This is a genomic window from Fluviirhizobium alvei, from assembly GCF_030551875.1.
Lineage (GTDB): Bacteria > Pseudomonadota > Alphaproteobacteria > Rhizobiales > Rhizobiaceae > Rhizobium_E > Rhizobium_E alvei.
Genome location: NZ_JAUOZU010000021.1, coordinates 1 through 56,258 on the forward strand (window position 1 = coordinate 1; position 56,258 = coordinate 56,258).

The window sequence follows — 56,258 nt, forward strand, 5'->3', positions numbered from 1 at the left end:
GAGTCGTTCTTGGCTTCGACATGAAGACGAGCACGCGAATGGTGGTAGTAATAGGTCGGCGTTAGCGGGCCAGCAAGGTTCTTAAACTTCTTTTCGTAGCGGAACTGGCCGCCGATCTTCAGGCAGGTTTCCGTGCCCGGGATGTAGAAGAAGCCGGTGCCGTAGGCATCGCAGACCTTGACATATTCCATGGGTTCCGGCTCAGCAGCGACAACAGCGTCGGCAGCCTGAGCGCCAGAGACCACTGCCAGTGCAGCGGCGGAGCCGAGAAGAAGGCTCTTGATGTTCATGTGTGACCTCCAGTCAACGTTTCAATTAGGCCCAGGTCTTTTCGCCAAGCGATCCCCTGCCCAGGGCCAATCTAAAGAAGCTGGAGACATTCCCCAAACTTCCGAGGCGATCTTATTCATGCGCCGTGGTTAGGCAACGCTTAAACAGTCCAATCGAGTTCGGCACCGCGTGGATCGAGGCTAAATGTTACCGAAAAGCCACAAATCTGATGGCGCGCCTGTTCCGGAACGATCCGCTTTTGGCGCATATTTACAATCTGTTAACTCCTGAGCAGCGGATAAGCGCCTGTTTTTCAGTTCCCGCATATCAAGGACACAGAGGAACAAGATCACGACCTGAGGCGATTTCGTCGGCACCAGAATCGATTCGATTGGCCGCTTGCCCCGTTCGCCCGAACGACATGGCGCAGTCATTATAGAATGAATCATCTTCCGACACGCTCTCCAGCGCCCATGGCAGGGCGAAAACGATAAAATGCACCCCTGCCCCGGAAAACGCGCCAATCTTTCGAAAAACACTTGATATCATTTGAAAGCTTGTCTATCCCCACCGCAACGGAGAGGTGGCCGAGTGGTCGAAGGCGCTCCCCTGCTAAGGGAGTATACCCGGAAGGGTATCGTGGGTTCGAATCCCATCTTCTCCGCCATTGTTGCTTTCATTCAGCCGCCACACGAATGCTGGATGCGGGCTCCGTGCTCAACCGGGTCTTCTAGCGGAAAAAGTTCTCCTTGTTCTGATGCTCCCGTCTTTTTCGCGTCGCTGAAATGCTGTCGTCCCTCACGACAGCTATTCCCTCGTTGTCATTGACTTTGCCGGCTAGCGCTCGATAATCCCACGCCTGTTCGGTCGTTGCACGGGCCTTTGAGCCACATTGCCTTCCGATGCCTGTACATCCTTTTGACACGATTGTTCGCAACATATCACGGAGATCGGCATGGGCCGCGAGGCGCTTGTTCATGCGGAGGTCGGGACCCACGAAACGGGTGAGGTCAAGGCCCTGCTCGAAGCGCAGGAACTCATCTTGCGCGGCGAGATTCGGCGTCGTTTCCCCCGATCGATGGTGGGCGATCTCAGCGTGGATGGGCCGGTGCTTCGCTTTTCCTGCAAGGGCGAATCCATAGCACTGCATCTCGGGCCTGAGGCCGCGCAAGCCTGGGCAAAAGCGATTGCCACACCGCCGCCCAGCCTCCGGGCCAAACTCGGACTCGACAAGGGCGCAAAGGCACTGCTGATCGGCATCCCGGATGATCCAGCACTGTCAGAGGCGCTCGACGGTGCATTGGTCGATAGTCGAGAGGTGGCCGCAATGGCCATTGCCCGCATCGACACGCATTCCGATCTGATCAATGCGCTGGAAACCTGCGCTTCGCTACCGCTCTGGACCATCTATCCCAAGGGAAAAGCGGTTCCGTTCGGCGATTCCGCCATCCGATCAGCTCTGCGTGCGGCAGGTTGGCGCGACAGCAAGACCTGCGCTGTCTCCGAGCGACTGACTGCGACCCGATACAACCGGGTCTGATTTCCAGCCATCCTATGCAGAATTTGTCCAGGCCGCTGCCAATCTCGCGGAGAGGATGCCGGCGCCGCTCTTCGAAACGGATGGGAGCGGTGACTGTTAGCGATGGCGAACCAGCGCCCAACCCCGGAAACTCCTCGGCACCGCAATCGAATCAATCAATCGCGGTGGCCGATGCTCGAATAGCGGATGCCGTGGCGAACGACTTCATCGCGGCGGTAGATGTTGCGCAGGTCAATCATCACCGGATCGTTCATCAGGGCACGGATGCGGCTGAGATCAAGGGCGCGGAACTGGTTCCATTCCGTGACGATCACCAGCGCATCGGCCGATTCGGCCACCTCATATTCCCCGGCCACCAGTTCGATTCCGGACATGATCCTCCGGGCATAATCCATGGCCTTGGGATCATAACCGCGCACCGTCGCGCCGGCATCGACAAGGCCGCGGACGATATCGATGGCCGGGCTGTCGCGCATGTCGTCGGTGTTCGGCTTGAAGGCGAGGCCGAGCAGGCCAACCACCTTGCCACGCACATCGCCACCCATCGCATCGACGATCTTGCGGACCATCGCGAGCTTGCGCTCGTCATTGATGGCGATCGTGGTCTCAACCAGCCGCATGCCGGCGCCGAATTCCTGTGCGGTCTTGACCAGCGCCAGCGTATCCTTCGGAAAACAGGAGCCGCCGTAACCCGGCCCGGCATCGAGAAATTTTGCGCCGATGCGGCTGTCGAGACCGATGCCGCGCGAGACATCCTGGATGTCGGCACCCGATTTTTCGCAGAGATCGGCAACCTCGTTGATGAAGGTGATCTTCATGGCGAGAAAGGCGTTGGAGGCATATTTCACCAGTTCGGCCGTGCGGCGGCTGGTAAAAAGCAGCGGCGCCTGGTTGAGCGACAGTGGCCGGTAGAGTTCCGACATCACGGTGCGGGCGCGATCATCCTCGAGCCCGACCACAATTCGATCCGGCCGCTTGAAATCGTCGATGGCAGCGCCTTCGCGCAGGAATTCCGGGTTGGAGACGACGGCGATATCGGCCTTGGGGTTTTCCTCGCGGATGATTTTCTCCACCTCATCGCCGGTGCCGACCGGTACGGTCGACTTGGTGACGATGACGGTGAAGCCTTCGAGAGAACCGGCAATCTCGCGCGCGGCGGCATAGACATAGGTGAGATCGGCGTGCCCGACGCCGTGCTGCGATGGCGTGCCGACTGCAATGAACACCGCATCGCATTCGCGCACGGCTGTTGCGATATCGGTGGAGAAGGACAGCCGACCCGCCTCGGTATTGTAACGGACGAGATCATCAAGGCCCGGCTCGTAGATCGGGATCTCGCCCCGGCGCAGCGCCTCGATGCGCGTGGGGTCGCGATCGAGACAAATGACACGATGGCCGAAATCGGCAAGGCAGACGCCCGTAACCAGACCGACATAACCAGACCCGACCATTGCAATATTCATGACTGCTCCCTACCGGACCGCGCCCGCTCCGCCCCGGGTTAAAGCGCCGCTCAGACCGCCCGCGATTCGGGCGCATCTTCATTCATAGCGAACTACTATAGCTTCTGTGACAGCTGTTTGGTCGGTGGGTTGTTTTTCCAATGGTTGTGGAAAAGCGGGAAAGTTGCCTTTATTTACATGCGGATTTGCTAATTTACATTTCCGGGATGGAGGATCATTTGCATTTTTCTGATTTCATGTCAGATATCCGCATGGCAAAGACACACGGATCCCTCATGCAAACTGCAACCTCACGGCGCAACCTGCCTGCAGAAGAGCGGCGTCGCACAATGCTTCTCGCAGCGCTCGATCTGTTTTCCGAACGCGGACTGGCGATCACGGTGCAGCAGCTGGCCGACCGGGTGAAGGTGACGCAGCCGCTGGTGCACCGCTATTTCCCGACCAAGTCCGACCTGATCGAGGCGATTCTCGAGCTCATTCAGCGGGGACACTGGCAGCCCGAATGGGGTGAAAGGCTTGCCGAACGTGACCGCCCGCTCGCGGAGCGGCTGCAGGAGTTTTACGCCAGCTATCTGCCGGCTATCTATCGGATCCAGTGGTATCGCGGCTTTCTTTTCGCGGCGCTTGACGATTCCGGCTTTGCCCAGACCTACCTGGAGCAGTTCCATTCGGAAATCCTCGTTACGATCGCCGAGGAACTGCGCGCGAACTTCGGCTACCCCTCGCTTGCCGAGGTTGGCCTGTTCGAGCGCGAAACCGAAATGATCTACGCCATGCATTCGACGGCGATCTTCATCGGCCTGCGCCGCTATGTCTATGAAACGCCGGTGATCAAGGATGTGGCGCCGGTGATCCGCGACCAGATCCGCGCCACGCTGTTCCTGGCGCCGGAGGTGCTGGAAGAGCTGATGCCGGGCAAGAAACGCCTGGCCGGCTGAACGCCTCACGCAGAAGGCTTCTGCCTTTCATCCACCATCGTAAGCGTGCGCCGTTCACCGATGAGAATGATGGCACCCGCCGACATGATGAGACCGGCACCGACGAAGACCGATTGTTCGGGAATATCGCCCCAGATCAGATAGCCGAGCACAAACGCCCAGACGAGCGAGGAATATTCGAACGGCGCCAGGATGGAGACCGGTGCCCGCCGCATGCCTTCGAACATCAGGAATTGCGCAAGCCCCGCATAGATGCCGGTTCCGGCCATGATGGCGATGTTGACAAACGAGGTCGGCGTCCAGAACCAGGGCATGGCAAGGCCGGTGAAGACGATGAAAAAGCCGCTCGAGATTGCCATCTGCACCAGGCTGCGCTCCTTCATCGCCGTTCGCCGCATGAGAACTGTCGACGCCGCCCAGAACAGAGCCGCAAGCAGCGCCAGATTGACCGGCATCGACAGCGTCAGCCCCTTGTCGAACGGATCGGCGGCCACCAGCACGCCGGCAAAGCCGGTCGCCACCGCCAGCCAGCGGATCGGCGGCACTTTCTCACCCAGCAGCGGTGCAGCCATCAGCGTCACGAGAATCGGCGAGGCATAATAGATGGTGGTGAGTTCGGCGAGGCCGAGGCTGCGCGAGGCCGAATAGAAGGAAAGCCAGGCGCTGAGCAGCAGGATGTTGCGCAGGAACATCGGCTTCAGCACCGGCGACGCAGCCATGTCGGCGAGAAGCTTCGGCTTGCCGACGATAAGGCTCAAAAGGAAAATCACCACCGACCGGATGAACAGGATCTGCACCACCGGTAGCGTTTCGACCAGCCATTTGACCGAGGCATCCTGCAGGGTGAAGAGAAAATAGGAAAAGACCGTCAGGAGAACACCCGACAGCATGGATTTGGGCATGGTAGGACTCCGACCGGACCGCGAACGCGGCCGGAATCTGATAGCATGCGCAATGACGGTTGACCACGCCATTGCCGGGAACTTTGCCACCGCCAGCGCGTTATCGAAGTCTCGCCTGCAACAAATGGAATGGCACTGGCAATTTCGGAATAAAAATACTATTCATGAATTCAAAGAACATTCATTCCAAAAAGCCGGCACCGACCGGCTCCACCATCGAAGGGAGAACATCATGACGGTTCGTTTTGCGGTATTGGGTGCTGGCCGGATCGGCAAGGTCCATGCGAAGGCGGTGTCCGGCGATCCGGATGCGACGCTGGTGGCGGTGGCCGATGCAATGGCCGAATCCGCCGAAGCGCTTGCCGCCCGCTATGGCGCCGAAGTGCGCTCGATCAGCCAGGTGGAAGCCTCCAACGATATCGATGCCGTCGTCATCTGCACGCCCACCGATACGCATGCCGATCTGATCGAGCGCTTCGCCCGCGCCGGCAAGGCGATCTTCTGCGAAAAGCCGGTCGATCTCGATGCCGAACGGGTAAAAGCCTGCCTGAAGGTGGTGGAGGAAACCGGCGCCCGGCTGATGGTGGGTTTCAACCGCCGGTTCGACCCGCATTTCATGGCCGTCAAACGCGCCATCGATGACGGCCGTATCGGTGCGGTGGAGATGGTGACGATCACCTCGCGCGATCCGGGTGCGCCGCCGGTCGATTACATCAAGCGGTCGGGCGGTATTTTCCGCGACATGACCATCCATGATTTCGATATGGCCCGCTTCCTGCTCGGCGAAGAGATCCGTTCGGTCTCGGCCCATGCCGCCGTGCTCATCGACCCGGCGATCGGCGAGGCCGGCGATTTCGATTCGGTGACGGTCATTCTCGAAACCGCGTCCGGCAAGCAGGCGGTGATTTCCAATTCCCGCCGCGCCACCTATGGCTACGACCAGCGCATCGAGGTGCATGGATCGGCGGGCGTGGTGGCGGCGGAAAACCAGCGCGCCGTCTCGATCGAGATCGCCAATGCCGATGGCTATACGCGGCCGCCGCTGCATGATTTCTTCATGACCCGCTATACCGAAGCCTATGCCAACGAAATCACCGCCTTCATTGCCGCGATCGAGGAAGGCGCCCCGATCAGCCCGACGGGTGCCGATGGCCTCGCCGCCCTACAACTCGCCAATGCGGCACTTGAAAGCGCCACCACCGGCAAGCGGGTGGTTCTGTAAGGATTTTTGCGACGGACGCCAGCCATGATTGGCTGGCGTTTGTTATTGGGGGGGGGATGGACACCGGTGCGATAGGAGTTATTGCAAACCGAAACCACCGTCGCCTGATCTCGCTTCAAACCCATGCGATGGCGGACGAAATAGCTGGCTATTCTCGACGAATGGCTCGTCGCCTACAACACAAAACGCCCACATCAGGGCCGCAACATGGCCGGCCGCATGCCGCTCCAGGCATTCATAGAAGGGCTGAAAAAAGCCCGTCCTGCCACCGCAAAAACCGCAGGCAGAGGCGCTGAAAACAGCGCAGAAATCGGATTCAATTCAATCCGAAACTAGGGCCGCCTGAACCCGCTTTAAAGCGCAGCATTGCCAGTGCGAATAACGTTTCTGGACATTTTGGCAATAAAAAAGGCGGAAACTGCATCAGTCTCCGCCATAATTCATCACGACTGGAGGAGAAGTGATGACATCACGCCGTTTGCTAGGCTTTCATTTCCAATGCGATTTCGGCATCTACTTTTCCTCTGATGAAGTTCTGCTTCATGAGCCACAGACCACCTGCCCACAGGGCTGTTGCTATCAGGCTGGCGGTAACACCCAGCCAAAGCACATACCACCATGGTTCGCGCACATTCTTCTTGAGCGCTTCCTCGATCTTTCGATCCAGGAGTTTTTCAAAGTCCGGATTAAAGTCCATTTCATGCTCCTATTGCCCGCGTGTTCATCAGGGGGGCCTCCTGTTTCCTGCCAATTCGGCAGAAATTTTGAAAACCTATGCCATTTCATGGCTAGCTCCTTGCTGGTTAGGAAGTTTAAACTTGCCTGCATCTTTTGCAGGCAGTTCAATTTGGCACGCTATCGACCAAAGTGTCAATACGGTCGCCGCATGCTCCGTTAAGGATATTTGTCCGACAAAGGTTGACGCATTGCTCTTCTTGTGATAACTAATGTGCATTCACAATAGGTTTCCCTGAAATCCGGGGAAGGATGGAGATCAATGGGCAACGTTTTGATTGAGCGTCAATCGGCAGACTTTAAGGAGATTGAGTCTCCCTTAAGGGCCGTATCTGAGATTATATACCCAAGAGTATCTGTCAGGCTAACGGGAGATCTTGGTTCCGCAATGAAAGAGCTTCAGCATCACACTAACGCAACCTCACCCAGTGAAGTGATCAGGCGAGCGATTTTAATATATCATACGCTTGTGAAACAAAAATTAAAAGGTAACGAAGCTTTTATTGAGGTGGAAGAAAACGGAACTATAAAACGTGTTCCTATATTTCTTTGAACAGGGGAGGCTTTGCCTCCCCATTTTTATGATTAATCAATTCAATTATCGAATGATTACATTTTTATTTCTTGGAAAAATATAGAAATCTCATTCATACTTTAAGTTTTTTCACAAGAAATATATTTCAATCGACCTATACTAAGATCTCCTCGATTGTTGAATTGCGCGAGGTTGTCTTATTACGTTTTTATCTCGATTAAAAAAAGAACGTATTTGATTAAAAGCATGTCGTCAATGTAGGGAATTCTATTGTTATCATTGAACTGGACGCCACAAAGAGAACGCTAGACCGTCACTATATTCCTCAGTATATTATTTATTTTCAGGTCGCTTTATATACGCTCCATATTTCTATCATCGTCTATTTGATAGTTGTGATTTTTATATTTGATAAATTTCAATTGTAATATAATCATTAAAATTCGCTCTTGAACATACATCAGAGCTCCAAGGTAAAAAATCAAAATCGAGGACGTCATGAAAAGCAACAAACCGGCAAAGTGGCATCAAACTATTGATTTTGTCGGCTTGTTGACCTGGATTTCATTGCTTGGGTTACTTGGATTTTGGGCATGGTTTTCCATAAATGCCTTAAAACTGACCAAAGCCGGTGAATGTTACAATAATATTACAAATCCCATCTGGCATCTGTTTGCCTGCTTGAAACCAAACGAGGCTGGAGATTTGCTCGCAGGCGTGTTTGCGCCTGCCGCGACAGTCCTGTTGGCATTTGCACTCTTCGTTCAGATGCGGGAGCTAAAGGCTCAGCGCACTGAAATGAAGGATACACGTGAGGTGTTTCAGGAGCAGTCAGTTCTTATGAATGCGCAGATCGAAGAGGCGAAGCGCAGCGCTAATCTGCTTGAGAAACAGAACGCAATTCTAGCAGCGCAGGAGAAGGACCGTCTTCGTAGGGCAGACGCGGCCGAATTTGATATGTGGCTGCGCACAATAGAAATCATAATACGCAGTCGGTTGGGGAATGATGATATTCTAATTTATCGAGGAGGCGAATGTACGGAAAAGCGATCAATAACGCGGATCCCCGATCATTTGAAAGAGACGAGCACTGAAACGCTCATTGCACGATTTGTCTCTCATGCTAAACTTCAAAGAGAGGCATTAGTCGCCCTAGAGGCAGATATTTATATTAACCCAGCTTCTGAATATGTCCATAAGCTTCTCGAAATATTGAAAATTCTATTCAATATTTCTCAAAATAGTAAGGAGATTTCCGCTAAATTTGAGATTTTGGATTTAATATCGATACTTAGGCTACTGTCAGAGTATGCAGAGGCTCAGTAGACTGCCTCCCCCCTCACCGTCCCAAAATAAACCGGGCGGCCCGGTCGCCGATCATCATCGAAGGCGCGTTGGTGTTGCCGCCGATCAGCGTCGGCATGATCGAGGCATCGGCGACACGGAGATTGTTTAGCCCGCGCACCTTGAGCGTATCGGGGGCGACGACTGCCATCGGATCGGTGCCCATCTTCACGGTGCCGACCGGGTGATAGACGGTGAGCGCTTCGGCGCGCAGATAGGCGCGGATCTCGTCATCCTTCACCACATTCGGTCCCGGCAGGATTTCGGTGCCGGCCAGTTCCTTCATCGCCGGCTGGGCAAAGATAGTGCGCGCCACCTTGATGCCTTCGACGAGCGTGTCGAGATCCTCCGAACGGCTAAAGAAGCGGTGATCGATCGCGACATTGCGGCGGCTGCCATCGGCCACCAGCGTCAGTTCGCCGATGCTTTTCGGCCTCAGCACGCAGGTATGGACGGCAAAGCCATGGCCATATTCGACCAGCCGGCCGCGATGGCTGCGATAGCCGGGTACGAAATGGAACTGGATATCCGGCAGCGCCCCGGCATATTTCGTTTTCGCAAAACCGCCCGATTCGACATAGTTGGTGGTGAGCATGCCGCGACGGGCCGCAAAATAGCGGAACGGGCTCGCGAGAATCGCCGGCGCATTTGCAAGCGAAAGGCCGAGCGTTTTCAGACTGTTCGAGCGCACCGTGATCATGCCGTCGATATGGTCGCGCAGGTTCTTGCCGACGCCCGGCACATCGGCCTTGACGGTGATGCCGGCAGCAGCGAGTTCCGCCGCCGGGCCGATGCCGGACGCCAGCAGGATGCGCGGCGAACCGATGGCGCCGGCCGAGAGGATGATTTCGCCACGGCAGGCGATCTTCTGCAGCGCGCCTTCGCGGATGAGATTGACGGCACGGGCTTGGCCGGCCTCGATATCGAGATCGACCACTTCGGCACCGGTGAGCACGGTAAGGTTCTTGCGGTTCATCACCGGCTTGATGAAGGCGCTATGGGCGGAGAAGCGCTGGCCGCGATCCTGCGTGACGTTATAGACGCCGACGCCGAGTTGTGCTGCGCCGTTGAAATCGCGGTTTTCCGGCAGGCCCGCCTCGGTGCCGGCCTTGACGAACATCTTTGCGACCGGGTTGGGATCACGCGGATTGTCGACCAGCAACTCGCCGGAAAAGCCGTGATAGGCGGCATCCTGGCCCAAGAGGTTGCGTTCGAAGGATTTGAAGACCGGCAGCACATCGTCATAGGCCCAGCCGGCGCAGCCGAGGGAGGCCCATTCGTCATAATCCTCGCGGGCGCCGCGAATATAGATCATCGAATTGATGGTGGAGGAGCCGCCGAGCGCCTTGCCGCGATTGACCGGAATGCGGCGACCGTTCATTTCCGCCTGCGGCACGCCGACATAGCCGTAATCGAAGCGCGGATTGCCATAGAGCGACAGGATGCCGGCCGGCACCTTGACGCGCAGGTCATTGTCCGAGCCGCCGCCTTCGATCAGGCAGACGGTTTTCGACGGATCGGCGCTCAGGCGGTTGGCAACCACGCAACCGGCGGAGCCGGCACCGATGACGATATAGTCGAATGTCGCTTGCTGCATGGTATCCCCGCCTCAAATGCTGCGTCAGGCGGCACTGGTCGAGAAAACCTCGACACCGCCGACATGGGTGGACAGAACGGCGAGATCCGTGATGCGATCGGGGTCGATCGTGAGCGGATTGCCGGACAGAATGATGAAATCGGCGCGCTTGCCGACCGAAAGCGATCCTTCGTCACGCTCGACATGGCCGGCATGGGCCGCTCCCAGCGTATAGGCGCGGATCGCCTCTTCGACCGTGATGCGCTGCGCCGGCACCCAGCCGCCTTCGGGCTGATGATCGACACTCTGGCGCAGCACGGCATTGCGGATGCCGACGAGCGGATTGAGATCGACGATCGGCCAGTCGGTACCGAAGGCGAGTGCTGCACCGGCATCGAGAAGCGAGCGCAGCGGAAAGGCGCGCTTCATGCCTTCGGAACCGACGCGCACTTCCCAGAGCCCTTCCATGCCGAGCCACTGGTCGCGCGGATAGATCATCGCAGGCTGCAGACTGGCGATCGCGCCGATTTCGGCAAAGCGGGCGATATCGCGTTCGGTGGGGATCTCCACATGTTCGACGCGCGGGCGCAGGCGGCGGGAATTTTCGCCATCGGCTTCATAGGCATCAAGGGCGGCAGTGATCGCGCCGGTGCCGATCGCATGCGTCCAGACCTGGAAGCCGGCCGATTGCGCCCGGGCGACCGCCGCCGCATAGGCATCCTGCTGCCAGATGAGCAGCCCCTTCTCGTCCGGCCTGTCGGCATAACCATCCGGCATCGAACCGGTATGGGATTCGAGGACGCCATCCATGAAGAACTTGATCACGCGGCCATCGAGGAAGGCGGGATCGAGCGTCTGGCGCCAGAGGGCGACGCGATCGATCACCGTTTGCGGATCGGCATCGGGTTCGACGACGCTTGCGAGCGAAAAGCGGAGCGACAGCCCCTCCTCCGCCAGAAGTTCGGCCAAGAGCGGCACCATCTCGTCATCGAAGCCGGCGCTCTGGACACGCGTGAGGCCAAGCCGGTTGGCTTCCTTCATCGCGACGCGCAGCGCATCCCTGAGTTCGGCGCGATCGGCAGCGGGCACGATGTCATCAAGCGGCTTTGAGGCATGTTCCTTGAGCCAGCCGGTCGGCTCGCCATCCGCATCGCGGACGATTTCGCCATTGTCGGGATCGGGCGTGTCGCGGGTGATGCCGGCCAGTTCGAGCGCCTTCGAATTGGCCCAGGCGGCATGCGCCATACCGGACTTGAAATAGACCGGCCGGTCGGGGACGATCGCATCGAGCATCGACTTGTGGAAGCCACTCTCCGGCAGGTCCGGATAGCCGTAGGAGAATTCCTTGCCGGTGATCCAGACGCGATCGGGGTGGGCTTCGGCGTAGGTTTTGAGACGCGCTAAAACGTCTTCCATGGTGCGGGCTTCGCGCAAGCCCACCTCGCGCAGATAGAGCGCGCCCCAGACGACATGCAGATGCGAATCGATGAAAGACGGCATGACGAACCGGCCTTCGAGATCGATCACACCGGCATCGGGCGATGCAAGGGCTGCAACCTCCGCTTCCGCGCCGATGGCCGCGATACGGCCACCGCGCACCAGCATCGCCTCGGCGGTGGCAAGCGCCGGTTCGACCGTATGGATGACGCCATTGCGATAGAGCATCTCGGTCATCGGACGGTCTCCCCGAACATGCTCAATGGTCGTCGTCTTCATCGTTCCTGAGCAGTTCCAGAATCTCGCGCTTCATGGCGATGAATTCCGGCTCGAGAACGATATCGGCGTCGCGCGGACGCGGGATTTCGACCTTGATGACCTTCTTGATCAGGCCCGGGCGTCCGGACATGACGAAGACGCGGTCGGCCAAGAGAATGGCCTCGTCGATATCGTGGGTGACGAACAGAACCGTCTTCTTGGAATGTTCCCAGACGCGCAGCAAGAGCTTCTGCATCGAATGGCGGGTCTGGCTGTCGAGCGCGCCGAACGGCTCGTCCATCAGAAGCACTTCGGGATCGTTGGCGAGCGCGCGGGCAATTGCCACACGCTGCTTCATGCCGCCCGAAAGCTGCGACGGATAGTGGTTGGCGAATTTGGCGAGCCCCACTTCGGCGAGATAGTGATCGACGATCTCCTTGCGGGCGGCGGCCGGCAGGCCCTTGCGCTTGGGGCCATATTCAACATTCTGCGCCACGGTGAGCCAGGGAAACAGGGTATAGCCCTGGAACACCATGCCGCGATCGGCGCCCGGCTCGGAGATCGAGCGCGAGGCAACGCGGATATTGCCGCCCGTACGGTCCTGCAGCCCGGCGATCAGATAGAGAAGACTGGACTTGCCGCAACCGGACGGTCCGACGATGACGCAGAATTCGTTCTTCTCGACATGGAGCGAGATATCGTTGAGCGCGAGAACCGAACCGGCACCGGTTCCGTAGCGCAGTTGCACATGTTCGACGGTGATGTCGGAGCTGTTATGGTCGAGTTTGGTCGCAGCCATCATGACGATCTCAGTTGGCCCAGGGCGCCACAAAGCGGCGGAGCAGGCGGAAAACAGTATCGGTGAACAGGCCCATGATGCCGATCATGCCGATGGCCATGAAGATGACGTCGACCTGGAAGCCGCGCATGGCCTTGAGCGAGATGTAACCAAGGCCGGAACGGGCGGCGACGAGTTCGGCGACCACGACATAGGTCCAGGCCCAGCCCATCGTTACGCGCAGGATATCCATGATCTGCGGCAGCGTGGCCGGCAGGATGATGTGGAAGACCGTTTCAGTGCGGCGCGTGCCGAGCGTATAGGCGGCATTGACGAGATCGCGCGGCACCGAGCGGGCGGCATCGGCAAACATCACCAGCTGCTGGAAGAAAGTGGCGAAGACGATGAGCGCGACGCGCTGCTTGAGATCGATGCCGATCCACAGAATGAAGAGCGGCACGAAGGAGGTGACCGGCAGATAGCGGATGAAATTGACGAGCGGTTCCAGGAACGACTGCACGACGCGATAGGAGCCCATCATGAGACCGACCGGGATCGCAAGGATCGAGGAGATGACGAAGCCCATCACCACGACCTGCAGGCTCGACAGCGAATGTTCCCAGAGCGTTCCGTCCACCGCCATGGAGGCGGCCGTGGTCAGCACCTTGTCGGGTGTCGGCAGGAACATTTCCTTGATGATGCCGGTATAGGTCAGCGACGCCCAGATGCCGATGACGATCGCCCAGATCAGCAGGCCGAGAAAGACCGAGAGCGGTTTGGGAATGTTTTCGAAGGGGGTGCTGATGCTTTTCAGCAGGGAAGGTCTGGACACGTCAATCTCCGGGTCCCGCCGCATGGCGGCTTGTACTGGCGCAAGGGCGCCAGAGCGATGCGAATGGATGGGGGAGCGGTCTTACCGCTCCCCGGTTATCTTACTTTGCGAGGAACTGGGTATCGACCAGATCTTCGTACTTCACGTCCATCTTGAGCTTCTTAAAGCTGCCCCAGATTTCGCCGCCGAGGGTAACGAGCTTGCCCGATTCACCGGCCGCGCCATCCTTGAAGAACTCGGCGTTGCGCTCCTTGCCGTAGAAATTGACGCCGGCAGCGGAGGAGGCGAAATCAGCGGGCTTCGAGAGCCAGCCACCGACGCCCTTCGCCATGATTTCATAGGCCTTTTCCGGATTGGCCTTGATGAATTCGTTGGCCTTGTAGAGACCATCGACGAGCGCCTGCACATCGGCGGCGTTCTTTTCGATATAGGAGCAGTTGAGCGCCACCACATCCACGATCAGGCCCGGCGTCTTGGAAGAATCGATCAGGACCTGGCCCTTGTTGGCCTGCTTGGCGAGCGTGAGATGCGGCTCCCAGGTGACGGCAACCGGAATGCGGTCGGCCATGAAGGCAGCGGCAGCATCATCGGCGGTCATATTGGTGATCTTGACGTCGGCTTCGGTCATGCCGGCCTGCTTGAGCAGGATGTTGAACCAGAACTGCGACACCGAACCTTCGTTCATGCCGACTTCCATGCCCTTGATGCCGGCGAGATCCTTGATGCCGGCCGGCGCGAGAATGCCATCGCCGCCATGGGAATCGTCGAGCGCGTAAACCGCCTTGAAGCAGAAATCCGGCGAGCGGTACTTCATGATCTCGTCGATGGTCGAGGCATTGCCATCAAGTTCGCCGGCGGCAACGGCCGCCATGTAGATCGAGGCTTCCTCGATGATCTGCAAATCGACCTCAAGGCCCTTTTCCTTGAAATAGCCGAGGTCACGGGCCAGGAACAGCGGGCCGTAGCCGACCCAGGTGGTCATGCCGAGCTTCATGGTACCGGCATTGGCGACCGTTGCACCGACGAGTGCGATGCCGGCGGCCAAAGTTGTCTTCAACAGGCGGGAGATGGAGGTTTTCATGACGTTCCCTTGTCTCTGGTTCTTGGTCTGTGGTTACAGTTTCTGCTTCATTGGTCATTCTGGTGCGCGCCCGTTCTGACCGATCGGATGCTGGCTCTGCAATATTCGGGCCGTCTCAGAGCCGCCGACAGCGGTGACGGGCTTCAACCGCGACTTTGGCAGGAAAGCATGGTTCCTTCGTCGGAAAAATAATCATTTTCGGCTGATCTGGTTAGGCAAAGCCTAAGCAACAGGCAGAGCCAAACTTTGGGCGAATGCCGTGATTTTGGGCTTAATTTGCCTCATAAATCAGCAGATCAACGCTTCTTCTGCCCCATGCTCGGCGCCACCATGCCGGGAATGTAGGATTCGGAGATGAAGGAACGGGCATGTGTCGCAAAAGCAGACAGAAGCCGGGACTTTCGCAATTGCCTGAGAGTCGCAAACCCGATCGTCATCGGACGGTGATCGCCCGACAGGCGCACGCGCACGACACGACGGCCATCGAGCGCCATGTCCGAGCGCGGCGTGACATTGGCGAGCGTATAGCCATAGCCGTTCGCCACCATGGTGCGGATGACATCGAACTGCGGAAAGCGGAAGGCGATGTTGGGCTGCAGCCCCTCCTTCATGAACAAGGCCATGAAATATTCCGACGAGAGCGGCAGATCGAGCAGGATGAGCGGCAGTTCCGCGAGTTCGGCAAGCGTCACCGCCGAGTGACGCGCGAGCGGATGGCTTTCGCCGACCAGCGCATGGACCGGCAGATCGACGAGCGGCGTGAATTCGATTTCGGGCGGGATCTGCAGATCATAGGTGATCGCCACATCGATCATGGCGCGGTTGAGCCCGGAGAGAAGCGTTTCCTGATGGTCGGCATGCGGACGAATGGATGCCTTGGGGAAGGCCGACATGAAGGAGAGCGACAGTTCCGGCAGGATCATCGGCGCCAGCGTCGTCAGACAGCCGACATTGAGAAGCCCCCTCACCTCCTCGCTCGCTTCGGAGGCTGCTGCATAGAGCGACTCGGCCTGTTCCACCAGACGCTTGGCTTCGATGAGCAGCACCCGCCCCGCCGGTGTCAGGGACAGGCCCTGTGCGTGGTGGCGGATGAAGAGCTGGACTTCCAGTTCCTGCTCGAGCTGCGAGATTGCGGTGGAAATCGACGGCTGCGAAATGTTGATGCGATCGGACGCCTGGGTGATCGAGCCCGTTTCACCGGCCGCGATAAAATACTCGAGCTGTCTCAGGGTAAAGCGCATCTGGCCTGCCGTTCGGTTGTCGTCTCTACTGTCCCGGTTCGGACCGTTTTGTCAAACTGGCGGTTTTCGCTACGCGCATTTACCAGGAGAACAAAATTTGTTTGCCAACCTGCAGGAAGCGGAGAATAAGTAAGTTGGCTCAGACGTTAAGTCTTTGTTAGCCAACCACTTTCCTAAACTTACAGGGGAACAACTTGAAAATTCGCGCACGCCTTGTCCTGGCCGCTCTCGTTCTTAGCGCATCGTCGGCTGCCTCCGTTCAACCGGCCTTTGCCTGGGGCTGCATTGCCGTCTCTGAAAACGGCACCTATGGCTACAGCTACAACTATGATGATGAAGGCGATGCCCGTGAGCGCGCCCTCAACGAATGCGCCACCCGCGCCACGACCGACCAGACCTGCGAAATCCAGGAATGCGATGCGGATTCCTGATCGCCACTTATGAAAAGGGATGGCCGGCGGCTGCCGGCCATTTCAAGGTCTCAGTATTTGATCCAGGCGGTTTTCAGGCCCGAAAACTTGTCGAAGGCATGCAGCGACAGATCGCGGCCGATGCCGGACTGTTTGAAACCGCCGAACGGCGTCATCGGCGACAGCGCATCGACCGTGTTGACCGACACCGTGCCGACCCTGAGCGCCTCGATCATGCGATGGGCGCGCGCGAGGTTGGAGGTCCAGACCGAGGCTGCCAGACCATAGATCGAGGCATTGGCTAGCCGCACCGCTTCCTCTTCCGTCTCGAAGGTCGTGACCGCCAGGACCGGGCCAAAAATTTCCTCGACGGCGAGACGGTCACCCGGATCGACATCGGCAAAGATCGTCGGTTGGATGAAGGAGCCCTTGCCCTCCACCGTCACCCGTTCGCCACCGGCCACAAGCGTCGCGCTTTTCTTGCCCTGTTCGATATAGGAATAGACGCGGTCGCATTGGCGGGCATCGACGATGGCGCCCATGGTGGTGGCAGGATCGAGCGGATCACCCGGCTGGTAGCGCTGAGCCCGCTCCTGCATCTTCGCAACGAACGCCGGCGCGATTTCCTTCTGCACCAGCAGCCGCGAGTTTGCCGAGCAGACCTCGCCCTGATTGAAGAAGATGCCGAAGGCCGCCATGTCGGCTGCCGCATCGAGATCCTCGCAATCGGCGAAGATGATGTTGGGGCTCTTGCCGCCGCATTCGAGCCAGACCTGCTTCATGTTCGACTGTGCCGAATAGGCGAGGAAATACTTGCCGACCTCGGTGGAGCCGGTAAACGCGATGCAATCGATATCCGGATGCAGGCCCATGGCCTTGCCGGCCTTTTCGCCATAACCGGGCAGCACGTTGAACACACCGGCCGGAATGCCGGCTTCGGTGGCGAGCTCTGCCAGACGAAGGGCGGTGAGCGGCGATTGTTCGGCCGGTTTCAGGATAACGGAATTGCCGAGCGCCAGCGCAGGCGCGCATTTCCAGGCCGCCATATCGAGCGGGAAGTTCCACGGCACGACGGCACCGACGACGCCGAGCGCCTCGCGACGGACGAGCGCCAGATTGCCGGAACCGACCGGTGCCACCTCGTCATAGACCTTGTCGATCGCTTCGGCGAACCACTGGAACACTCCGGCAGCCCCCGGAACATCGATGGCAGCTGCTTCTGCGACCGGCTTGCCCATGTCGAGGCTTTCGAGAAGGGCAAATTCCTCGAGATTGGCGCGGATGAGATCGGCGAGTTTCAGAAGCACCGCCTTGCGTTCCGACGGCGTCTTGCCGGACCAGCGGCGATCCTCAAACGCGGTCCGAGCAGCGGTGACAGCACGATCGACATCGGCTGAATCGCAGGAGGCGATCTTTGCCAGCACCTCGCCGGTGGCCGGATTGACGCAATCGAACGTCTCGCCCGAGAGCGCCGGACAATAGGCGCCATCGATATAGGCGAGGTTGCGGATCGCGAGCGTTGCTTTGAGAGAAAGCCAGTCGGCCTTGGTCTTGGTCATCGGTTCAGTCCTGAAATTGATCGCGTGTCCAGCCGATCGGTCACTCGTCGCCGGGGACGCCGTAGCTTGGCGAGCCCGACGGGTTGAGCGCGCGGGTGACGTAATCTTCGAGCTGGGGCTTGTAGATGCCCCAGAGGGTTTCCAGTTCGCCGATCGGATCTTCCTCGGCCCAGTCGACCCGCAGATCGGCGACCGGCCAGCTGACTTCACGCACGATCAGCATTCCGGCCGAATGGACTGGACCCGCCTCGCCGCCGGCGGCGAGTGCCGCCTTCATGGCCGCGAGCAGACGATCGCCGAGCGGACCGGGCGCCTCTTCGAAGGCGGCGACCATGCGCTTGGGGACGAAGGGATTGGCGAGCAGGTTGCCGCCGGCAGCGCAATCGATGCCCTCTGCGAGATTGTTGACGCCGAGCGTCTGGCTGCCGGAATGCTGCGCCGTGCGACCGGCCGCATCGAGCAGCATCACCTGCCGCCAGTCGGCATGCGGATAATCCTTGAGAAGCGCCGCAAGCGCTTCTTCCGCCGACAGGCCCGATGCCATCAGATCAAGTCCCTTGGGCCCAAGCGACGGATCGGTGATGTTCTGGGTCGCCACGACGCCAGCGCCAGCGCGGGCATGGGCGCAACGAGCCGCCACCGCCGGCGAGGACGAGGAGATGGCAATGCCCATCATGCCGGTGTCGCGGCAGCGACCGATGATCGAGAAGGTCATGGCATCAATCCGGGATGACGGCAGTCACATCGACCTCGACCAGCCATTCGGGGCGGGCGAGCGCGGAAATGACGACGCCGGTGGAAACCGGGAACACACCCTTCAGCCATTTGCCGATGACGCGATAGACCGTTTCGCGGAACCGCGGATCGACGAGATAGATGGTGATCTTGCAGATATGCGACAGATCCGAACCGGCCTCGTCAAGCAGCATCTTGATGTTGGCCATCGCCTGCTCGGTCTGGGCGGCAACATCGCCGATGCCGACATTTTCCGACGTATCGAGATTCTGGCCGATCTGGCCACGCACGAAAACCATGGTGCCCTTGGCAACGACCACCTGGCAGAGATCGTTGTCGAGCTTCTGTTCGGGATAGGTGTCCTTGGTGTTGAACATCCGGATGCGCTTGTGGACGGGCATGATCGTTCCATTCTTCGGTTGACGTAGCCCGATCCAAACGGGCGTTACGCCCATAGGAGCGCAAGTCGCGCGCGAAGGAAAGAAGGCTTTCCTTGCCCTTTGCATCAAGAAAACCGAAGCACGGCATAGACCTGCTTAGCCAACCGATAGGAAGCCGCGCAAAACGGGCTGCGCCATGCTGCTTCAAAATATCCAAATCAAATGCGAATTAAATCATTATTTCCCGAACCAGCAGCTTCGACTAGATCTTTTGCAACCCCGGCAGCCGGCCGGACAATCAGGTTTTCGGCAGAGGAGCCCTCCCCATGACGGTTGAAACAGTCGACACACTCATCATCGGTGGCGGCCAGGCCGGGCTCGCGATGAGCGAACATCTTTCCAATGCCAAGGTTCCGCATCTGGTGGTGGAACGCAACCGCATTGCCGAGCGGTGGCGGTCCGAGCGCTGGGATTCGCTGGTGGCGAACGGCCCCGCCTGGCACGACCGTTTCCCGAACATGACCTTCGACGACACCGACCCGAACGGGTTTGCCACCAAGGACAGCATCGTCAGCTATTTCGAGGCCTATGCCAAACAGATCGATGCGCCGATCCGCTCCGGCGTCGAGGTCACTTCGCTCAGCCGCAAGCCGGACGGTTCAGGCTTCATTGCCGAAACCAGCCAGGGCGTGATCGAAGCCAAAAATGTGGTGGCCGCCACCGGTCCGTTCCAGAAGCCGGTGATCCCGCCGGTGGTGCCGGCCGACAGCGGCATCCTGCAAATCCATTCGGCCGCCTACCGCAACCCGGCCCAGCTGCCGGAGGGTGGCGTTCTCGTGATCGGTGCCGGTTCCTCCGGCGTGCAGATTGCCGATGAACTGGCGCGTGCCGGCCGCAAGGTCTATCTCGCGGTGGGGCCGCACAACCGGCCGCCGCGCAGCTATCGCGGCAAGGATTTCGTCTGGTGGCTGGGCGCGCTTGGTCTGTGGAACATGGAAACGCCCGCTCCCTCGACCGAACATGTGACGATTGCCGTCAGCGGTGCCCGTGGCGGCCATACGGTGGATTTCCGCGACCTTGCCCAGAATGGCATCACGCTGGTCGGCCGCGCCGAATCCTTTAAGGACGGCACCATGCATTTTGCCCCGGACCTGGCGCAGAACATTGCCATGGGCGATGCCGACTATCTGTCGGTGCTGCAATCGGCCGATGCGCATATCGCCCGCGAAGGGCTCGATTTCCCCGAGGAGCCGGAAGCGCATGTGATCGGGCCCGAGCCCGATTGCGTGAAGAACCCGATCCTCGAGCTCGATCTCGCGGAATCCGGCATCACCTCGATCATCTGGGCGACCGGCTATGCGCTCGATTATGACTGGATCAAGTTCACCGTGACGGATGAAAAGGGCCGGCCGGACCACAAGCGCGGCGTCTCCAAGGTGCCGGGCTTCTATTTCCTCGGCCTCGCCTGGCTTTCCCGCCGCGCCTCGCCCTTCATCTGGGGCGTCTGGCACGATGCCAAATATCTCGCCGAAGAGATTGCTGCCCGCAAGGGGTGAGGGAAAGCCGGCGCGAATGCCGGCTTTTTGACAAGCTTTCAAATGTTGGCACAAAGATAGTCTAAGCAATCTGCAGCTAAGCCGGAATGCCTCTGCGATTCCGGTTCTTTAGCCAACCAGAGATTTCCCCCATGAAATCCCATACATCACCGATCCCCGGCTTCACATAGCCATCGGAATTCGGATCGCTTCCCATTTTTTCAAATATACTCCGTAGCCACCCATTCTTCGAACGCGCAACGTCTAAATCCATCAGCCAGTGTTCAACCTCGCCACGAGGGACTACAAAGAGGCCATATCGACCTAGATCAGCCAGAAGGTTCTTTGCCATTTCAAGGTCGCCGCCTTTGAGCAAGGTAATTCCACCCTGTGTTTTAAAGTCTTTATTTGCCGCCTCCAACGCCTTAAAAACAGTAGAGCGCCTACTTGCATAGGCATCGTATTCGCCCTCCGGCAAGCCGATTGCACCAAGGTGCTTTGTCCATTCTGCTCCCCCATCTTTAAAAACATCAATATCAACAATTCCGGCGGTCGGAATGCCCAGTTTCCTTAGGGGCGCGATAATTCTAGGTATTGTCTGCTTGTTGTCCGCATTCAGAAAAAGAGTGCGCGGAGCCGCTCTTCCATCATTTTGCGCGAGCAGACGCTCATTTATTTCCTGGTAAAAAGCTCTATCAGCATTCGCCTCGCCAACAACCACGCAATCGAAAAACAGTCCTTCCAGCACTCCGACCGATCTCAACAGAGGATCCCGCATAAGCACCTTTAGCTCGGCACTGGGGAGCAGACGCGCTGTTCCAACGCCATCTTGATACGTCAATCGGATGATGTTGACTTCGGCTCCAGAAGATATAGCGCCCATAAGAAATTGTGCACTATGCGTTGACGCAAATACGTGTTTGCCCTCATCGACGGCTCCCTTTGCGAGCTCCTTGCCGAGGGTGAAGGCCAAACTTGGATGTAGAAACGCTTCGGGTTCATCGACGGTTATTACGCGTGGCTGTCCAACATGCAGCTGTAACAAGATACCGGTGAACGCTTTCACTCCATCGCTGACGCTTTCGATGCCGCGGGCATCCCTCATGTAGTCGAGGGTGCCTTCCTCCAAAGACCGTTCATTAGGTGGAGCCTCAGAGCCAAACCGAGCATGCAGGTGACTGCCAACTGATGCATCGAGAACAAAATGTAACCCAGTAGAATCGTAAACTAGCTTCCGCAGGGCCGAACGTTTTTCATCGTCAACGAACAAACGCGCAAATACACTTGCTGGCTTTTTAAGATCTCCTCGCTCTTGCGGATTTATTAATTGGATTCTTGAAGGGCCATCTAGGGCGAGAACTAAATTTTTTAAATAGTAAGATGAAAAATTTCTTCTATGTCTGCCTTCTGCGGAATTAGGATATTGCAAAGCATTTAAAAAATCAACAATTGGTACATGCATCATTTCTTCTTTATAATGATTTATATAAACATAACCATTTATTTTTTGAGCGCCGGGCTCTGGCTCTACAATAATTTTCTTTAGTTCGTTTACAGCGACATCTCTAGCAATAGCATCAAATGAAACATCATCAACAACGCAAAATCCTTCTGTCTGACCGGACCGAAATACGGAAACCAGTTCCCGAAGGGCCTGACTCTTTCCTGAATTGTTTGGGCCGACAAAAATTGTAACTGATGGCGGGGTCTGAACCTCCAAAGGTGGTTGTTTTACTGTTGAACCAAACTTGAATCTTATAGACGACAGCATTGAATCCCCCTGATATCAGCACCCTTAAATTGTATCAATTTATTCGAATTGCAATCGCCTTCTTCACGCCTGTTGGAAACCCCATAGCCAAAACGCGGCTTCTCTACAAAACACCCCCTCACTCTGCCGCTGCCCGCGCGGCGGGGGCTGCATTGAACCATTGGCTGATGGCGCTGTCGCCCGGCGTGCGAGTGGTTTCGCCCAGAACGCGGTTCGAGAGGCCGGCTGCCTTCTGCACCAGGTCGAGCGGCCCGTCCCAGTCGAAATTGCGATAGACGGCGGCGAGATGCGCATAAGGCGGCGACTGGGCAAAAAGCTGGAAGGTCAGCCGGTGGCCGGCATAATCGGAATTTAAAAGATCGCGGGCGAAGGCGAGCAGCTTGCGGCGGTCTTCCGCCACCCAGTCCGCGTTGACGCTATAATACTTCTCGAGCCAAGGAGCGGTGTCCGGGGCTGAAAAGGCGGCCTTGTCGGGTGTGATGCAGATCTGGCCGCCGCAGAGTTCGCGGGCGATATGGATCATCTCGTGCAGTTCCGCGGTCGCCAGCACGCGGCCGGTATAGAGCAGCGACTGGTTGGGCATCATCAGCCCGCCGGGCGAGCGTTCGCACAGCGTAATCGCCGCCGTCAGATGCGCATTGATGCCTTCGCGATAGACGGCAAGGCGGGCGAGCTTTTCCTGCACCGCCTGCTGCTTGTCGAGCCCGGTCTGGCGGACATTGAAGAGGGCTGCACCGATCATCATGTCGGCAAATTTCAGGCTGCGCTGCACGAAGGCGAAGGCCGAATAGCGGTGCAACGTTGCCCGCATGAACATGGCCGCCCGCGTGTGGCGATAGAAAAGCACATTCTCCCACGGGATCAGCACATCATCGAAGATCACCAGCGTATCGATCTCGTCGAACCGGTTGGAGAGCGGGTAATCCTCGGCCGGCGCGCGGCCGGCAAAACCGGTGCGGCAGATGAATTTCAGCCCCGGCGTGCCGAGATCGCAGATGAAGCCGACGGCATAATCCGAATAGGCCTCGTTGCCCCAGTTGGCGATGGTGGGCTTGGTGAAGGCCTGGTTGGCATAGGCGGCGGCGGTCTCATATTTGGCGCCGCGCACGATGAGGCCGGCATCGGTTTCGCGCACCACATGCAGGAGCATGTCGGGATCCTGCTCCTGCGGCAGGCGCGACCGATCGCCCTTCGGATCGGTATTGGCCGAAACATGGAACGGATCGGTCTGGATCACCCGGTGAATATGAGTGCGGATGTTGGCGGAAAATTGCGGATCGACCTCGTTGAGCACATCCTGGCCATCGAACAGCGACCACATTTCGCCGACCGTCTCATCACCGACGCGGGTGACGATGCCGCCGAGCTCCTCCAGCACCGTATCGGTGGCGCGCCGCTTGTCCCACCAGTCGGACTGGACATGCGGCAGCTTGTTGGCGACCGCATTCCAGGCGCCATCCTCCTGATAGGCCATGATATGGCGCAGTTTCGGATCATGGCCCATGTCATAGATGCGGGCGCGGATATCGACGAGCGGCTTGAACATCGGATGGGTCGGCACATCGCGCACCCGCTCGCCACCGATATAGACCTCGCGCCCGTCACGGATCGATTGGATATAGTCTTCGCCCTTGCGGATCATCGCGCCTTCCCCATCGGCCTCACCCTGCCTGGCCCGGGCAACCCTTGCGGGCGTCATGATGTTGGCAGCGCGCCCTGCTTTGGGAAATTAGTTCTTTCGGAGCCCCTGCTTCGGCTGCGCCGAGGCAAATGCGGATCCCATAATCCGCCGACGGAGGGGCTGGCCATCGGTGCGCCAAGGCGCTATTGGCGGATGATCCTTTGCGCGTGAGACCGATATGATTGCCTGTCCCTGCGGCTCCGGCCGGTTCGAGATTTCCTGTTGCGGGCCCTATCATGGGGGCAAGCCGGCCCCGACGGCAGAAGCGCTGATGCGATCGCGCTACAGCGCCTTCGTGCGCGGCAATCTCGACTATATCGAACGGACCTGCGCCGGTGACGCCGCGCGCGCCTTCGACCGGCAGGACCTCGCCGCCTCGCTGCCCGTGACCGAATGGCTGGGGCTCTCGATCGAGGCGACCGAACGCGGCGGCGCGGAGGATCATGACGGCACGGTGCGCTTTACGGTGCGTTTCCGCCAGGGCGGACGGCTTTTCGAACAGACCGAGACGTCGCTGTTTGCGAAGATCGATGGCGAATGGCGTTACATGCGCGGCGAATTTTCAGCCCAGGCCGCCTCCGGAAAGGCGCCCGGCCGCAACGACCCCTGCCCCTGCGGCTCGGGCAAGAAGTTCAAGAAATGCCACGGCGCGTGAGGTAGCCCGTGACCCGGCCGGCTCAGGCCAAGCGTCGCTGATAGAAGCCGATTGTGTGGGCCCGGGTAGAAAATGTTCGAGTTTCAACGTCGCCTGTTCGACAACGCCGGCACAATCCTTCACTTATGCAACATGTTTCGAAGCTCAGATTTGCCTCTTCCTCAGTCGCCTCTGTCAGCCAAGACGGGATGAGAAGAGCTGGCTGGACCCTCGATTACACATTTGACGAAAAGTCATCGGTTTGGTGTATTCTTCCAAGGTCCATGCCCTGATAAGCAAGGCGTGTCCGCAGGCGACGACGCGAGGTGTACTTCATGGACTTTCGTTTCATCTTCACCCTGATTACGGCTTTGACCGGCAACAGTGGCGATGAATTCGCGACACTCAAGGCTGGTGGAGAAAATCCGCAATTGCCTGTGACACGGATCGCCTGTCCTCGTCCATTCCCGGTCAATGAGATTGAAGGAAAGACCGTCTTCTGCGGCACGGTGGTGGTTCCGGAAGATCACGACAAGCCTGAGGGGCGACGCATTGCCCTCAAGTTCATGGTGATGAAGTCCTGGTCGCAGTACCCGGAGCCCGATCCGCTGGTCTATCTGCAGGGTGGGCCGGGCGGAAGTGCCTTCGACATTCTCAACAAGCTGGGCAAGGTCTTCGAACCATGGCGCAAGACACGCGACATCGTCTTCTGGGACCAGCGTTCAGCAGGCATCTCCGGTCATTCGGTCAATTGCTACAAGGCGCTGTCCACAAATGCGCTGAAGATTGCGAAAGGCGAATTCACGATTGGCGATATGCAGGGCCCACAAAACGAGAGCACGACCGTCGCCGCTTGTCTGAAGGAAATCGAGGCAGCCGGGATCGATATCAGCAAGTATAACACACGGGAAAATGCGCTTGACGTTCACACCGTCATGCAGGCGCTGGGTTACCCGGTCTATAATCTTTACGGAATTTCCTACGGTACGAAGCTGGCACTCGAAACGATGCGCGTTTCACCGCAGGGCATACGTTCCGTGATCATCGACGGTGTTGCCCCACCCTGGGTGCATCTTTATGACACCTTTGCCCTGAAGACCGCCGAGACAATTGATCACGTTGTCGATCAATGCAAGGCCGACGAGACGTGCAACAAACCTTTTCCCGATCTCGACAAGGTCATTGTCGAGACTTTGCAGAGGGCAAAGGCCGGCAAGATCATCCACCAGGGCAAACCCATTGCGGTGACAACGGTTTTACGGCCTTTTGAAGAGCGGAATACGCACGACGAAAACCTGTCAATGACGCCCTACATTCCCGCATTCATCTACGAACTGCATCGCGGCAAGGAAATGCCCACGGTTGACATGCTGGTGGCGCGTGATTTTGTGATGCCAAAGGCGGGAGAGGCAGATATTGCCGCCGCCGCCACAGCTCTCCCGAAAGAGCAGCAGAGCCTGATCCAGACGCTCGTCGATAACGCGGAAATCTCACAGCGTATCGATCGGTCGAACCAGAACGTGATGGCAGAACTCCGGGAACTGGTTGACGAAGGCAGCCAGTTTGGACCAGTGGCCGTCCTGTTCGACAAGGAGCTTGAAAAGGCACTCCGCGCAGTCAAATCCGAAGACCCTTCCAAGCTTGAGAGCATCCTCGCGGATTATGTCGCCCTCCAGAACATTGAACCTTCAAAGGAGGCGCTCGCGGGTTTTGTCACGTCCCACACGAAGGGCGAGACTGCCAAACGGCTTCTCACCCTGATCGACAGCATGACCGCTACCGAAGTCACTGGATCATTCGCCATTATCAAGCGCGACGCGGCAACTTCGGAAAAGGGCTTCTTTGAAGGCATGTATCTCTTCAACTATGCCTGCCAGGAAGACATCCCCTATAACAGCTACGAGGGATACAAGGCCTATACCGCCAGTCTCAAATATCCCCATCTGGCAGACGAATGGGATGGAATGGCGAGCGGCTTTTTCGGAGCATGCAAGGCCTTCAAGCCGCATCCGAGAGAGAACTGGCATATGCCCGTCGAGAGCGATATCCCAACACTCTCAATAGGCGGCCTCTACGATTCGCAGACGCCCGCCAGCTGGGCTCATGTTGCGGTCGAAAAGCTGACCAATGCCCAGGTCTTTCTCATTCCTGAAGCGGGTCATGGCGCAGTTCTCTACCAATCCTGCGTAGCCGACATGGGTGTCGCCTTCACCAACAACCCCAAACGCAAGCTCTCAGACACTTGCGTCAGGAGCATCAAGGTGAATTGGAACATCCCGGACTGGGCAAAGGCTGCAAACTAGAGCACTTCCTGCCAATTCGGGGTCAGTTCTGTTTCTCGATTGGTGCGCGTGATCCGGTGGTGAGCCGGTTGAAGCGCGATACAGAAGTATCGGGCAAGACCGGATCGCCATCGGGCACCCACCAATCGGAAACCCGAAGGGACGGGCGCTTTTGCACCAATCCCTGCGCAAAGGCCCTTGAACGTATCAAAGGATATGCCCTGCGGGCCTTTGCTTGATCTTGTCGCAAAATCGCTCCGTCAGAATGACCCCGAATTGACAGGAAATGCTCTAATCTTCATGGCGTTTATGAACTCAACCAAGCATCAATGACAGGAAGCCATTGCGTGGGACCGCACACCTTCCTCCGACGCGAAGCATAGCGGAGAGCGATGCTTTGGAGCGAAGATTGCGACAAGCCGGGGAAGGATGTGGCCTATCCGGAGGGCCGGACGTTTTTCCCTCCGGACATAGTCGTAAGCCAAAATCGCTCCGGCGCCATCGTCGCCTATCATCGACGCCTGGTCTCAGGCCGGGATCATAGCCTCATAGTCATCGCGCAAGTGCGACCAGTGGTCCCAGAACGGTTTGGGGGCGATCGCTTCGAGACGCGCCTTGAGGATATCGAGATGCGCGTGCCAGCCGGCGCCGATCTTGACCATGTTCGCGCGATCGCTGATGCGCTTGTGGATCACGGTCAGCAGCACATCTCCCCCCTTCGGCTCCAGCATGAAGCTGACTTCGCCGCCGCCCCAGGCGAAAGCCAGCTTACGCGGCGGATCGATTTCCGTCACCCGGCTCTGCATGCGATGTTCCTCGCCGAAACCTTCCGGGCGGCTGCCGGGCGGGTCGGTCAGTTCGTCATTGCGCCAGACCAGTTCCATCGGCCCATCGACCGTGAGATCCATCGGGCCAGACGCCAGCCACTTGCGCCGGAGGTCGCTGTCGGTGAGATAGGACCAGACACGCTCGGCGGGACCGGGCAGCAGGCGTTCCAGTTTCAAAGTCGCCTGTTCGACGACGGCCGCATAGTCGTTCACTTTCGCATGCTCATTCATCGCGTCTCTCCCTTTTTGACATCGTCATCGCGGTCGGCCCGCAGCAGATTTTCGAGCATATCGAGGCGATCGGTCCAGAAGCGCTGGTAAATCGCCAACCACTCATGCGCTTGCGCCAGCGGTCCGGGATCGAGCCGGCAGACATGGGTACGCCCCCTCACCTCGCGGCGGATAAGCCCCGCACTCTCCAGCACCTTGATGTGCTTGGAGGCTGCGGCGAGCGACATGTCATAGGGTGCGGCGAGATCGCTGACATTGCGTTCGCCCGAAGCAAGGGCCGCCAACATCCCGCGCCGCGTCGCATCCGACAAAGCGTGAAAGACCAGATCCATATGCTGTGCGTTATATTCAACCATGCGGTTGAATATTCATGATCAACGTTTAATTGTCAACCAATTGGTTGAATATATTTGCAGAGAAAGGCAAGCTGCAGCCGTATCGCGCTGAGATTGCTCTGGAATGCGTGGTCAGGAGAGCTGGTCGACGAGCTTGCCCAGCATGGTGCGGCAGGCTTCGAGCTGGGAATGGCTCACGAATTCATCCGGCTTGTGGCCCTGATCCATGCTGCCCGGACCGCAGACGACGACCGGCACATCGAGATGATCGCGAAACAGGCCGCCCTCGGTGCCGAAGGCGACCTTGATCATGGAGCCGCCCGACAGCGCCATGGCCCGGCTCGCCGTTTCCGACTGTTTGGACGTATCGAGCCCCGGATAGGAATTGAAGACTTCGAGCGTGATGCCGGTTTCGGGGAAACGGCCACGTTGACGGGCGCTGATTGTCTCGGCGCTCGCAAACAGCCGGTCGAGGAAGATTTTCGGATCATCGCCGGCGAGATTGCGGATTTCGAAATCCATCACGCAGTTGTCGGGTACGATGTTGAGGGCCGCACCGCCGCGAATGATGCCGGCATGCAGCGTCGTATAGGGAATATCGTAATCGTCATCGCGCAGGCCGGTCTCGACGATCTCCTCCTGCAGGGCGCGGATCTGGCCGAGCAGGTCGGAGGCGAGATGGATGGCGTTGAGGCCGGTGGGGGCGAGCGCCGAATGGGCGGCATGGCCACGGCAGGTGGCGCGGATATTGGTCTTGCCCTTGTGACCGACGGCAACCTGCATGGCGGTCGGCTCGCCGATCAGCACCCAATCCGGCCGGATGCCGGCCTTCGCGAGTTCGCCCAGCATCGGGCGCACGCCGACGCAGCCGATTTCCTCGTCGTAGGAGAGCGCCAGATGCAGCGGACGCGCAAGCGGCCGGTCCTTGGCCGCAACCATCGCCTCGATGGCGCAGGCAACGAAGCCCTTCATGTCGGTGGTGCCGCGGCCGTAATAGCGGCCGTCGCGCTCGATCATGCGGAACGGATCGCTGCTCCAGGCCTGGCCATCGACGGGAACGACATCGGTATGGCCGGAAAGCACCACGCCGCCATCGACTTCGGGGCCGACGCTGGCAAAGAGCGAGGCGCGATCGCCGCGTTCCTCGGGATAGAGCCTCGCCTCGATGCCCGCCTCGGCAAGCAGGCCGGCGACATAGCGGATCAGATCGATATTGCCGTCACGGCTGACGGTGGGGAACGCGATCAGCCGGTCGAGGATTTCAAGCGCAGAATTCATTCCTATTCCTAACTTTCGATTCCGAAAGCCTTTTCGATTTTTTCCCAGGTCACGTCCATCGCAAAGGTGGGCGACAGAAGCGGAATGCCGACATGACCGTAATAGGGCGAGAGCTGCAGTTCGGCCAATTCCTCATTGTAGCCGGCGATCTGCTGAGTATAGATCACGGCGGCAAGTCCGGTGCGGTCGGAGCCAGCCTTGCAATGGATGAGCAACGGTTTCGGCGCATCGCGCATGATCGCGATCAGCTGACGAACTTCGTCGATGCTGAGTTCCTGCGAAGCCGACATCTTGAAATCGACATGGTTGAGCCCCAGCCGGGACGATTCCGCTATCTCTTCGCGATACCAATCGGTATTGAGATCGGCACCGCGCAGGTTGATGACGGTGCGGATCTTGTACTGGGCGACATAGCGATCGAGCTGCGCCGACGTCGGCTGGGCGGAGCGATAGAGTTCTCCGGCAATGACTTCATGGAAGTTGCCGCTCATCTTCAGATAGACGACATAGAAGCCGAACAGCACCAGGACAAGTGCGAAGCCCTTGCCCAATCGCTTCAACCATTTCAGCATGCCGTTTTGCTCCTGCCTTGCCCTCCGCTGCGCTTCCGCAGCATGGAGGTTAGGAGCGGCATAACACATATGCCGCTTTCTGGCACCCCTTCTGGAGCAGGATGATGTCAGAACGATCACCCTTTGACGACAATTCAGAGATCCGCCATCGCCGCGATGTAGCTTTTGCGGATCGAAGGCGAGCGGACATCCCAAATGACCGGCGTCCCCTTGGCGATGATCCAGCTGTCGCCGGGACCGTAGATGACGGTCTGGCCGGTCGTCTCGTCGGTCAGCGCAACCTGGCCGTCAAGAAGGGTCGCATGTTCGTGGAAGGCATAGACGACGCGGTATTTGCCCTTCGTGGCGGCATAAAGCCCGCCGGAGACAGCGGTTTCCAGCGTTCCGAACAGCAGTTTGCCCGAAACCTGCATCGGGCCTTCGAGCGTTGTGGCGCCGATATCTTCCGGTGCGCCCCAGGCGTCGAGTTCGATCCGGTCCATATCGAGTTTGAACGGCAGCATTTTCTTCTCCTCAAAGCGGCGCAAGGCCGGTGATTTCACGTTTGAATGGCAGCTCGCCTTCGGCAAGCGGCGGCTGGTCGAGCTCTTCGGCATAGCGACGGCCGGCATAGGTGGCGTGCGCAATGGTCGCAGGCGCGAGCGCATCGCCAATGGCAACGACGCTTTCGATGCCCGCATCGGCCCATTCGGCCTGACGGGCCTTCAAATCCAGACAGAGGCTTTCGTTGGGAAGCCGGCCGGTGACCAGCACGACACTGTCGGCGGCGATCTTTTCCTGCCGGCCGGTGAAGGTGCAGCCGAGCGTCGCTTCGCCATGGCCGATCGCATCGACCGAGACGAAGGTGCGCACCTTGACGCCCTTTTCGAGGAGCCGCTTCTGGATGAAATGCTGCTCCATCGTGTTGCGGGTCCAGGTGGAGGCTTCCGAGGCCGGCGTGGCATAGATGGTCTCATAGCCCTTTTCGGCCATCAGTTCGGCCATGACGCCGCCCATGTAATAATGGTCGTCATCCCAGACCAGCACAGTCTTGCCCTTCGGCAGGCGACCATCCATCACATCAGACGGCGACAGCACATCGGCACCCTCGGCAATCGGCATCGGCACCGTATGGAAGTGACCGACACCATCGGCGCGCCAGGTCGAGCCCGTGGCGATCGCCACGCGCGGGATGCCGAAGGCGAGCACATCGTCGGCGGTCAGTCGGCTATCGAAATAGGTTTCGACATTGGCGAGCTGGTTGAGCTGCAGCTTGCGGTAATCGGCAACCCGGATCCAGGCCGCCAGCCCCGGAAGCCGGGCTTCCTTGAGCACGCGACCGCCGAGTTCGGTGCCGGCTTCGGCGAGCGTGACGGGATAGCCGCGCTTGCCAAGCGCCTGTGCGGCCTCGAGACCGGCCGGACCGGACCCGACGATCAGAACCGGCTTTTCGGTCTTGGCACGGCGGATCTTTTCCGGATGCCAGCCCTTGCGCCATTCCTCGGCCATGGTCGGGTTCTGGGTGCAGCGGATCGGCGACATGGTGAAATCGCCAGATACGCAGATATTGCAGCCGATACATTCGCGGATATCGTCGAACCGGCCTTCGAACACCTTTTCGGGGAGGAACGGATCGGCAATCGAGGGACGCGCCGCCCCGATCATGTCGAGAATGCCCTTGTTGACGAGGCTGACCATGCGATCGACGGACGTATAGCGGCCAACCCCGACGACAGGCTTGGTGGTCAGGCGCTTGATGCCGGAAATGAACGGCTCCTGCACGCCCTCCTCGGCAAAACGCGAGGTGCGGCTGTCATTCTCCCAGCCGGCAAGCGTCACATCCCAGAGATCGGGCAGATCGCCGATCAGGCCGATCATGTCCTCGACCTCGGCCTTTTCCAGACCGCCCTCGCCCAATAGCTCGTCGACCGAAATGCGGATCGGGACCGCACAGGTGTCGCCGACGGCGGCCTTGGTCTCCTCGGTAATCTCGCGCAGCAGGCGGACGCGGTTTTCGATCGAGCCGCCATATTCGTCGGTGCGGTGATTGTAACGGCGCGACAGGAAGTGATGCAGGAAGCCGAGCGCGTGCGCCGCATAGACATAGATGAGGTCGAAGCCGGCCTGACGGGCGCGCAGCACCGCCTGCAGGTGCCATTTGCGCAGGTTCCTGATGTCTTCCTTGTCCATCGCACGCGCCTGCACCGGATCATAGGTGAAGGTGGCGACCGGCAGATGCCCCGGCCCCATCGGCACTTCGCGCGAATAGAGGTTGGGGCCGTTCATGCCATTGTAGGCGAGCTCGATGCCGGCCAGCGCGCCATGTTCGTGGATCTTGTCGGCCATGCGGGCGAGTGCCGGAATATCGCGGTCATCCCACAGGCGCAGTTCGATGAAGGGCGTGATTTCGGACGTATGGTGCAATTCGACCTGCTCGGTGCAGACGACCGCCCAGCCGCCCTCGGCCTTGACCCCGCGCATATGGGCAAGTGCTGTGGGATCGCGATAGCCCATGCCGTTACAATGCGGCACCTGGTAGAAACGGTTGCGCGCCACCTTCGGTCCGATCTTCACCGGCTCGAACAGCACATCGTAACGCGCAGGACGTGCCTGCGGCACACCCCATTTCAGCATCTCATCCATTGGTCAGCGGCTCCGCCCGAACAGTCGAAGTCTCACAAAGCCACAGCGCTAGCTTCAATGAAAGTAATCTTTATTGGATCATTGATTTTGTAAAAGCTAAGCAAGCCGAAAATGGCGGCGTTCAGAAGCTGATTCAACCCTTTGCGAGGATGATTCCGAAAATGGAACCATCCAACTGAATCCAAAGGAATTTACCAGGATTTGAGTGCCCGGAGCGTCGGCGTTTTCTTCAGCATATGCTCATCCATGCGGGCAAAGAGCCGCGAGAGAAGATCGACCGCCTCACCCACAGCCGGCCCCTTGTTGAGCATGACGCATTCGGCGCGCGCTGCCATGGCCGCATCCGTCATCTCGCCGCGCGAGGGCACACCCTCCTTGACGAGATCCTCGAGCACCTGCGTCGCCCAGATGACGGGAACGCTGGCCGCTTCTGCGATCCAGAGGATTTCCTCCTGCATTTCGGCGAGCCGTTCGAAGCCGATCTCGGCGGCGAGATCACCACGTGCGATCATGACGCCGAAGGGACGGCGACCGGCGGCGGTGGCGATCAGCGCAGGAAGATTGCGCACGGCCTCGGGCTGCTCGATCTTGGCAATCAGCCCGAGTTCGCGCTGAGGCGCACCGATGCGGGCGATCGCCTCCTCGAGGAGATCGATGTCGTCGGGACGGCTGACGAAGGAATAGCCGATCATGTCGGCATTGGCGATCACCGCTTCGAGATCGTCGACATCCTTGCTGGTCAGCGGCGACAGGCCGAGAACCGTATCGGGCAAGTTGAGGCCCTTTTCCGGCTTGAACTTGGCGCCACCCGCCTTGGCGCGCGTTACGCGCAGGATCGCCGCACCTGGTTCCAGGCTTTCGACATAGGCTTCGAGCTTGCCATCGTCGTAGCGAACACGGTCGCCGACCGAAAGCCGCGTGACGATCTCCGGCAGCGATACGGTCGCAGCAGCGGCGATGCCCTCGGTCAGCCAGGGCTCGCCGGATGCCACGAGCCGGAGTGCATTGCCGAGTTCGATCTTCTTCTGTCCGGGATTGGTCACGACGTCGCCGGTGCGAATCTTCGGTCCGGCAATATCCATGAGGATGCGCGGCGAACGCCCGATTGCGGCCCCGGCAGCGCGGACATGCTTTGCCATCCGGGCCCAGACCTCGGCATCATCATGAGCACAATTGATCCGAGCGACATCCATGCCGCGGCGAACGAGATCGGCAATGAATTTCGGATCGTCAGCCGCTTCGGAGGGCATGGTGACCATGATCCGGCCACGGCGATCCGGATTCGGTGCGCCGAACAGGCGGTCGCTGGCATCTTCCAGCCGTTCCTCGCCGGCAAAGAAACGGTCGGGATCGAAATCAGTCGATTGCGGTGGAAGGCCGGCCACCAGAGACAGCGCCCTCTCGACGGCCGCAAGTGTCGGCTCAACCCGGCTTTCGAGACGGCCGAGAGACGACAGGCCGAACGGCATCAGGCGGCGCTGCAAAATTCTCAGGTCGCGATGGCGAAGCGCCAGGTAATGCGCGAGGTTGGCGAGTGCCGCCTGTTCCTCGCTTTTGCCCCAGCTCTGCAACATCTGAAGGGCTTCGCGATGGACGGCCTCCGAAAGCGCCCTTATATCGGCGAGCAACTGTTCCGCTTCATTGAAATCATGGCTCGAAAGGGTCTGATGCATGCGAGGCTCCTGCAATCCTGGCAGGAGCATAATCCGCTGCCTTCACCGCAATGTGACAGAAGCTCGCCTTTTGCCGGGATGCGCGCTTGTGCCGCATCGATTGGTTTCGGTGGAACCCGACCCGCGCTATCGCGTTTCAAGCCGGTAACGAAGATGAACCTCGGATTAATGCCCGTTTCAGTCATCATTCAGTCGGCATCGGCGAATATCACGCCAGTCAAACGATGACCTGTGCCGCGATTTGATCATGTTTCGCGACTAAGGACAGACTCGAAACGAAAAGAGAAGAAAGGCAGTAGCAGCCATGGATTATGTAGGCGACGATCGCAGGGATTCTGTTTACCAGACCAACTCCCGTCCTTATTACAATATCTGGACCTATGGCGGGAACGACTATGTCAGCCTGACCCTGATCGACACTTTCGTAAAGACGGGTACTGGTTCTGACACTGTCGTAAGCAAGGTCGAAGGCTGGAATGAAATCGATCTTGGCGAAGGTGGCGACACCTATATCGGCACCGGCTTCTCTACGCGTGGCAACCGTTACGACATCGTATCCGGCGGCTGGGGTTTCGACAAGTTCACCGTCGAAACCAGCCATAGCGAATATTATGGCGATGGCGGCAACGACACGTTCAACACGACCGGTTACAACAACTATTTCGATGGTGGCGATGGGGTCGACACGATCAGCTACAAGATCCAGGACAATGACATCTATCTGCGCGGCAAGGGTGTCCTTGTCGATCTGAGCGGCCATTACGCCACCACGGGTGCTGCGCGTGAAGAAGAGATCTGGAATGTCGAGAATGTCGGCGGCACATCCTATGCCGATACGCTGACCGGCGATAGTGTCGCCAACACGCTGACGGGCTATGCCGGTAATGACAAGCTCGACGGGCTTGGCGGCATGGACGTGCTGAATGGCGGCGATGGCAAGGATGATCTCTACGGCGGAGACGGCAACGACAAGCTGATCGGCGGCAAGGGCAACGACCTGCTCTGGGGCCAGGGCGACGCCGATACGTTCGTCTTCCAGACGCTGCAGGATTCGGTGACCGGAAGCCAGCGCGATGTGATCAAGGATTTCAGCCGCGCCCAGGGTGATCTCATCGACCTGTCCGGCATTGATGCCATCAATGGCGGCGGCGACGACGAATTCACCTTCATCGGCAATCAGGCCTTCTCCGGTGATGCCGGTGAACTGCGCTTTGCCAATGGCATTCTGTCAGGCGATACCAATGGTGATGGCACCGCCGATTTCTCGATCCGCGTCAACAACATGACCTCGATGAATTCGGGCGATTTCATTCTCTGATTTCGCCTCCTGAAATCGGAGCGGAATGCGAAAGGGCTGGACGGGAAACCGTCCAGCCCTTTTCATTTGACGTCAGGCGATCAGGCTGGATCAGCCGTTGACCAGGCGGTCGATCGCCGTTGCGGTGCTGGCGCCGAAGACACCATCGACCAGCCCCTTGTAGAGGCCGCGGCGGCGCAGCTCGCTCTGGATCTTCTTGCGGAAATCGGGCGAGAAACGGGTGGCGCCGGCCTTCATCTCGTCGATGAACTGCTGTTCGCCGCCCTCCATGCTGGCAAATGCCAGACGCTGCGCCTCGTCGAGATCGACATCGCCAGCCTGACCCTGATCATACATGTAGGCCAGATTGCCCATGGCATAGGTGTTGCCGGCATCAGCTGCCTTCCGGTACCAGCCCTTGGCGATCGCCAGATCCTGGGTGACGCCCATACCGTTTTCATAGAGCCAGGCAAGGGAAGCCATCGAATAGGCGTCGTTTCTTTCCGCACCCTTCTCGTACCAGGTTTTGGCCTCGGCATAGTCGACGTCGGTTCCGAGCCCGTTCTGGATTGCATATCCGAGCGAACCCATGGCATTGAGATCGCCAAGTTCCGCGCCGCGACGATAATAGTCGAGCGACTTGCGATAGTCGCGCGGGACGCCGGACCCTTCACGGTACATCCAGCCGAGCGCCGCATTCGCATAGGCATCGTTGAGGCCGGCTGCGGTTTCATAGAGCCGCTTGGCTTCGGCGAGATCGACCGGGGTACCCATGCCGAACTGTTTCATGTAGCCGAGGCCTGAGGTGCCGTTCACATCGCCAAGTTCGTAAGCGCGCTGATAGAGTTCGAGCGCCTTTTCATAATCCTGCTCGACGCCCTTGCCCTCGCGATAGAGCCAGGCAAGCGCGGAGATGGAATAGCCATCATTGGCTTCCTCCCCCTTTTCATACCAGCGGCGCGCCTCCTCGAAATCGACGGCGATGCCGAGACCGTTCTGAAGCGCATAGCCGACCGCGCCCATGGAGCCGACATCGCCGGCTTCCGCCGCCTTCATGTAATAGACGAAGGACTTTTCATAGTCGCGCTCGACGCCAACCCCTTCGCGGTAGGACCAGCCAAGAGCTGCCTGCGCCTCGGCATATTCCTGATCGGCAGCCTTGGTGAACCATTCGATCGCCTTTTCCTCATCCGCATCAACCGCACCATTGCCATTGCGATAGACGGTGGCGAGCGAGGCCTGCGCATAGGCATTGCCGGCGCGCGCCGCCTTTTCGAGCATCGCGACGCCCTTGGCTTCGTCCCTGGCTTCACCGTTGCCGTTGATCTTCAGCCAGGCCAGATTGACATAGGCATAGGCATTGCCGAGTTCGACGGCCTTGTTGTAATGGCCGCGAGCGGTGGCGACATCCTGCTTGGCCTGATAGGCGCGGCCCAGCATGTCATGCAGCATGGAATCGCCAGGCTCTTCGGCGATCGCCTGATTGCAGACATCGATGACCCTGTCCGCCTGAAGCTTGACGAAGCTCACGCCTTCGAGCGTCGGATCATAGCCGGGTTCGGCTGCCAGCACGTAGCATTCCCGAGCCCGTGGCGTTTCGCTGCGCTTGTTGGGCTGGAAGGTGATGGCATCGGCAATCGAGGTGACGGTTTCCTCGCCGGCATCCTGATTGCCGTGCATGTCGTTTCCGGTCGATCCCTCGTCGGGCTTGCTATCCTCGTCCTGATCGTCCTGTTGCCGCTGGTCGGGCTGTTCGCCCGCCGCCAGCGCATCGATCGCCTCGTTGATCTCGTCGCCGAAATCGCCATTGACGAGACCGCTATAGAAGCCGCGCTCCTTCAAGACCTTCTGGAATTCCTTGCGGAAGGCGGCCGAGAAATTGGCCGGCATCGTCTTCAGCTCGTCGATCTTGGTCTTGTCGCCGCGCTCGACTGCCGCAATGGCCCAGCGCACCGCCTCGGCCGCATCGATCGGCGTGCCAAGCCCCTGATCGTAGAGACGCGACAGATTGCCCATGGCATAGGCATTGCCGCTGTTGGCCGCCTTTTCGTACCAGTAGCGCGCCTCGACATAATCCTGCTTCACGCCGGCGCCGGTATCATAGAGGAAGCCGAGCGATGCCATGGAATAATCATCGCCGGCATTGGCACCCTTCTCGTACCAGCGCAGCGCTTCGGCGAAATTCTTGGCCATGCCGAGCCCGTTCTGGGCCGCGTAGCCCATGGCGGCGATCGAGGCATTGTCGCCTGCAGCCGCGCCGCGACGATAATAATCGAGCGACTTCACATAATCCTGCTCGACGCCAACGCCCTCGCGATAGAACCAGCCGAGATTGCCGAGTGCCACGGCATTGCCCTGACGCGCCGCCTTCTCATACCATTTGATCGCTTCGGCATCGCTCTGATCGACGCCCTGGCCGTTGCGGTAGAGATAGCCGAGGGCCGCTTCCGCGGCATGATTGCCGGATTTGGCGGCCTTTTCGAACAGGTCGCGGCCCTTGGCAGCATCGATCGGCCCGTCGAGTCCATAGACGGCAAACCAGCCGAGATTGGTCTGCGCATAGAGATCGCCAAGCTTGGCCGCCTTTTCATAGTTGCGGCGCGCCTCGGTGAAATTGCGGTCGGCCTCATGGGCACGACCGAGCAGGTTCACCAGCATTCCGTCTTCGGGATATTCGTTGACCGCTTGCGCGCAGGCCGTCAGCGCCCGCTTGGCATCGATGCGGGCCATATAGACGCCCGGGAAACCGGGCAGCGATTGCGGCTCGGCAGCGAGCAGGTAGCAATCGCGTGCGGCGGGCGAAGCCTTGGCGGCATCGGAAATCGTCGGGTTCTGCACCGGCGCCATCATACCGATGGCGACTTCGGCCTCCGGCCGAAACTTGCTTTCGGGATAGCGTTCGATGAACCGCTTGAGTGCTGCGATATCGGTCGAACCCTTGAGCGCCTCCCAGGCGATCTGGTCTGCGCTCACCTCGGCCTTGGCTTCCGCTTCGGCAAGCAGCTTGAGCTTCTTCTGCGCCAGCATCTTGTAGACCGGATCGGCGCCATGCTTGGCGATGAAGGCTTCCAGCAACTCCTTGTCGGCGAGATCCTTGATGTTCTGCCAGTCGGCCGCCGCCGAGGAAATGCCGTTCGGTGCGGTTTCTTCCTTCTTTTCCGGCTTGGTCTCGGTCTTGTTGATGGTGATGTTCAGTTCCTTGATCGACAGGAAGATCTGCGCACCGCCGAGCGAACCGTAGACGAACGGTTCCTGCTTGCGCTGGGTGACCTTGACGACCTCGTCGCGTACCTGGCCGAAGGCGATACGAACATCGACGCCCGGCTGGGCGAGGTATTTGGAAAGCGCTTCGGCAAAGGGGCTGTTCACACCCGCGCCGTCGAGCGCCACGGTGCCGGCGCGCGAGGCATAGGCGACCAGCGTATCGGCGCCTTCCGGCTCGACCTTGGCAAGGCCGCGCTGGATGGCGCGGGTGCCGGAGCTCGTCGCCATCGCATCGATGAAGGGGTTGTTGCGGCAGGCATCGAGAATGACGAGCTTGAGCTTGGTGGCGCCATTGAGCGACCGTTCGGCGCGATCGAGCGGCAGCGCCTCGTCCTCGACATCCTTGTCGGAACGCAGCACCGCATCGGTGGGGATGAGATAGTTGGTGCCATTCATCTCCATCCCGTGGCCGGAATAGTAGAGCACCGCGATCTCGGCACCATCGGCCTTGTCTTCGAAGGCGCGCAGGGTTTTGCGCATGGTGACCAGATCGAGATCGATGGCCACCTCGACATCATCGAAGCCGGCATCAAGGAAGGTCTTGCGCATCAGTTCGACATCGTTGGCCGGATTGCGCAACGGTGTCGTCGACCGATATTCCTGATTGCCGATGAGAAGCGCGACGCGCTTGGCGGCTTCGGCGATATCTACGGTTGCGGCAACAAGCGTTACCGCAACAATCACGAGGGACAATCGTCGCCCGAATTCCCCGCTTTTCATCATTCACCTCCGCAATAGCTGCGGGAATATTACGGATGAGGGTGACTGTTTCAATGTCAGCCCGGAAGAAATTCGTGCTTTTCCTTTCACAAGGTTCGTTCCGGCCCGTTGCGGACCGGAAAAGCACGCAGTTTCCGGGCTGACTTTTTGCGGCATGCCTCGCCGTCAGGCGGGCTGCAGGAGGCCGAAACGCCAGCCGGTGCGACGGGCGTTGACGGCAAGCATGGTCAGGATCAGCACGAACATCAACACCTCGGCGACCGGTGTGCTCATCCAGATGCCGGTCTCGCCGAACGCGAACGGCAGGAGGAACGACAGGGGAATGCTGAAGAGATAGATGCGCGACAGCCCGAACAGGCCAGCCTTCGAAGCCATGCCCATGGCCTGGAAATAGCCCGACAGCACCATGGGAATGCCGAAGAACAGATAGGCAGCCACGGTATAGGGCAGGATGCGTCGGGTTTCGGCGATCACGGCCGGATCATCGACAAAGCCGGCGCCCAGGCTGCCGGACAGGGCAAAGATCACCAGCTCGACCAGACCGCAATAGAGGATTGCGGTTGTCAGTGCGATCACCAGACTGCGGTTGGCGCGCGCCGCCATGCCAGCGCCGACATTGTTGCCGCAGATGGTCTGGAAAGCGATATTGACCCCCATCAGCGGCAGATAGGCGAAGGTAAGGATGCGGTTGACGATACCGTAGGCGGCGATGGTGGCGACATAGCTTCCCTCCTGCCAGATCCTGAGATTGAAGATCATGGCCGCGGACAGAAGCGAGATGCCAAGCAGGCCGAGGCTGGTGGGGGCGCCAAGCGCCAGCATCTGCCGCCAATGCTCGATCCGCCCGGACCAGGCCAGACGCAGGGCCGACTTGTTTGACCAGCGATAGGCGATGACGACGAGCAGGCAGATGAGCTGCGCCAGAACCGAACCGATGGCGGAACCGGCGACACCCCAGCGAAAACCACCGGTGAAGAGCCAGTTGAAGCCGATATTGAGCAATGTGGCCGAGACGGTGACCAGCGCCATGAAGCCAAGCTTGCCCTCGCAACGCAAGGCATCGATCTGCAACGACAGCCAGAAGGCGATCGGCGCGGTGGCCATGGTGATGCCCATGAAAATGCGCGCATTATTGGCAACGGCTTCAGCACCGCCCGCCCCGCGTTCGATGACGGCGGGCCCCGCGAGGAAATAGATGGCCATGGCAATCAGGACGATCACGGTGGCGAGAACATGGGCGCTCGCGAAGGTGCGTTCGGCAGCGTGTCGATCAGAGGCGCCGAGCTGGCGGGCGAGAATGCTCGCCATTCCGTTCGAAACCAGCGTCTGCATGGCATAGAGCATCATCATCAACGGAAAGATGAGGGTGACGGCCGACAGCGCATCGGCGCCGACATAGAGGCCGAGGAAGAAGGCATCCGCGACGACATAGAGGCCGTTGATGGTCATGATGAGGATGATTGGCGCCGCAGTGCGCGCAAAAAGCGCGCCGAGATTGCCGCGCAGATAGATATTCACATTGCTGTTGTCGGATCGTGGCTCGGACATAGGGGCCTCAATTGCAGAAATAGCCAACGCATACGCAGGTGCCGGCGTCGCTGTCTTCGAAAAATGATTGTGAAAGGAATTCACCGCGAAAAATCGGCGGCAGGTCTCCGAACCTGGGGACTGTTTAAAAAGCAGACAGGCCAATGTCAAGCTTTGTTGGTACTATTCTTTACCTGACTTTAACCAGCACAATAAAAGCAATGAATTACAACGGAAAATTCAAAATTGATAAACCAGCGTTTCGTAGGATTGCAGCAGGTTTAACGAGGGAGGGAATTATGCCCCTTTCAAACAGCGAAAGCTTCAAAGAATTTCACGACCGGTTGCGGCTGCACAATCCGCGCCACAGTTTCAAGATGCACACGATCGACCGTCCGGGCCAGATCATTCCGGTGGGACAGGGCCTGAAGATTGCCGTGCGCTATAATTGTCTGGTCCAGAAAATTTCATCGGCGGGCGCGATGCTCGATCTCAGTCCGCGCGTCCAGTTGCCCAAGAATTTCTTCCTGGTCATCCTTGGTTCTTCGGAAGAAATCGGCGCCACAGAGTTCCAGCGCAAGGGCGCAACCCTGGTTGTGAAGTTCAACATGTTCCTGGATGCGGGCTTTCTCGAAACCCTCGTCGGGGCAGCATCGCTCGAGGGCGACGTCGTCTGACGGCAGCCATCACCTTTTTCTTTATCCAACCATGCAGACCGGGCCGCAAGAGGCCCGGTTTTCGTTTGCCCGATCGATGGCCATTTCAAACGCAAGACTTCCCTAAAACTTTAATTTTAGCATTGAATGAAGTGCAACACCTCCATGCGATGGTTTCTCAAAAGGAGACTGCACCATGAGCATGACGGCGACAAACACGGCTTCGGGATCGATCCATAGCGATTTCGGCATGCAGGGCCGCCAGTGGGAACGTTTCGCGATCAGCCGGGTTGGCCGGATCATATCCGTCGGTGCCAACCTCAGCGGCCTGTCCTACCGGACCTGCGAACTGATCGACATTTCCCGCGGCGGTGCGGCCATGAAACTCGACAACACCATCGGGATGCCGGATCACTATTATCTGATGCTTCTCGGCACCGATCTCCGGATCGGCTGCGCGGAAGTCTACCGGCAGGAACGCAGGGTCGGGGTGCGGTTCATCAAGACGCTCGATCAGGAATTCCTCTCGATGATCGTGCGCGGAGACTTCTTCACCAAGTAAGAGTCGACTTCGATGACAGGCGCGTCCTATCGATCCTGTCATCGAGACTGCGGGCATGCCGGCCGGCAAGGGTTGCACCTCTTGCGTCCATGGGCAAAAGTCCTATCCTCCCGGCGCAAATCGTGACTCGCAAGGATTTCCCATGTCCATTTTCCCCCGGCTGACCTCGATCGTGCGCGAACTTCCGGCCACCGTGCCGTTCGTCGGCCCCGAAGCGATCGAACGCAATCGCGGCCTGAAGGTGAAGGCGCGCATCGGCGCCAATGAAAACGGCTTTGGCCCCGCCCCTTCGGTGCTTGCGGCGATGGCGCAAGCCGCACCCGAAACCTGGAAATATGCCGATCCGGAAAACTTCGAACTGCGCGAAGCGCTGGCGAAACATCATGGACTGAGCCGCGACCAGATCAATATCGGGGCCGGCATCGACGGACTTCTGGGCGAAATCGTGCGGATGGTGATCGAGCCCGGCCTGCCGGTCGTTACCTCACTGGGCGCCTATCCGACCTTCAACTATCATGTCGTCGGCTATGGCGGCCGTCTCGTGACCGTTCCCTATGCGAACGATCGCGAAGATCTGGGCGCTCTTCTCGACGCCGTTCGACGCGAAGATGCGCCGCTGGTCTATTTTGCCAATCCCGACAATCCGATGGGAAGCTGGAACGATGGCAAGGATGTGGTGGACTTTGCCCGCGCCCTGCCCAAGACGACTTTGCTCGTTCTCGACGAAGCCTATGGCGAGACGGCGCCGGATGGGGTGATCCCGCCCGCCGATGCGCTGATCGACCGACCGAACGTGATCCGGACCCGGACCTTCTCGAAGGCCTACGGGCTTGCAGGCGCACGCATTGGCTATGTGATTGCCGCCGCCGAGACGGCTGCGATTTTCGATCGGGTGCGCAATCATTTCGGCATGAGCCGCGTCAGCGTCGCAGCCGCGCTCGCCGCACTTGCCGACCAGGACTATCTCGCCGAGGTCAAGGCGAAGATTGCCGCCGCGCGCGAAAGGATCGGTTCGATTGCGGTCGCCAACGGGTTTTCGCCGCTGCCATCGGCCACCAATTTCGTGGCAATCGACTGCGGCCGCGATGGTGCCTATGCGAAGGCGATCGTCGATGGGCTGATGGAAGAAGGGGTTTTCATTCGCATGCCGGGAGTTGCTCCACTCAACCGCTGCATCCGTGTGTCGGTCGGACCTCAGTCCGATATGGACCTTCTGGCCGAAGCCTTGCCGAAAGTCTTGAAAAAGCTCGGATAAACAAACCGCGCGAAACCCGATTGTGTCGCGCGGTCAAGAGATAGCCTGCATTCGCAGTGCTTTGATCGCCCCTTGGCGGGCGGTTGAGCTTTTATTGATGCTCTGGTGATGCCATGCGTTTTTCATGTCCCAAAGGACCGATCAATGCATGGTCATCCATTCGCGGGCTGCACGGAGTGCAGTGGCCAGTTCGCTCTTGCTCATGGACGGAACGAGATCGGCGCGCAGAGCGGCGGCCCGTTCGGAACCCTTGATGGCGGCAATGTTGAGCCACTTGTGGGCAGCCACCAGATCGATTTCGCAACCGCGACCGGTCGCATACATCAGACCCATTTCGCAAAGAACGTCAGCGCGAGCCTCGCCGCCCATTGCCGTTTCCTGTGTATTGATGTCAAAGCGTGCCATTGTTGTTACCTTGCCTGTTGTTTCGTTGCCTGTTTTACCTTGAGGGCCTTTTTCCGGTTCGGATCTTCTTCAATCGAGACCCTTTAACCTTCCGGCCTTGGCAGTTTTCCTGCTCGTCTTATGGCTTCACTATGGCTGAGGCTTTTCAATAGCGGCTTAAAATGCATGCTTAATCGGAAGAAAACGATGTAAAAACACTCTGTAAACTTGTCTTTTCGTTAAGTATCCAACTGCCTGCACTTCACGCATTTCCTTGAAATTTTTACGGAATTTTCAGCAACCCATTTCAACTCATTGCTAACCACAGCAACGATTGACCTTTTTTGGCCGCTCCTCAAATGTCCGCCAAAGTCGGGTTCAGGCATATTTACCTTTACGTGCGCGTCAGCTATATCCTCGGACGGGGACGAGGCTCGCCGCAAGGTCCGGATGCAAGCAATGGGGTTCTCCAGACCCGACGGCGAGCCGGTTCCAATTTTCACCGGGAGGATCGACATGCGCAAACTGATGCTTATGACAGCAATGCTTGCCTTCGCCGGGGCCGCACAGGCCGCCGAGCCAATCGAAGGCAACTGGAAGACGGCAAGCGGTGAGACCGCAGCCATTTCGAAATGTGGTGGCTCTTTCTGCGTGACGCTGAAGACCGGCAAGTTTGCCGGCAAGCGCATCGGCAAGATGTCCGGTTCGGGCGATGAATATTCCGGCGAGATCACCGATCCGGAAGATGACAAGACCTATTCCGGCTATGGCACCGTTTCGGGCAATGCGCTGAAGATGAAGGGTTGCGTGATGAGCGTGTTCTGCAAGTCGCAGACCTGGAAGCGCATCTGATCACGTCTGATCTCTAATGATTTCAAGCCGGCCGCATCGTGAAGACGCGGCCGGCTTTTTTGCGCTTGGATATCGCAGGGCGTCAGTCGCCCGCGAGCAGGAATTCCAGCCGTGGATCGACCTTGCCCGGCCGGAAGGCGATGATTTCGGTTTTCACCACGCCTTCGGCGACGAAGGGATCGGCTGCCAACCGCATCTCGATCTCCTGCCGGTTTGCCGCCTGAGCGAGAATGGCGCCGCCCTTGCGATCCTGAAGGCTGCCCGCCATCAGGAAGGCGCCATCGGCAAAGCCCTCGCGCAGCCATTGATTATGGCCATCCATCAGGTCCGCAGCACGCCCGGCTTCATCTGAAAACACCAATTGCACGAGAAACATTTCAAACTCCAGGTTCGATTGGATTTAGAATGGTGGCTTCGCGTTCAGCAGTCAGACTGCGGCCGCCAGGGTTTGGTCGAGCCAGTCGATGGCGGCCTCCACTTCGCGGCGCACGAAGGCTTCATCACGATAGGCGAGCGCGAGTGAGGCCACTCCCTGGCTTCGCATGAGAATGTGCAGGGCCAGCCGATCAGCCGCCTCTCCACAGCCCGCCGCGACAAACTGGCGGGTAAGCCAATGACGGAAAAGATCGAAAATCTCTCTCGCCTGCGGCTGGAAAGGATGATCGAGCTTGGCGAGTTCGCTGCAGAGCGTGCCGACCGGGCAGCCGAACTGCATGATTTTCGCCTCGTTTGCGATCAGGATTTCAATGAACTGGCGGATACGCTCCCGCGGGGCTTCGGCATTCCTCTCCCATCCATCGAGCATGGCGGCGGTCCTTGCCAGCCTGAAAGCGATCACGGCGGCGAGAATGTCATCCTTGGTCTTGAAGTGATGGTAGAAATTGCCGCGCGAGATGCCGACCGCCCCGGCGATATCGGCAAAGGCGGTGCTGTCAAACCCCTGCTCGTAGAAAAGCCGATCGGCCACCTGAACTATCTCGTCACGGGTCTTCGGTCGCACCATCGCCAACTCCGACTAATTAGGACATTTGCCCTAAACTAGGTCAATCGTCCTATTTCTGTCAAGCGCGAAAAACCCGCCGTGATCGACACGGCGGGTCCGGAACTCATATTGGTTTTGGGAATGGCCTAGCGGGCGCGCTGGCCGAACAGGATCTTCTGCGCTTCCTTGTCATCGGCAAGGCTGGCCTGGCGTTCGCGCTCGGCCTTACCGACATCGATGGCGCGCTGAACGGCGGGGCGCGCCTTCACCCGCTCGTACCAGCCCCTGAGGTTGGGGAAATCGTCGAGATCCTGGCCCTGGTTCTTATGGGGAATGACCCAGCCGATCGAGGCCATGTCGGCGATCGAATAGTCGCCGGCGAGATAGTCGCGGCCTTCGAGACGCCGGTTCATGACGCCATAGAGACGGTTGACCTCGTTGGTATAGCGATCGATGCCATACTGGATCTTTTCCGGTGCATAGTTGCGGAAGTGGTGCGCCTGCCCGGCCATCGGACCAAGGCCGCCGACCTGCCAGAACAGCCATTCCTCGACCTGAACGCGCGCGCGCTCATCGCTCGGATAGAACCTTCCGTACTTGCGACCGAGATATTGCAGGATGGCGCCGGATTCGAACACCGAGATCGGCTCGCCTCCCGGCCCATCCGGATCGATGATCGCCGGCATGCGGTTGTTTGGTGCGATCTTGAGAAAATCGGGCTCGAACTGCTCGCCCTTGCCAATGTTGATATATTTCACCTCGTAGGGAACGTTGAGTTCCTCGAGCATGATGGTGATTTTCCAGCCATTCGGCGTTGGCCAGTAGTAGAGTTCGATCGGCGCGGTCATCGGTCTCTCCAGAGCGTTTTTTGACAGTCGGAGTTTGAAGGTAGGAAGCCGTCCCGATCTTGGCAACCATTCTGAACCGAAAATGAATGCGGATCTCAGGACCGGTTCAGACGGACTTCGCTAGACAGGCATCATCGCAAGTCACGGAACCCGATCATGACCATTCTCGCTCGCCGCCTCACCATCATCAGCCTCTCTGCCCTGATCTTTGCGCTGGCGCTTCAGATGGTGGTCGCGAACAACAGCCGGATGCGGACCGCCCTCATCCACGGCAGCGCGAACTGCCATGCAACGCTTCTCAACGATTGCCTGTCCGGCTCGCCCTTCGGCGCCCGTTTCGTCACCAACTAAAATTTTAGGACGCTTCGCTCCAGGTGGACCGATTGATTGTCATAAGCCGCCATCTATAATGGCTCATGGCAAAGCGAATCTCTTCACACACACTCTACGACATCCTCTCCCCCGAACCCTTCGTTGCGCAGGAATTCACCGACCCTGACACGGCGGTAGACGCGCTGACCGCACTTTATGGCCGGAACACAGCCTTCCTTCGCAGCGCGTTCGACGATATCATTCGCGGATCGGCCCCCAAGGGCCGCTACAGGGCCTATTATCCCGAGATCCGGATATCGACCATGCGGTACGACAAGACGGATTCCCGGCTGCCCTATGGTTTCCTGTCCGAACCCGGCAGCTATTCGACCACGGTGACGAGACCCGATCTTTTCCGTCACTATCTGAAGACCCAGATCGGCCAGCTGCTGCAAAACCACAACCTGCCGATCACGATCGCGGAATCGACGACGCCGATCCCGTTGCATTTCGCCTTCGGCGAGGGCGCGCATGTGGAAGCCAGCGCCACGAGTTCGTTCGACATGCCGCTCCGGGATCTGTTCGACACGCCGGACCTGACGACAACCGACGATGAAATCGCCAATGGCGAATATGAACCGCCACCGGGCACCGCACGTCCGCTGGCGCCGTTCACCGCACAGCGGATCGACTATTCGCTCGCACGTCTCAGCCACTATACCGCGACGCAGGCCGAGCATTTCCAGAATTTCGTGCTGTTCACGAACTATCAGTTCTATATCGACGAATTCTGCTCCTGGGCACGCCAGCAGATGCAGGAAGGCGGCAACGGCTATACGGCTTTCGTGGAACCCGGCAATCTCGTGACGCCGGCCGGGTCGAACGAGCCCGTCGAAGGGGTGCCGCCGCCGCGCCTGCCGCAGATGCCGGCCTACCATCTCAAGCGCAAAGGCCATGCCGGCATTACGATGATCAATATCGGCGTCGGCCCGTCGAACGCGAAAACCATCACCGACCATGTGGCGGTCCTGCGCCCGCATGCCTGGCTGATGCTCGGCCATTGCGCCGGCCTGCGCAACAGCCAGAATCTCGGCGACTATGTGCTCGCCCATGCCTATATGCGCGAAGACCATGTGCTCGATGACGATCTTCCGGTCTGGGTGCCCATTCCGGCGCTCGCCGAAATCCAGCAGGCGCTGCAGGATTCGGTGGCAGAAGTAACCGGCTATGACGGGTACGAGCTGAAGCGCATCATGCGGACCGGTACGGTGGCCACCATCGACAACCGCAACTGGGAACTGCGCGACCAGCGCGGGCCGGTGAAGCGGCTCAGCCAGGCGCGCGCCATCGCACTCGACATGGAATCGGCGACAATTGCCGCCAACGGGTTCCGCTTCCGCGTCCCCTATGGCACGCTGCTCTGCGTTTCCGACAAGCCGCTGCATGGCGAACTGAAGCTTCCGGGCATGGCGTCGGCCTTCTACCGGACCCAGGTGAACCAGCATCTCAAGATCGGGATCCGGGCGCTCGAAAAACTGTCGGCGATGCCGGCGGGCCAGCTGCATTCGCGCAAGCTGCGCAGCTTCTTCGAGACAGCCTTCCAATGAGCGGAACGGGTGGCGAGGCGATCTACGTCGACCCGACCTTCGCCTCGTTCTATGATCTCGAGAATGGCGATGCGGCGGAAGGCGGGCGCCCCGATTTCGACTTCTGCCGGCAGATGGCGGCCAATGCCGCTTCCGTGCTCGATCTCGGTTGCGGCACCGGCGAGCTCGCCGCCTCGATCGCAGCCGGTCGCCGCGTCGTCGGTGTCGATCCGGCTGCCGCGATGCTGGAGGTGGCGCGCGGACGGCCGAACGGCGGCCAAGTCACATGGGTGAACTGTGGCGCTGCCGAACTTGATCTCGGCGAGAGGTTCGACCTGATCGTCATGACCGGTCACGCCTTCCAGACCCTGTTGACCGATCAGGACGTGCTCGACGTTCTTTCCGCCATCCGTCGCCATCTTGCGCCCGAGGGGCGTTTTATCTTCGACAGCCGCAACCCCGCCGTCGACGAATGGAAAGAGTGGACGCGCGAAAAATCCGAGCGAACGGTTCTGCACCCGCAATTCGGGGTCTGCGCGGCCTGGAACGATGTCGCCTACGACGCACAGACGGGTATCGTGACCTACGAAACCGCCTATCAGGCAGAGGGCCGCCCTGTGCTTTCCAGTTTCGCCCGCATTCGTTTCATCGACCGCGATCATCTTGATCGTTTGATTGCTGCTTCCGGCCTTGTCGTCGAGCGCTTGCTCGGCGATTGGCAGGGCACGCCCTACGAAGCCAGGAGCAAGGAAATCATTCCGGTCGGGCGGCTGCGCTGAACGAAGCCGCAGCCTGGCGGGCGCGTTCCAGCAGGACCTCACCCATCGGCGGCGGCGCGTAGCCAGCCGCAGGCACGAGAACCTTCAATTCTCCTGGATGAAGCCGAAGCGACACATCGCGTCCCAGCGGCAGCAATTCGCCATCGAGCACGCAGTTGGCGCCATGGCGGTGGTTGGGGAAATGCAGGTCGACCGCCCTGCCCGTCATTTCGGTTATGCTGGCGTTCGTTTTCATACGCCCGCGCAGGATATCGACTGCAAGCCTGGCCGCCGTTGCCGGTCGCAGAGGATCGGTGACGTAAAAGCCGAGATGGCCGGTCGTCAGATCTTCCGAATACATCAACCCATTCTCGGCGAAGGGATTGTTGGAGACGGAGATCGCCGAAATCAGACGATGTTCTCGATGGCCATCGACATCGAACTCGACATCGAATTCGGGCGGGTTCAACACAACGCCGACCGATGCGCGGACATTGGCGGCGATCTTGCCGATACGGGAAGAATAGACCATCTGGTTGCGCAGGCGCACCATGCGCGCATGCATGCCGGCCGAAAACTGATGAACGAAAGCGCGGCCATCGGCGCTGCCGATATCGGCATCGATGAAGCGGCCCTTTGCCAAAGCATCGAGCGCGGTCCAGATATCGAGGGGGACACCGAGCGAGCGGGCAAAGAGATTCATGGTGCCGGCCGGAATGACGCCGAGCGGCATCTTCTGTTTCCAGGCAATGCTGGCTGCCGCCGAGATGGTCCCATCGCCGCCGCCGGCAAGAATGCCATCGAGATCATCGCGCAGCGCTGCGGCCTCAAGCGCATCGGCGATTTCCTCGCCCTTGGCCAGGACGATCTCGAGCTGATGGCCATTATCGGCGAAGATACGCTGCGCATGGTCCGAATAGGCTTGCATGTCCGTGGTGCGGAACGTGCCGCCATCGCGATTGAGAATTGCCCTGAATTTCACGTCGGTCTCCAGATCCAGCAATCGGATATAGGGACGGTTTGCGGCATTTCATCGTCCCGTGCGTTATTAATGTCCGAGCCGTGCGAAAGGTTCATTGCTGCCCGGAGAAAATAACATTGGTCAGGTTCGGCGCACGAACACTAGTTTGGTCATCTGCCTCCCTATTGTCGCGACTCGCGTGTCGACACGCCTCCGATCCGAAAGCCATTCTTTTGAGCGATGTTACCTGCAACGATTGCATGACCGAACGTTCCGATGCGCCTGCCCTGTCGAAATTGCAGATCGTGCTGGTGATCATTGCGCTTGCCGTCGGCGGTTTTGCGATCGGAACCGGTGAATTCGCCATCATGGGTCTGTTGCCGGATGTCGCGAAGACCTTTTCGGTGACCACGCCGCAGGCGGGTTATGTGATCAGCGCTTATGCGCTCGGCGTCGTGGTTGGAGCCCCCATCATCGCCATGATCGGCGCCAAGACCAGCCGGCGCCGTATGCTGCTGATCCTGATGGCGGCGTTTGCGCTTGGAAACATCGCCAGCGCGATTGCTCCGAACTTCTGGAGCTTCACCCTGCTGCGCTTCCTCTCGGGCCTGCCGCACGGCGCCTATTTCGGCCTTGCCGCCCTGGTCGCGGCTTCGCTCGTGCCAATGCATATGCGGGCGCGTGCCGTAGGTTGGGTGATGCTGGGCCTGACGATCGCGACACTGGCGGGAACGCCGGTGATGGCGCTCTTCGGCCAGTTCCTGTCCTGGCAGGTCGTCTTTGCTGCCGTGGGCCTGATCGGCCTTTTGACCGTCACGCTGATCTGGCTTTATCTGCCCCAGGATGAGGTGGCCGAAGGCGCGAGCGTGGTGCGCGAACTGGTGGCCTTCACCCATCCGCAGGTGCTTCTGACGCTGACGATCGCCGCCACCGGCTTTGGCGGCATGTTCTCGATCTTTTCCTACATCGCCTCGACGGCAACCGAAGTGGCCGGCATGCAGGTGAGCATGATCCCGATCATCATGGTGATCTTCGGCGTCGGCATGAATGTCGGCAATCTGGTCGGCTCCAAACTGGCCGACATGTCGCTGATGGGAACGATCGGCGGCATGCTGATCTTCAATATCATCATCATGACCGTTTTCGGCGCCACCGCTGCCAGCCCCTTCATGCTCTGTCTGTCGGTCTTCCTCGTCGGCTGCACATTCGCCGCCGGTCCTGCCGTACAGACAAGGCTGATGGATGTGGCAAGCGACGGCCAGACGCTCGCTGCCGCCTCGATGCATTCGGCCTTCAATGTCGCCAACGCCATCGGCGCCTGGCTCGGCGGACTGGTGATCGCCTACGGGTACGGATTTGCCGCGACCGGCTATGTCGGCGCCGTGCTTTCGGCGTTCGGCTTCGGCGTTTTCCTCGTTTCCTGGCTTCTCGAACGGCGCACGCGCGCCGCAGCCTGATCCTTTAAGCGCGTCATCGACACGGGGTCAGAGTGTCTATTTCTTCCGACCATCCGGCAATTTCAGCGGTCCGCCCGTCTTGACGGCGCGGATCGCGAAGTTGGAGCGAATGTCGATGACGAAGGGCAAGGTCAGCAACTTGTCGGACAGGACCCTCTCATAGGCCTGCAGGTCTTCCACCACCACTTCGGCCAGGAAATCGGCGCTGCCGGAAATCATGTAACAGGAAATGACCTCCGGCACTTCTGCCAGAGCTTCCTGGAAGCGGTTGGCACTGTCCTTGTTGTGACCGCCGACCTTCATTTCGACGAACACCGTCAATCCAAGCCCGACCTTCGAACGATCGAGATCAGCGCGGTAGCCGCGGATGACGCCCTCCTCTTCGAGATTGCGGATCCGGCGAAGGCAGGGGGACGGCGAAAGATGCACGGAATTAGCAATTTCGACATTCGTAGCGCGACCATTGGCCTGCAGGGCGGAAAGGATCGCAAAATCGAACTCATCCAGTTTTGGCATATTCCACCTTCATTAGACTTCTTGGAGGCAGAATATTGCTCAAACGGCAATTTTCAAGGCCGAATCCGCAAGGACGCGTCCGATCCCTACCGGTAGAATCCCAAACATCGGAAAGGATGGTTCCATGAGCGAGGCAACGGTGACCGCAATCTCCAAAACATCCGGGACGCCACTGGGAGCAGCTTCGGCGCTTGCCGTCGTCCTGATCTGGGCTTCCTGGCTGGTTTCGACCCGCCATAGCGTCGGCTCAGCGCTCACCCCGCTTGATCTCAGCCTGATGCGTTATGGCCTGCCAGCACTGGTGCTGGCGCCGGTCTGGCTGCGAACCGGGCTCTGGCCCAAAGGCGTAAACAAGGTGGCGCTGGTGCTGATGATTGCCGGCTCGGGCGCCCCCTTCTTCCAGGTGGTCGGTTATGGTCTGCATGCAACGCCGGCCTCGGCGGCCGGGGTGCTTCTGCCCGGCATCATGCCGCTCGCAACGGCGTTGATCGGGGTCTTCGTGCTCGGGGAACGTCCGGACGCCATTCGCTGGGTCGGCATGGCGGCGATCCTCTCCGGCGGGCTCCTGCTGCTTTATGGCGGACTGACGGATGGCGGCTTGAGCTGGGTGAGTTATGTCGTGCTGCCGATGGGCGCGACGCTGTGGGCGATCTACACCCATGCGTTCCGCAGATCTGGATTGACCGCCTTTGAAGGTGGCGCGCTGGTCTCGATCTGGTCGACCCTTCTCAACCTTGCCGCCCTGCCCTTCGTCGGAACCCATCTCTTCGAGGTGCCGATGCCGGAAATCGGCCTGCATTTGCTGACCCAGGGGGTTCTGTCGGGTCTGGCCGCCACCATCTTCTACGGCAGCGCGGTCCGTTCGCTCGGCAGCACGCAAGCGGCAGCCTTTACCGCGATCACGCCGGTCGCGGCGGCCATTGGCGGCATCATCCTGCTAGGAGAACCGTTGAACGCGACCATCGTGATCGCCGCCACGCTGACGAGCGTCGGCGTGCTTCTTTCGACCGGCATCCTGTCGCAAAAGCGCGGTGCCACCAGACCGTAATGGATGCGCCGCCTGACGAAGCAATTACGCCTGGATGACGACGACCTTGGTGCCGACCTTCACGCGGCTATAGAGATCGATGACATCGTGATTGAGCATGCGGATGCAGCCGGAAGACATGGCATAACCGATCGAATTCGGCTGGTTGGTGCCGTGAATGCGGAAATGGATATCGCCGCCGCCGCGATAGAGATACATGGCGCGGGCGCCAAGCGGATTGTTGAGGCCGCCCTTCATGCCGCCGGCCATCGGACCATATTTCTTCGGTTCGCGGCGGATCATGTTGGCGGTCGGTGTCCAGGTCGGCCATTCAGCCTTACGGCCGACATAGGCGTTGCCGCGCAGTTCGAGGCCTTCGCGACCGACGCTGACCGCATAGCGGAGCGCCCGGCCATTGCCGAGGATGTAATAGAGGCGGCGTTCAGGCGTGTTGACGATGATCGTGCCGGCTGGCTCGTTGCTGGAGAATTCGATTTCGGTGCGGCGCAGCTCGGGCTTGATCTTGTCGAGCGCCATGGCCGGCATCGGATGGGCCTCATTCGGCTTGGCCGCATAATTGGCCTTCTGTTCCGAATGTTGCGAGGAGCAACCGGCCAGCAAAGCTGAGAGGCCGAGCACAAATCCGCGGCGCGAGATCGACATGGAGGAACCCTTAAGGAATGGTTGATGCCGCGAACGTAATTTGATTATGGTTAATACCGGGTTAAGGCTTGCGGCATTCCAACGTCATTTCCGTGTCCGTCCTTATAGTGATGCGATCAGGCCACAGATGAGGAGAAGGCCGATCGACAGCGCCCGCCATACAATCGAGCGGCATTCGGGCCTGCGGTTGGCATAATAGGCTTCTTCGTCACTCCGCTGGCAGGTACCCGAGAGATTTGCCAATCCGGCAAGGTAGAGATCCATGCTTGTCCCCTTTTCTTCGACAGGCACTGGTCGAGCGGCGGAGGGAAAAATCGACGAGCCAGCCGGCTGCGGGGGCAAAAACTTTTTTCGACTGTTTGGCGTTGATGTTGTCGAAATGGCGGGAGATCATTCGACCAGGGTCGTGACAAACCAGGAAAGGACGTCCCATGAAATATCTTCTGCAAGTCTGGCTGCCGGATGGCGTATTCGATCACCTGCCGCAGCAGGAAAAGGACAAGCTCGACCGAGACTCGCTGGCCTATGACAATCTACTCAAGGAACAGGGCCATTTCATCGCCGCCGAACCGTTGCTGGGACCGGAAACGGCGGTATCGATCCGCCATGCCAACGGCGACATATCGGTGACCGACGGCCCCTTCTGCGAAACGCGCGAACATCTGGGCGGGTTCATTCTCGTCGAGGCACGCGATCTCAACGAGGCAATCCGGCTGGGGAGCGGTATTCCGGTCGGACGTTACGGTGGCATCGAGGTTCGACCGGTCTTCGATCTGGAGGCATTGGTCGCGGCACAGGTCGAGACCCCGGCCGATGACGCGTGAGATGCTGGAGGGCCATTACCGGCAGCATTCGCGCAAGGTTCTGGCCAGCCTGATCCGGCTTCTCGGCACATTCGAGCTCGCGGAAGAAGCGATGCAGGATGCCTTTCTGCAGGCGGCCATCCACTGGCCGCAGTCCGGCCTGCCGCGCAACCCGGTGGCCTGGCTCGTCTCAGCCGGGCGGTTCCGGACCATCGACCGGTTGCGGCGTTCAAGTCGTCTGAACGAACTCAGCGACGCGATACGGGATCATCTTTATGATGACGGGGAGGCTGGCATGGTCGAGGAGGCCGAACTGATCGGCGACGACGAATTGCGGCTGATCTTCATCTGCTGCCATCCGTCATTGCCGGCGGATGCGCAACTGGCTCTCGCACTCCGGGAAGTCTGCGGATTGAAGACCGAGGAAATCGCGCGCGCCTTTCTCGTACCGGCTCCGACGATCGCGCAACGGATCGTCCGCGCCAAGAAGCGGATCCGCGATCTGGCGCTGCCCTATGACCTGCCGGAAAAAGCGGAACTGCCGGCGCGGCTTTCGGTGGTCCTGCACACGATCTATCTGCTGTTCAACGAAGGCTTTGCCGCCTCATCGGGAACCGACCTCATGCGCCCGGCACTCGCCGAGGAAGCGATCCGGCTTGCCCGACTGCTGCAGGGGCTGCTCGACGAACCGGAAATCCTGGGGCTGCTTGCGCTGATGCTGTTCCAGCATGCGCGCGCGGCCGCCCGGCATAGTGCGAGTGGCGAACTCGTGCTGCTGGCCGATCAGGATCGCAGCCTCTGGCATTCGGATGGGATTGCGGAGGCCGACAAAATGCTGGAACGCGCGCTGGCGCAGGGCACGGCCGGCCCCTACACGCTGCAGGCTGCGATCGCCTCTGTGCATGCGAAGGCGCCCACCAGTGCCGAGACCGACTGGCGCCAGATCGTCCGGCTTTACGATCTGCTGCTTGAAGCGCTGCCCTCGCCGGTGGTTGCGCTCAATCGTGCCGTATCGGTCGCGATGGTTGAGGGACCGGCAGCAGGCCTGGCGCTTGTCGATGACCTTATCGGAGCCGGAAATCTCGCCGGCTTTCACCTCGCTCACGCGGCGCGCGCCGATTTTCTGCGCCAACTTGGTGAGGTGGAGGCGG

The 56,258-nt window shown here is 59.3% G+C and carries 53 protein-coding genes and 1 tRNA gene (1 of these 54 running past the window's edge); 22 read left to right on the plus strand and 32 right to left on the minus strand.

The annotated features are described in order from the left end of the window. Positions 1 to 290: porin (locus Q4481_RS22485; protein ID WP_304378660.1), on the minus strand; the 290-nt coding region annotated here is incomplete at its 3' end. Positions 291 to 847: 557 nt separating this feature from the next. Here Q4481_RS22485 and Q4481_RS22490 point away from each other — a divergent pair. Further along, positions 848 to 937 (plus strand) — tRNA-Ser (locus tag Q4481_RS22490). Between the two features lie 288 nt (positions 938 to 1,225). Continuing rightward, positions 1,226 to 1,810, plus strand: a complete 585-nt coding sequence (locus tag Q4481_RS22495) for a hypothetical protein (protein WP_304378662.1) — start codon at positions 1,226 to 1,228, stop codon at positions 1,808 to 1,810. 155 nt (positions 1,811 to 1,965) lie between these two features. Here Q4481_RS22495 and Q4481_RS22500 read toward each other — a convergent pair whose 3' ends face one another. Further along, entirely contained in the window at positions 1,966 to 3,273 is a 1,308-nt protein-coding gene (locus Q4481_RS22500; protein WP_304378663.1) for a UDP-glucose dehydrogenase family protein, read from the minus strand. A gap of 275 nt (positions 3,274 to 3,548) precedes the next feature. Between Q4481_RS22500 and Q4481_RS22505 the strand changes: the two genes are divergently transcribed. After that, complete coding sequence (locus Q4481_RS22505; protein WP_304378664.1) at positions 3,549 to 4,211, plus strand: TetR/AcrR family transcriptional regulator; 663 nt, start codon at positions 3,549 to 3,551, stop codon at positions 4,209 to 4,211. A gap of 5 nt (positions 4,212 to 4,216) precedes the next feature. Here the strand turns inward: Q4481_RS22505 and Q4481_RS22510 are convergent, their stop codons facing one another. After that, on the minus strand, positions 4,217 to 5,113 hold the full coding sequence (locus tag Q4481_RS22510; RefSeq protein ID WP_304378665.1) for a DMT family transporter: 897 nt from the start codon (positions 5,111 to 5,113) through the stop codon (positions 4,217 to 4,219). 232 nt (positions 5,114 to 5,345) lie between these two features. Between Q4481_RS22510 and iolG the strand changes: the two genes are divergently transcribed. Continuing rightward, positions 5,346 to 6,335 carry an inositol 2-dehydrogenase gene (gene iolG / locus Q4481_RS22515; RefSeq protein WP_304378666.1) on the plus strand — a complete coding sequence of 330 codons (990 nt, stop codon included), beginning with the start codon at positions 5,346 to 5,348 and terminating at the stop codon, positions 6,333 to 6,335. 481 nt (positions 6,336 to 6,816) lie between these two features. Here iolG and Q4481_RS22520 read toward each other — a convergent pair whose 3' ends face one another. Beyond that, the gene (locus Q4481_RS22520) at positions 6,817 to 7,032 is read right to left on the minus strand and encodes a hypothetical protein (RefSeq protein WP_304378667.1); all 216 of its coding nucleotides are present in this window, start codon (positions 7,030 to 7,032) and stop codon (positions 6,817 to 6,819) included. Positions 7,033 to 7,332: 300 nt separating this feature from the next. Between Q4481_RS22520 and Q4481_RS22525 the strand changes: the two genes are divergently transcribed. Together Q4481_RS22525 and Q4481_RS22530 are read left to right on the plus strand one after the other, a co-directional pair. Further along, positions 7,333 to 7,623, plus strand: a complete 291-nt coding sequence (locus tag Q4481_RS22525) for a hypothetical protein (protein ID WP_304378668.1) — start codon at positions 7,333 to 7,335, stop codon at positions 7,621 to 7,623. A 480-nt stretch (positions 7,624 to 8,103) separates the two neighbouring features. Continuing rightward, positions 8,104 to 8,931, plus strand: coding sequence for a hypothetical protein (locus Q4481_RS22530; RefSeq protein WP_304378669.1), 828 nt, complete (start codon positions 8,104 to 8,106; stop codon positions 8,929 to 8,931). A 13-nt stretch (positions 8,932 to 8,944) separates the two neighbouring features. On the opposite strand, the gene Q4481_RS22535 is transcribed toward Q4481_RS22530, so the two are convergent. The 6 genes from Q4481_RS22535 to Q4481_RS22560 form a co-directional block, all read right to left on the minus strand. Next, positions 8,945 to 10,546 carry a GMC family oxidoreductase gene (locus Q4481_RS22535; protein ID WP_304378670.1) on the minus strand — a complete coding sequence of 534 codons (1,602 nt, stop codon included), beginning with the start codon at positions 10,544 to 10,546 and terminating at the stop codon, positions 8,945 to 8,947. Between the two features lie 24 nt (positions 10,547 to 10,570). Continuing rightward, positions 10,571 to 12,199: an amidohydrolase gene (locus Q4481_RS22540; RefSeq protein WP_304378671.1), complete on the minus strand. Its 1,629-nt coding sequence runs from the start codon at positions 12,197 to 12,199 to the stop codon at positions 10,571 to 10,573. Positions 12,200 to 12,221: 22 nt separating this feature from the next. After that, positions 12,222 to 13,019, minus strand: a complete 798-nt coding sequence (locus tag Q4481_RS22545; RefSeq protein WP_377352586.1) for an ABC transporter ATP-binding protein — start codon at positions 13,017 to 13,019, stop codon at positions 12,222 to 12,224. Between the two features lie 10 nt (positions 13,020 to 13,029). Further along, a complete protein-coding gene (locus tag Q4481_RS22550; protein ID WP_304378673.1) occupies positions 13,030 to 13,830 on the minus strand; it encodes an ABC transporter permease in 801 nt (266 codons plus the stop codon). Between the two features lie 100 nt (positions 13,831 to 13,930). Continuing rightward, on the minus strand, positions 13,931 to 14,911 hold the full coding sequence (locus Q4481_RS22555; protein ID WP_304378674.1) for an ABC transporter substrate-binding protein: 981 nt from the start codon (positions 14,909 to 14,911) through the stop codon (positions 13,931 to 13,933). 296 nt (positions 14,912 to 15,207) lie between these two features. Next, positions 15,208 to 16,152 carry a LysR substrate-binding domain-containing protein gene (locus Q4481_RS22560; RefSeq protein WP_304378675.1) on the minus strand — a complete coding sequence of 315 codons (945 nt, stop codon included), beginning with the start codon at positions 16,150 to 16,152 and terminating at the stop codon, positions 15,208 to 15,210. 194 nt (positions 16,153 to 16,346) lie between these two features. Here Q4481_RS22560 and Q4481_RS22565 point away from each other — a divergent pair, with 194 nt between their 5' ends. After that, positions 16,347 to 16,583 carry a DUF4189 domain-containing protein gene (locus Q4481_RS22565; RefSeq protein ID WP_304378676.1) on the plus strand — a complete coding sequence of 79 codons (237 nt, stop codon included), beginning with the start codon at positions 16,347 to 16,349 and terminating at the stop codon, positions 16,581 to 16,583. Between the two features lie 50 nt (positions 16,584 to 16,633). On the opposite strand, the gene Q4481_RS22570 is transcribed toward Q4481_RS22565, so the two are convergent. From Q4481_RS22570 to Q4481_RS22580, 3 genes are read right to left on the minus strand one after another with little or no spacing between them, the layout of a single operon-like run. Further along, positions 16,634 to 18,121, minus strand: a complete 1,488-nt coding sequence (locus Q4481_RS22570; RefSeq protein ID WP_304378677.1) for an aldehyde dehydrogenase — start codon at positions 18,119 to 18,121, stop codon at positions 16,634 to 16,636. A gap of 40 nt (positions 18,122 to 18,161) precedes the next feature. After that, on the minus strand, positions 18,162 to 18,836 hold the full coding sequence (locus tag Q4481_RS22575) for a DUF1028 domain-containing protein (RefSeq protein WP_304378678.1): 675 nt from the start codon (positions 18,834 to 18,836) through the stop codon (positions 18,162 to 18,164). A 4-nt stretch (positions 18,837 to 18,840) separates the two neighbouring features. After that, positions 18,841 to 19,257, minus strand: a complete 417-nt coding sequence (locus tag Q4481_RS22580; RefSeq protein ID WP_304378679.1) for a RidA family protein — start codon at positions 19,255 to 19,257, stop codon at positions 18,841 to 18,843. Between the two features lie 305 nt (positions 19,258 to 19,562). Between Q4481_RS22580 and Q4481_RS22585 the strand changes: the two genes are divergently transcribed. After that, on the plus strand, positions 19,563 to 20,792 hold the full coding sequence (locus Q4481_RS22585; protein ID WP_304378680.1) for a flavin-containing monooxygenase: 1,230 nt from the start codon (positions 19,563 to 19,565) through the stop codon (positions 20,790 to 20,792). Between the two features lie 76 nt (positions 20,793 to 20,868). Here Q4481_RS22585 and Q4481_RS22590 read toward each other — a convergent pair whose 3' ends face one another. After that, a complete protein-coding gene (locus tag Q4481_RS22590) occupies positions 20,869 to 22,542 on the minus strand; it encodes an ATP-dependent nuclease (protein ID WP_304378681.1) in 1,674 nt (557 codons plus the stop codon). 118 nt (positions 22,543 to 22,660) lie between these two features. Continuing rightward, entirely contained in the window at positions 22,661 to 24,184 is a 1,524-nt protein-coding gene (locus Q4481_RS22595) for a 4-hydroxyphenylacetate 3-hydroxylase family protein (protein ID WP_304378682.1), read from the minus strand. Between the two features lie 217 nt (positions 24,185 to 24,401). Here Q4481_RS22595 and Q4481_RS22600 point away from each other — a divergent pair, with 217 nt between their 5' ends. Both Q4481_RS22600 and Q4481_RS22605 read left to right on the plus strand, forming a co-directional pair. Continuing rightward, positions 24,402 to 24,878, plus strand: coding sequence for a YchJ family protein (locus tag Q4481_RS22600; protein ID WP_304378683.1), 477 nt, complete (start codon positions 24,402 to 24,404; stop codon positions 24,876 to 24,878). Positions 24,879 to 25,192: 314 nt separating this feature from the next. Next, positions 25,193 to 27,160: an alpha/beta fold hydrolase gene (locus Q4481_RS22605; protein WP_304378684.1), complete on the plus strand. Its 1,968-nt coding sequence runs from the start codon at positions 25,193 to 25,195 to the stop codon at positions 27,158 to 27,160. Between the two features lie 506 nt (positions 27,161 to 27,666). Here Q4481_RS22605 and Q4481_RS22610 read toward each other — a convergent pair. The 7 genes from Q4481_RS22610 to Q4481_RS22640 form a co-directional block, all read right to left on the minus strand. Next, positions 27,667 to 28,197 (minus strand): SRPBCC family protein, encoded by a 531-nt coding sequence (locus tag Q4481_RS22610; protein ID WP_304378685.1) that lies wholly within the window; start codon positions 28,195 to 28,197, stop codon positions 27,667 to 27,669. Further along, positions 28,194 to 28,553 (minus strand): ArsR/SmtB family transcription factor, encoded by a 360-nt coding sequence (locus Q4481_RS22615; protein WP_304378686.1) that lies wholly within the window; start codon positions 28,551 to 28,553, stop codon positions 28,194 to 28,196. The genes Q4481_RS22610 and Q4481_RS22615 overlap by 4 nt, the downstream gene beginning before the upstream one ends. 111 nt (positions 28,554 to 28,664) lie before the next feature. Continuing rightward, positions 28,665 to 29,810 (minus strand): acetylornithine deacetylase, encoded by a 1,146-nt coding sequence (argE, locus tag Q4481_RS22620; RefSeq protein WP_304378687.1) that lies wholly within the window; start codon positions 29,808 to 29,810, stop codon positions 28,665 to 28,667. An 8-nt stretch (positions 29,811 to 29,818) separates the two neighbouring features. Then, positions 29,819 to 30,382, minus strand: a complete 564-nt coding sequence (locus tag Q4481_RS22625) for a dual specificity protein phosphatase family protein (RefSeq protein ID WP_304378688.1) — start codon at positions 30,380 to 30,382, stop codon at positions 29,819 to 29,821. A 134-nt stretch (positions 30,383 to 30,516) separates the two neighbouring features. After that, entirely contained in the window at positions 30,517 to 30,885 is a 369-nt protein-coding gene (locus Q4481_RS22630; protein ID WP_304378689.1) for a cupin domain-containing protein, read from the minus strand. 10 nt (positions 30,886 to 30,895) lie between these two features. Then, positions 30,896 to 33,004, minus strand: a complete 2,109-nt coding sequence (locus Q4481_RS22635) for an oxidoreductase (protein ID WP_304378690.1) — start codon at positions 33,002 to 33,004, stop codon at positions 30,896 to 30,898. A 191-nt stretch (positions 33,005 to 33,195) separates the two neighbouring features. Then, a complete protein-coding gene (locus Q4481_RS22640) occupies positions 33,196 to 34,677 on the minus strand; it encodes a pyruvate kinase (protein WP_304378691.1) in 1,482 nt (493 codons plus the stop codon). Positions 34,678 to 34,981: 304 nt separating this feature from the next. Between Q4481_RS22640 and Q4481_RS22645 the strand changes: the two genes are divergently transcribed. Then, positions 34,982 to 35,995 carry a calcium-binding protein gene (locus Q4481_RS22645; protein WP_304378692.1) on the plus strand — a complete coding sequence of 338 codons (1,014 nt, stop codon included), beginning with the start codon at positions 34,982 to 34,984 and terminating at the stop codon, positions 35,993 to 35,995. Positions 35,996 to 36,085: 90 nt separating this feature from the next. Here Q4481_RS22645 and Q4481_RS22650 read toward each other — a convergent pair whose 3' ends face one another. Continuing rightward, complete coding sequence (locus Q4481_RS22650) at positions 36,086 to 39,958, minus strand: caspase family protein (RefSeq protein ID WP_304378693.1); 3,873 nt, start codon at positions 39,956 to 39,958, stop codon at positions 36,086 to 36,088. Between the two features lie 165 nt (positions 39,959 to 40,123). Then, entirely contained in the window at positions 40,124 to 41,506 is a 1,383-nt protein-coding gene (locus Q4481_RS22655; protein ID WP_304378694.1) for an MATE family efflux transporter, read from the minus strand. A gap of 143 nt (positions 41,507 to 41,649) precedes the next feature. Between Q4481_RS22655 and Q4481_RS22660 the strand changes: the two genes are divergently transcribed. The 3 genes from Q4481_RS22660 to Q4481_RS22670 all read left to right on the plus strand — a co-directional run bounded on the left by Q4481_RS22660 (position 41,650) and on the right by Q4481_RS22670 (position 43,958). Next, positions 41,650 to 42,162, plus strand: coding sequence for a hypothetical protein (locus tag Q4481_RS22660; RefSeq protein ID WP_304378695.1), 513 nt, complete (start codon positions 41,650 to 41,652; stop codon positions 42,160 to 42,162). 175 nt (positions 42,163 to 42,337) lie between these two features. After that, the gene (locus Q4481_RS22665; protein WP_304378696.1) at positions 42,338 to 42,703 is read left to right on the plus strand and encodes a PilZ domain-containing protein; all 366 of its coding nucleotides are present in this window, start codon (positions 42,338 to 42,340) and stop codon (positions 42,701 to 42,703) included. Between the two features lie 142 nt (positions 42,704 to 42,845). Next, positions 42,846 to 43,958: a pyridoxal phosphate-dependent aminotransferase gene (locus tag Q4481_RS22670; protein WP_304378697.1), complete on the plus strand. Its 1,113-nt coding sequence runs from the start codon at positions 42,846 to 42,848 to the stop codon at positions 43,956 to 43,958. A 141-nt stretch (positions 43,959 to 44,099) separates the two neighbouring features. On the opposite strand, the gene Q4481_RS22675 is transcribed toward Q4481_RS22670, so the two are convergent. Continuing rightward, positions 44,100 to 44,363 (minus strand): SEL1-like repeat protein, encoded by a 264-nt coding sequence (locus Q4481_RS22675; protein WP_304378698.1) that lies wholly within the window; start codon positions 44,361 to 44,363, stop codon positions 44,100 to 44,102. Between the two features lie 495 nt (positions 44,364 to 44,858). Between Q4481_RS22675 and Q4481_RS22680 the strand changes: the two genes are divergently transcribed. Beyond that, a complete protein-coding gene (locus Q4481_RS22680) occupies positions 44,859 to 45,194 on the plus strand; it encodes a DUF2147 domain-containing protein (protein WP_304378699.1) in 336 nt (111 codons plus the stop codon). Between the two features lie 82 nt (positions 45,195 to 45,276). On the opposite strand, the gene Q4481_RS22685 is transcribed toward Q4481_RS22680, so the two are convergent. The 3 genes from Q4481_RS22685 to Q4481_RS22695 all read right to left on the minus strand — a co-directional run bounded on the left by Q4481_RS22685 (position 45,277) and on the right by Q4481_RS22695 (position 47,024). Then, positions 45,277 to 45,570 carry a YciI family protein gene (locus tag Q4481_RS22685; RefSeq protein WP_304378700.1) on the minus strand — a complete coding sequence of 98 codons (294 nt, stop codon included), beginning with the start codon at positions 45,568 to 45,570 and terminating at the stop codon, positions 45,277 to 45,279. Between the two features lie 51 nt (positions 45,571 to 45,621). Then, positions 45,622 to 46,197: a TetR/AcrR family transcriptional regulator gene (locus Q4481_RS22690; RefSeq protein WP_304378701.1), complete on the minus strand. Its 576-nt coding sequence runs from the start codon at positions 46,195 to 46,197 to the stop codon at positions 45,622 to 45,624. A gap of 125 nt (positions 46,198 to 46,322) precedes the next feature. Beyond that, on the minus strand, positions 46,323 to 47,024 hold the full coding sequence (locus Q4481_RS22695) for a glutathione S-transferase family protein (RefSeq protein WP_304378702.1): 702 nt from the start codon (positions 47,022 to 47,024) through the stop codon (positions 46,323 to 46,325). Positions 47,025 to 47,180: 156 nt separating this feature from the next. On the opposite strand from Q4481_RS22695, the gene Q4481_RS22700 reads away from it, so the two are divergent. The 3 genes from Q4481_RS22700 (at position 47,181) to Q4481_RS22710 (ending at position 49,701) form a co-directional block, all read left to right on the plus strand. Further along, a complete protein-coding gene (locus Q4481_RS22700) occupies positions 47,181 to 47,375 on the plus strand; it encodes a hypothetical protein (protein WP_304378703.1) in 195 nt (64 codons plus the stop codon). 65 nt (positions 47,376 to 47,440) lie between these two features. Beyond that, positions 47,441 to 48,943, plus strand: a complete 1,503-nt coding sequence (locus Q4481_RS22705; RefSeq protein WP_304378704.1) for an AMP nucleosidase — start codon at positions 47,441 to 47,443, stop codon at positions 48,941 to 48,943. Next, a complete protein-coding gene (locus Q4481_RS22710; RefSeq protein ID WP_304378705.1) occupies positions 48,940 to 49,701 on the plus strand; it encodes a class I SAM-dependent methyltransferase in 762 nt (253 codons plus the stop codon). Before Q4481_RS22705 ends, Q4481_RS22710 begins: the two co-directional genes overlap by 4 nt. Here the strand turns inward: Q4481_RS22710 and Q4481_RS22715 are convergent. Further along, complete coding sequence (locus tag Q4481_RS22715) at positions 49,676 to 50,662, minus strand: diacylglycerol/lipid kinase family protein (protein ID WP_304378706.1); 987 nt, start codon at positions 50,660 to 50,662, stop codon at positions 49,676 to 49,678. The genes Q4481_RS22710 and Q4481_RS22715 overlap by 26 nt on opposite strands. Positions 50,663 to 50,901: 239 nt before the next feature. On the opposite strand from Q4481_RS22715, the gene Q4481_RS22720 reads away from it, so the two are divergent. Continuing rightward, positions 50,902 to 52,098 carry an MFS transporter gene (locus tag Q4481_RS22720; RefSeq protein WP_304378707.1) on the plus strand — a complete coding sequence of 399 codons (1,197 nt, stop codon included), beginning with the start codon at positions 50,902 to 50,904 and terminating at the stop codon, positions 52,096 to 52,098. A gap of 36 nt (positions 52,099 to 52,134) precedes the next feature. Here Q4481_RS22720 and Q4481_RS22725 read toward each other — a convergent pair whose 3' ends face one another. Beyond that, on the minus strand, positions 52,135 to 52,614 hold the full coding sequence (locus Q4481_RS22725) for an Lrp/AsnC family transcriptional regulator (RefSeq protein ID WP_304378708.1): 480 nt from the start codon (positions 52,612 to 52,614) through the stop codon (positions 52,135 to 52,137). Positions 52,615 to 52,738: 124 nt separating this feature from the next. Between Q4481_RS22725 and Q4481_RS22730 the strand changes: the two genes are divergently transcribed. After that, the gene (locus tag Q4481_RS22730; protein ID WP_304378709.1) at positions 52,739 to 53,662 is read left to right on the plus strand and encodes a DMT family transporter; all 924 of its coding nucleotides are present in this window, start codon (positions 52,739 to 52,741) and stop codon (positions 53,660 to 53,662) included. A gap of 24 nt (positions 53,663 to 53,686) precedes the next feature. Here Q4481_RS22730 and Q4481_RS22735 read toward each other — a convergent pair whose 3' ends face one another. Continuing rightward, a complete protein-coding gene (locus Q4481_RS22735) occupies positions 53,687 to 54,304 on the minus strand; it encodes a L,D-transpeptidase (protein WP_304378710.1) in 618 nt (205 codons plus the stop codon). Between the two features lie 102 nt (positions 54,305 to 54,406). Beyond that, entirely contained in the window at positions 54,407 to 54,568 is a 162-nt protein-coding gene (locus Q4481_RS22740) for a hypothetical protein (protein ID WP_304378711.1), read from the minus strand. A 167-nt stretch (positions 54,569 to 54,735) separates the two neighbouring features. On the opposite strand from Q4481_RS22740, the gene Q4481_RS22745 reads away from it, so the two are divergent. After that, on the plus strand, positions 54,736 to 55,128 hold the full coding sequence (locus Q4481_RS22745; RefSeq protein ID WP_304378712.1) for a YciI family protein: 393 nt from the start codon (positions 54,736 to 54,738) through the stop codon (positions 55,126 to 55,128). After that, a protein-coding gene (locus tag Q4481_RS22750; protein ID WP_304378713.1) for an RNA polymerase sigma factor crosses the window boundary here: on the plus strand, positions 55,118 to 56,258 show its 5' portion. It continues 89 nt past the right edge of the window; the window shows 1,141 of its 1,230 coding nt (coding positions 1-1,141); the start codon lies at positions 55,118 to 55,120; its stop codon lies off the right edge, out of view. The genes Q4481_RS22745 and Q4481_RS22750 overlap by 11 nt, the downstream gene beginning before the upstream one ends.

What these genes read in the sequence shown, in the direction of transcription:
- Q4481_RS22625 (WP_304378688.1), bottom strand. Translation starts at nt 30,382, where the DNA reads ATGCTGAAATGGTTGAAGCGATTGGGCAAGGGCTTCGCACTTGTCCTG.
- Q4481_RS22710 (WP_304378705.1), top strand. Translation starts at nt 48,940, where the DNA reads ATGAGCGGAACGGGTGGCGAGGCGATCTACGTCGACCCGACCTTCGCC.
- Q4481_RS22555 (WP_304378674.1), bottom strand. Translation starts at nt 14,911, where the DNA reads ATGAAAACCTCCATCTCCCGCCTGTTGAAGACAACTTTGGCCGCCGGC.
- Q4481_RS22680 (WP_304378699.1), top strand. Translation starts at nt 44,859, where the DNA reads ATGCGCAAACTGATGCTTATGACAGCAATGCTTGCCTTCGCCGGGGCC.
- Q4481_RS22500 (WP_304378663.1), bottom strand. Translation starts at nt 3,273, where the DNA reads ATGAATATTGCAATGGTCGGGTCTGGTTATGTCGGTCTGGTTACGGGC.
- Q4481_RS22660 (WP_304378695.1), top strand. Translation starts at nt 41,650, where the DNA reads ATGTCAAGCTTTGTTGGTACTATTCTTTACCTGACTTTAACCAGCACA.
- argE (WP_304378687.1), bottom strand. Translation starts at nt 29,810, where the DNA reads ATGAATTCTGCGCTTGAAATCCTCGACCGGCTGATCGCGTTCCCCACC.
- Q4481_RS22685 (WP_304378700.1), bottom strand. Translation starts at nt 45,570, where the DNA reads ATGTTTCTCGTGCAATTGGTGTTTTCAGATGAAGCCGGGCGTGCTGCG.
- Q4481_RS22530 (WP_304378669.1), top strand. Translation starts at nt 8,104, where the DNA reads ATGAAAAGCAACAAACCGGCAAAGTGGCATCAAACTATTGATTTTGTC.
- Q4481_RS22525 (WP_304378668.1), top strand. Translation starts at nt 7,333, where the DNA reads ATGGGCAACGTTTTGATTGAGCGTCAATCGGCAGACTTTAAGGAGATT.
- Q4481_RS22615 (WP_304378686.1), bottom strand. Translation starts at nt 28,553, where the DNA reads ATGGTTGAATATAACGCACAGCATATGGATCTGGTCTTTCACGCTTTG.
- Q4481_RS22695 (WP_304378702.1), bottom strand. Translation starts at nt 47,024, where the DNA reads ATGACCGCGCCGATCGAACTCTACTACTGGCCAACGCCGAATGGCTGG.
- Q4481_RS22535 (WP_304378670.1), bottom strand. Translation starts at nt 10,546, where the DNA reads ATGCAGCAAGCGACATTCGACTATATCGTCATCGGTGCCGGCTCCGCC.
- Q4481_RS22745 (WP_304378712.1), top strand. Translation starts at nt 54,736, where the DNA reads ATGAAATATCTTCTGCAAGTCTGGCTGCCGGATGGCGTATTCGATCAC.
- Q4481_RS22705 (WP_304378704.1), top strand. Translation starts at nt 47,441, where the DNA reads ATGGCAAAGCGAATCTCTTCACACACACTCTACGACATCCTCTCCCCC.
- Q4481_RS22665 (WP_304378696.1), top strand. Translation starts at nt 42,338, where the DNA reads ATGAGCATGACGGCGACAAACACGGCTTCGGGATCGATCCATAGCGAT.
- Q4481_RS22700 (WP_304378703.1), top strand. Translation starts at nt 47,181, where the DNA reads ATGACCATTCTCGCTCGCCGCCTCACCATCATCAGCCTCTCTGCCCTG.
- Q4481_RS22575 (WP_304378678.1), bottom strand. Translation starts at nt 18,836, where the DNA reads ATGACCTTCTCGATCATCGGTCGCTGCCGCGACACCGGCATGATGGGC.
- Q4481_RS22510 (WP_304378665.1), bottom strand. Translation starts at nt 5,113, where the DNA reads ATGCCCAAATCCATGCTGTCGGGTGTTCTCCTGACGGTCTTTTCCTAT.
- Q4481_RS22720 (WP_304378707.1), top strand. Translation starts at nt 50,902, where the DNA reads ATGACCGAACGTTCCGATGCGCCTGCCCTGTCGAAATTGCAGATCGTG.
- Q4481_RS22675 (WP_304378698.1), bottom strand. Translation starts at nt 44,363, where the DNA reads ATGGCACGCTTTGACATCAATACACAGGAAACGGCAATGGGCGGCGAG.
- Q4481_RS22740 (WP_304378711.1), bottom strand. Translation starts at nt 54,568, where the DNA reads ATGGATCTCTACCTTGCCGGATTGGCAAATCTCTCGGGTACCTGCCAG.
- Q4481_RS22560 (WP_304378675.1), bottom strand. Translation starts at nt 16,152, where the DNA reads ATGCGCTTTACCCTGAGACAGCTCGAGTATTTTATCGCGGCCGGTGAA.
- Q4481_RS22540 (WP_304378671.1), bottom strand. Translation starts at nt 12,199, where the DNA reads ATGACCGAGATGCTCTATCGCAATGGCGTCATCCATACGGTCGAACCG.
- Q4481_RS22735 (WP_304378710.1), bottom strand. Translation starts at nt 54,304, where the DNA reads ATGTCGATCTCGCGCCGCGGATTTGTGCTCGGCCTCTCAGCTTTGCTG.
- Q4481_RS22590 (WP_304378681.1), bottom strand. Translation starts at nt 22,542, where the DNA reads ATGCTGTCGTCTATAAGATTCAAGTTTGGTTCAACAGTAAAACAACCA.
- Q4481_RS22600 (WP_304378683.1), top strand. Translation starts at nt 24,402, where the DNA reads ATGATTGCCTGTCCCTGCGGCTCCGGCCGGTTCGAGATTTCCTGTTGC.
- Q4481_RS22570 (WP_304378677.1), bottom strand. Translation starts at nt 18,121, where the DNA reads ATGACCAAGACCAAGGCCGACTGGCTTTCTCTCAAAGCAACGCTCGCG.
- Q4481_RS22730 (WP_304378709.1), top strand. Translation starts at nt 52,739, where the DNA reads ATGAGCGAGGCAACGGTGACCGCAATCTCCAAAACATCCGGGACGCCA.
- Q4481_RS22585 (WP_304378680.1), top strand. Translation starts at nt 19,563, where the DNA reads ATGACGGTTGAAACAGTCGACACACTCATCATCGGTGGCGGCCAGGCC.
- Q4481_RS22725 (WP_304378708.1), bottom strand. Translation starts at nt 52,614, where the DNA reads ATGCCAAAACTGGATGAGTTCGATTTTGCGATCCTTTCCGCCCTGCAG.
- Q4481_RS22690 (WP_304378701.1), bottom strand. Translation starts at nt 46,197, where the DNA reads ATGGTGCGACCGAAGACCCGTGACGAGATAGTTCAGGTGGCCGATCGG.
- Q4481_RS22635 (WP_304378690.1), bottom strand. Translation starts at nt 33,004, where the DNA reads ATGGATGAGATGCTGAAATGGGGTGTGCCGCAGGCACGTCCTGCGCGT.
- Q4481_RS22495 (WP_304378662.1), top strand. Translation starts at nt 1,226, where the DNA reads ATGGGCCGCGAGGCGCTTGTTCATGCGGAGGTCGGGACCCACGAAACG.
- iolG (WP_304378666.1), top strand. Translation starts at nt 5,346, where the DNA reads ATGACGGTTCGTTTTGCGGTATTGGGTGCTGGCCGGATCGGCAAGGTC.
- Q4481_RS22645 (WP_304378692.1), top strand. Translation starts at nt 34,982, where the DNA reads ATGGATTATGTAGGCGACGATCGCAGGGATTCTGTTTACCAGACCAAC.
- Q4481_RS22580 (WP_304378679.1), bottom strand. Translation starts at nt 19,257, where the DNA reads ATGCCCGTCCACAAGCGCATCCGGATGTTCAACACCAAGGACACCTAT.
- Q4481_RS22610 (WP_304378685.1), bottom strand. Translation starts at nt 28,197, where the DNA reads ATGAATGAGCATGCGAAAGTGAACGACTATGCGGCCGTCGTCGAACAG.
- Q4481_RS22640 (WP_304378691.1), bottom strand. Translation starts at nt 34,677, where the DNA reads ATGCATCAGACCCTTTCGAGCCATGATTTCAATGAAGCGGAACAGTTG.
- Q4481_RS22655 (WP_304378694.1), bottom strand. Translation starts at nt 41,506, where the DNA reads ATGTCCGAGCCACGATCCGACAACAGCAATGTGAATATCTATCTGCGC.
- Q4481_RS22605 (WP_304378684.1), top strand. Translation starts at nt 25,193, where the DNA reads ATGGACTTTCGTTTCATCTTCACCCTGATTACGGCTTTGACCGGCAAC.
- Q4481_RS22545 (WP_377352586.1), bottom strand. Translation starts at nt 13,019, where the DNA reads ATGGCTGCGACCAAACTCGACCATAACAGCTCCGACATCACCGTCGAA.
- Q4481_RS22595 (WP_304378682.1), bottom strand. Translation starts at nt 24,184, where the DNA reads ATGATCCGCAAGGGCGAAGACTATATCCAATCGATCCGTGACGGGCGC.
- Q4481_RS22630 (WP_304378689.1), bottom strand. Translation starts at nt 30,885, where the DNA reads ATGCTGCCGTTCAAACTCGATATGGACCGGATCGAACTCGACGCCTGG.
- Q4481_RS22520 (WP_304378667.1), bottom strand. Translation starts at nt 7,032, where the DNA reads ATGGACTTTAATCCGGACTTTGAAAAACTCCTGGATCGAAAGATCGAG.
- Q4481_RS22650 (WP_304378693.1), bottom strand. Translation starts at nt 39,958, where the DNA reads ATGAAAAGCGGGGAATTCGGGCGACGATTGTCCCTCGTGATTGTTGCG.
- Q4481_RS22670 (WP_304378697.1), top strand. Translation starts at nt 42,846, where the DNA reads ATGTCCATTTTCCCCCGGCTGACCTCGATCGTGCGCGAACTTCCGGCC.
- Q4481_RS22505 (WP_304378664.1), top strand. Translation starts at nt 3,549, where the DNA reads ATGCAAACTGCAACCTCACGGCGCAACCTGCCTGCAGAAGAGCGGCGT.